The organism is Streptomyces sp. M41(2017), from assembly GCF_002078175.1.
GTDB lineage: Bacteria > Actinomycetota > Actinomycetes > Streptomycetales > Streptomycetaceae > Streptomyces.
The window spans coordinates 3,381,327-3,436,384 of the sequence record NZ_MWFK01000001.1; the positions used below are offsets into that span (position 1 = coordinate 3,381,327).

Genomic DNA, 55,058 nt, shown 5'->3' on the forward strand with positions numbered 1-55,058 from the left:
ACGCCGCGTTCAACCTCGGCATCCTGCACGCCGGACGCGCGACCGACAGCGACGACGCCGCCGCCCTGCGGTGGTACGAGCGGGCGGCCGCGGCCGGACACACGGAGGCCGCGCTCCAGGTCGCCATCGCGCGGCTGCGGGAGGGCGACGAGCGGGCGGCCGAGCGGCATCTGCGCAGTGCGGCCGGAGGGGGCAGCGCCGAAGCCGCGTACCGGCTCGCCGCCGTGCTCGACGCCCGCCGGCCGCCTGCGCCCGCGCACGAACTGGGCGAGCCCACGCAGGAGAAGAGCGAGTGCGAGGAGTGGTACGAGCGGGCCGCGTCCCAGGGGCACCGGCGGGCCCAGGTGCGGGTCGGGATGCTGGCCGCGGCGCGCGGTGACGTGGTGGAGGCGGCCCGCTGGTACCGCGAGGCCGCGGAGGCGGGCTCGCGCAACGGCGCGTTCAACCTCGGGCTGCTGCTGGCCCGCGAGGGCAGCGAGCCGGAGGCGGCGCTGTGGTGGACCCGGGCGGCCGACGCCGGTCACGGCCGGGCAGCGCTCCGGCTGGCGCTCGTGTACGCGCGCCGCGGGGAACTCGCCGAGGGTCAGCGCTGGGCCGACCGCGCGGTGTCCCTGGGTCCTGCCGAGGTCGCCGAGCGCGCGGCCCGGCTGCGGGACGCGCTGCGGGAGGAACTGTCGGCCTGAGGCGGCGCGCCCGAGAGCGCACGCGCGGTCCGTCGCAGCTCCCTCGTCGGTTCCGGAGGGGAGCTGCGACGGGAGCTGTGACGGCCCCTGTGACGCCGCAGCAGTCTGCCCGGCCGAGGGGTGAGGCCAGCGCGGTGCCGGTCCCCGAGCGCCCTGTTCCGCTGCGGCGCCCGGCCTTCGCCGCCCTCCGGACAAGTGATTTGCACTGGTCCACAACGGTGACGTACTGTTCATTTCATCGACGCGGGGTGGAGCAGCTCGGTAGCTCGCTGGGCTCATAACCCAGAGGTCGCAGGTTCAAATCCTGTCCCCGCTACTGAAGGCCGAGGGCCGGAATCCGAAAGGGTTCCGGCCCTCGGTGTTTTCGCGCCCCGTGCGACCGGCGCGCGAAGGGCGACCTGTTCGACCCGCGCGGCGTTCTCCGGTGGCGGAGGTCTCGTCGACGGCTGACCGATGGACGGCCGAAAGCCCCGGCACGCCAGGCGTGCCGGGGCTTTCGTACGGCTGTGGCTCCGGGTGGCCGTATTACGCCGCCGCACAGTTCGGGCAGACGCCGCGGTACGTCATCTCGACACCCGACACCGTGAAGCCGAAGCGCTCGGTGTCCGGGAGGTCGCCGAGCGGGTCGCCGCTCGGGTGGACGTCACGGATCGCGCCGCACTGGGCGCAGACCAGGTGGTGGTGGGGGCGATGCGCGTTCGGGTCGTACCGCTTCGCGCGCTTGTCGGTGGCGACCTCCAGCACCTCGCCCAGGGAGACCAGCTCACCCAGCGTGTTGTAGACGGTCGCCCGGGAGATCTCGGGCAGCTTGGCCACGGCCCGGGCGTGCACCTCGTCGGCCGTCAGGTGGACGTGGTCGCCGTCGAGCACCTCGGCCACGACACGCCGCTGCGATGTCATCCGCCAGCCACGTCCGCGCAGTCGTTCCAACAGGTCACTCATACAGATCAGCCTAACAGCAGGTGAACCAGATCCCGAATGGGTGTGACTTTGGAAGGTGAATCGACTTGGACAAAGTCCAATGTAGGATCGAATCGATAGAGGCTGGGGAGTCGGACCGGCCCGGATGACGCTGGAGGCGCACGTGACGCAGGGACCGCTGACGACGGAGGCCGGAGCGCCGGTCGCCGACAACCAGAACAGTGAGACAGCGGGTGCCGGCGGCCCCGTTCTCGTCCAGGACCAGCTCCTGCTGGAGAAGCTCGCGCACTTCAACCGCGAGCGCATTCCGGAGCGCGTCGTCCACGCGCGCGGTGCCGGCGCGTACGGCACGTTCACGCTGACCCGTGACGTCTCGCGGTGGACGCGGGCGGCGTTCCTCTCCGAGGTGGGCAAGCGGACCGAGACGTTCCTGCGCTTCTCCACCGTGGCCGGAAACCTCGGCTCGGCGGACGCTGTGCGCGACCCCCGCGGCTTCGCGCTGAAGTTCTACACCGAGGAGGGCAATTACGACCTCGTCGGCAACAACACCCCGGTGTTCTTCATCAAGGACGCCGTCAAGTTCCCGGACTTCATCCACACGCAGAAGCGCGACCCGTACACGGGCTCCCAGGAGGCCGACAACGTGTGGGACTTCTGGGGTCTGAGCCCGGAGAGCACCCACCAGGTGACCTGGCTCTTCGGAGACCGCGGCATTCCCGCCTCCTACCGCCACCTGAACGGCTACGGCTCGCACACCTACCAGTGGAACAACGCGGCCGGCGAGGTCTTCTGGGTCAAGTACCACTTCAAGACCGATCAGGGCATCAGGAACCTCACGACCGAGGAAGCGGTCCGTCTGTCCGGCGTGGACCCCGACTCGCACCAGCGCGACCTGCGCGAGGCCATCGAGCGCGGCGACTTCCCGTCCTGGACCGTGCAGGTGCAGATCATGCCCGCGGCCGAGGCGGCGACGTACCGCTTCAACCCGTTCGACCTCACCAAGGTGTGGCCGCACGAGGACTACCCGCCCGTCGAGATCGGCCGGCTGGAGCTGAACCGCAACCCGCAGAACGTGTTCGCCGAGGTCGAGCAGAGCGTCTTCTCGCCGGCCCACTTCGTCCCGGGTATCGGGCCCTCGCCCGACAAGATGCTCCAGGGGCGGCTGTTCGCCTACGGGGACGCGCACCGCTACCGCGTCGGCATCAACGCCGGCCACCTGCCGGTGAACCGCCCGCACGCCACGGAGGCCCGCACCCACGCGCGCGACGGCGCGCTGTACGACGGCCGTCACGACGGGGCGAAGAACTACGAGCCCAACAGCTTCGGCGGCCCCGTCCAGACGGACCAGCCGCTGTGGCAGCCTGTCCCGGTCGACGGGCGCACCGGGAACAGCGCGGCCCCGGCGCACGCCGAGGACGACGACTTCGTGCAGGCGGGCGACCTCTACCGGCTGATGTCCGAGGGCGAGAAGGAGCGGCTGATCGCGAACCTGGCGGGCTTCATCGCCAAGGTCTCCCGCGACGACATCGCCGAGCGGGCCGTGCGCAACTTCCGCCTGGCGGACGGTGACTTCGGCAAGCGGCTGGACGCCGCGGTCCAGGCCCTCCGCGGCTGACGGCCGGTCCTTGCCATGGGCGGCGGGCCGGAACCCCGGGGGTGAGTCCCGGAGTTCCGGCCCGCTCGTGTCGCGTCGTACGGGACGTGCCCACCCCGCACGGGTCAGGCGGGGCGGGCACGTCCCGTACGGGTCAGGCGGGGATCTGCTGCCGTGCGGGAGCCCAGCAGCGGATGATGTCGCGGACCGAGACGATGCCGACCGGCCCGCCGTCGTCGAGGACGATCAGATGCCGGAAGCCGCCGTGCGCCATCGCCGAGGCGGCCTCCTCCAGGGTCCAGCCGGAAGCGGCGAAGACGACGTCGGTGGTGGTGTGGGTGCAGGCGGTCTCGGTGTCGGGATTCTGGCCCAGGGCGAGTGAGTTGAGGATGTCGCGCTCGGTGAGAATGCCGAGACCGGAGGAGTCCTCGTCGAGGACCACCGCCGCCCCGACACGGCGTGCCGACATCAGTCTGGCCGCCTGGCGGAGCGTGTGGGTCGGGCCGATGGTGAGGACCACCGTGCTCATGGCGTCGCGGACGAGCATGGGCTGGAGCCACCTCCTTGGTGAACCGACGGTCTCCGGGTCTGACACTGGAGAAACGGTTCACAAGTTCACAAGTGGGGGAGCTCTCAGAGTCGCAGTTAAAGGGAGGGTCAACAAGAGGGCGCGTGCGGCGAGTTCGGGGGCGCCCGAGGAGTACTCAGCAGTCCCGGACCGACCGCGGCTGCTCAGGAGTCGCGCCCGGCGTCTCTTGCCGGGGTAAAGAACCGGCGGGTGAGGTCGAGGCCGGTGAGCGGCTCCGGTCGCCCGGCGGCGCGGTGTCGGCCGGCGCTCACCGCCCTCCCGTCGACCGCCGGCCGCCCGGGGTCAGTAGCGCTGGTTCAGGTAACCGAGCATCTCGTCGTGCAGGATGCCGTTCGACGCGGCCGCGTTGCCGCTGTGCGGACCGGGACGGCCGTCGAGTCCGGTGAAGGAGCCCCCCGCCTCGGTCACCACGATCGCGTTCGCCGCCATGTCCCAGAGCGACAGCTCGGGTTCGGCGCAGATGTCCACGGAGCCCTCGGCCACCATCATGTACGGCCAGAAGTCGCCGTAACCGCGGGTGCGCCAGACGGCCTTCGTGAGGTCGAGGAAACCGTCGAGCCGGCCCTGGTCCTCCCAGCCGGACAGCGAGGAGTAGGCGAACGAGGCGTCGGACATCCGGGACACACTGGAGACCCGCAGCCGGCTCGCCGAGGACAGGCTGCGGCCGGTGAAGGCGCCGTGGCCCTTCGCCGCCCACCAGCGGCGACCGAGCGCGGGCGCGGAGACCACGCCGACGACCGGCTGGTAGCCGCCCTCGGCCGCCTCCATCAGGGAGATCAGCGTCGCCCAGACGGGCACCCCGCGGACGTAGTTCTTGGTGCCGTCGATCGGGTCCACGACCCAGCGGCGCGGGCCCGTGCCCTCGACGCCGTACTCCTCGCCGAGGACGGCGTCGCGCGGCCTGGCCCGCTGGAGATGACCGCGGATGATCTCCTCGGCGGCTTTGTCCGCCTCGCTCACCGGCGTCATGTCCGGCTTGGTCTCGACCTTCAGATCGAGCGCCTTGAACCGGTCCATCGTCGCGGCGTCGGCGGCGTCCGCGAGGACATGGGCGAGCCGCAGGTCATCGAGATAGTCGGGCATGACCGAACCGTATCTGTCCGCGTCGGGACGGGGCTACAGGGGACCGAAGGATGATCAGCTGCCCGCGCTGCCCGCGGCGCTGCCCGCGCTGCCCGCGCTGCCCGCGCTGCCCGCGCTGCCCGCGCTGCCCGCGCTGCCCGCGCTGCCCGCGCTGCCCGCGCTGCCCGGGTCGGTGGAGTCCGCGTCGACGGAGTCCGTCGTCCTGAGGGGGCGTGAGCCCCGGCCGGGATGCGTGCGGTCCGGCCGGGCGCGCCCTCCGCGCGGTCGGTGAATCGCCGGAGCCGCCGCGCACCCTTGACAGTGCTTCCCCGCGCGTCAAATCTGGCAGCAGAGCCGCTCGCCCCAGGGAGGCGATGATGCCCGCAGCGCGAGAATCCCTCTTGGACGCCGCCTACACGGCGCTGGCGCGCAGAGCGTGGTCGGCCGTGCGGATGGTCGACGTGGCCGCGGTGGCCGGGGTGTCACGCCAGACGCTCTACAACGAGTTCGGCAGCAAGGACGGCCTCGCGCGCGCCCTCGTACGCCGGGAGGCCGACGCCTATCTCGCCGGGGTCGACCGGGCGCTCGCCACCCACACGGACGCCCGGGACCGGCTGGTAGCGGCCGTCGAGTGGACGGCCTCGGCGGCCCGCAGCAACGCGCTGGTGCGGGCGATGCTCACCGGGTGCTGGGGCGAACGGCTGCCCGCGCCCGGCCTTGCCGCCGTGCCGTCGGCGTCCGTGGTGCCCGCGCAGCGGCGGGCGGACGGTCCGCTGCCCTCGCCCGCGGACTTCGTGACGCTGGTCAGGGACCGGGCCGTCGCCACGCTCGGCGTCTCCCGGACGGAGGCCGCCGAGGTCACGCGGTCCTGCGAACTCGTCGTCCGGCTCGGGCTGTCGTACGTGGTCGCGCCGCCCGCGGAGGGCGGGGTCACGGACCTGGTGAGGGCCGCGCTGGCGTCGTCGCACCGGAACGGGGCCTGAAGCCGCCCCGGGGTGCCGGACGCCACGGCTCAGTGGGCCGAGCCCGACAGCTGGAGGCCGATGACGCCCATGATGACGAAGCTGATGGAGACGATCTTGAGGACCGAGACCAGGTCGTCGAGGAAGATCATTCCGTAGATGGCGGTGCCCGCCGCGCCGATCCCCGTCCACACCGCGTACGCCGGCCCCACGTCGAGCTTCTTCAGGGACAGCGTCAGCAGACCGAAGCTGCCGAGGGCGAAGACGCAGAAGGCCACGGTGGGCCAGAGTCTGGTGAAGCCGTGCGAGAGCTTCAGACAGACGGCGAAGCCGGTTTCGAGCAGTCCCGCAACAACGACCAGCAGCCACGCCATGTCGTGTCCTCCCTTGTCCGCACGTCGACTGCTTCGGCTGGCCCGGATCCGGCTCGGTGCGATTATGCATTCAACGGCCGGGAGAAGCCCTTACCGACCACGGACCCGCGCAAACACGCCGACGTCAGTCGCCCTCGTGGCGCTCCCGGGTGGCGAGCAGCCGGCGCAGCGAGTAGAGGCGCTGCGGATCCGCGTGACCGTCCGCCACCCACTGGTCGAGCGCGCACTCCGGCTCGTCGTGGCTGCACGCGCGCGGACAGCCCTCGGTGCCGGGTTCGAGATCGGGGAAGGCGTGGATGACCCGGGACGGGTCGACGTGGTTCAGGCCGAAGGAGCGGACGCCGGGGGTGTCGACGAGCCAGCCGCCCGCCTTGCCGGCCAGCGGCAGGGCCAGGGCGGAGGTCGTCGTGTGCCGGCCGCGGCCGGTGACCGCGTTGACGTGACCGGTCGTCCGGCGCTGCTCCTTCGGCACCAGCGCGTTCACCAGGGTCGTCTTGCCGACGCCCGAGTGACCGACGAACGCCGTGATCCTGCCGACGAGTTGTTCCCGTACGAGGTCGGCCGCGGCCTCGCTCTCCAGCTCCTCGCGGCTGGTCACCACGTACGGGATGTCCAGCGCGCCGTACAGCTCCAGGAACTTGTCCGGCGGCGCGAGGTCCGACTTCGTCAGGACGAGGAGCGGGGTGAGACCGCCGTCGAAGGCCGCCACCAGACAGCGGTCGATCAGCCGGGGGCGTGGTTCGGGGTCGGCGAGGGCGGTGACGATGGCGAGCTGGTCGGCGTTGGCGACGACCACGCGCTCGAACGGGTCGTCGTCGTCGGCCGTGCGGCGCAGCACGGACGTGCGCGGCTCGATGCGGACGATGCGGGCGAGGGTGTCCTTCTCGCCCGACAGGTCGCCGACGATGGCCACCCGGTCACCGACGACGGCGGCCTTGCGGCCCAGTTCGCGCGCCTTCATCGCCATCACGACCCGGTCGCCGACCAGGCAGGTCAGCCGGCCGCGGTCGACCGTGAGGACCATGCCCTCGACGGCTTCCTCGTGCTTGGGGCGGATGTTCGTCCGCGGACGGTTGCCCTTGCGGTTCGGCCGCTGGCGGATGTCGTCCTCGTCGGTGTTCTTGTTGTAACGGCGCATGATCCAGATCCGCCCGTCAGTTCCCGAGCATTGCGGTCCACAGGTCGGGGAAGTCCGGCAGGGTCTTCGCGGTCGTCGCCACGTTCTCGATCTGGACGCCCTCCACCGCCAGCCCGAGGATCGCGCCGGCCGTCGCCATGCGGTGGTCGTCGTACGTGTGGAAGACGCCGCCGTGCAGCCGGCGCGGCCGGATGTGCAGACCGTCGGCGGTCTCGGTGACGTCACCTCCGAGTTCGTTGATCTCCTTGGTGAGCGCGGCCAGCCGGTCCGTCTCGTGCAGCCGCAGGTGGGCCACGCCCCGCAGGGTGGAGGGGGAGTCGGCGAGCGCCGCGACCGCCGCGATGCCCGGGGTCAGCTCGCCGACCTCGCCGAGGTCCACGTCGATGCCGTGGATCGCACCCGATCCGGTGAACTCCAGTCCGGTCTCGGTCAGTTCGCAGGAACCGCCCATTTCGGTGAAGATCTCCCGCAGCCGGTCACCGGGCTGGGTGGTGTGGGCCGGCCAGTCGGGCACGACGACCGTGCCGCCGGTCACGAGGGCGGCCGCGAGGAACGGCTGGGCGTTCGACAGATCGGGCTCGACGATCAGGTCGCGGCCGAGCAGCGCGCCCGGCGTCACCCGCCACACGTTCGGCTCGCCGCCCGACTCCGGCGTGTCCACCTGGGCACCGACGGCGCGCAGCATGTCCACGGTCATCCGGATGTGCGGCATGGAAGGGAGCGTCGAGCCGGTGTGCCGGACCTCGACGCCCTGGTTGAAGCGCGGCGCGGAGAGCAGCAGCGCGGACACGAACTGGGAGGACGACGAGGCGTCGATCTCCACCGGGCCGCCGTCCAGGGAGCCCTGGCCGTGCACGGTCAGGGGCAGCGCGCCGCGGTCGTTGTCGTCGATCCGGGCGCCGAGCAGCCGCAGCGCGTCGATCACTCCGTGCAGCGGACGCTCGTACGACCGCGGGTCGCCGTCGAAGCGGATCGGGCCGTCCGCGAGCGCGGCGACCGGGGGCAGGAAGCGCATCACCGTGCCGGCGTTGCCCACGTCGACCGTGGCCGGGCCGCGCAGGCCCGAGGGGATGATCCGCCAGGCCTCGCCGGAGGCGTCCGGGCCCGCCGCGACCGTCGAGCTGGAGGCGACCGTCTCCTCGATGCCCACGCCCATGGCGCGCAGCGCGCCCGCCATCAGCAGGGTGTCGCGGGAACGCAGCGGGCGGCGCAGCCAGCCCGGCTCGGAGGCCAGCGCGGCCAGCACGAGAGCGCGGTTGGTGACCGACTTGGACCCCGGCACGTGGACCGTCGCGTCGACGGCCCCGCTTGCGTACGGGGCGGGCCAGAGGGCGGTGTGGGCGGGGTTCGCGGTCATGCGCTCCACTTTATCGGCTGGAGGCCGGGCCGCCGTTGGTCCGTCACGGCCGAAGACACCGTCGGAGGGGCGCGGGGAGCTTCCCGTGCCCCGGGTACCGCGGACGGCAGCGCCGCAGCTCGGGACCCCTCAGCACCCGTGGGAAGCCGAGCGGCCGGCTCACACCTCCAGCAGCCACCGCGCGCCGCCCATCAGCGAGCACAGCGACACGGCGTGGAACAGGAACAGCCACAGTCCCGCCGGTACGTGGGTGAGCCGCGACAACTGGTCGGCGTCCGAGTCGCCCGCGTTGCCTCGCATCCGCTTCGCCTGGAGCTCGAACGCCGGCCGCACACCGCCGAGCAGCAGGAACCACACCACCGCGTACGCGAACGCCGCCTGCACCTGGGGGCCGGTGAGCCAGGACACCAACACGAAGGTTCCGCCGGCGAGGATCACGGTCAGCGCGCCGTACGCGTTGCGGATCATCACCAGCATGGCTATCAGCAGGGCCGTGGCCAGCCACAGCAGCAGGGTGATGTGGCCCGCGGCGAGGAGGGCCGCCCCGCCGAGGCCGAGCAGCGGGGGAGCGGTGTAGCCGGCCGCGGCGGTCAGGATCATGCCGAGCCCGGTCGGCTTGCCGCGGCTCACGGTCAGACCGCTGGTGTCCGAGTGCAGCCGGATGCCGCTCAGGCTGCGTCCGGTGAGCAGCGCGACCAGTCCGTGCCCGCCCTCGTGGGCGATGGTGACGGCGTTGCGGGAGAGGCGCCACACCCCGTGCGGGACGACCGCCGCGAGGGCCGCGACCAGAGTGGCGATCACCACCCACAGATCGGGGTCAGGCTGGCTGCCGAAGACCTCGTCCCACAGCGAGCTCAGGGAGGCCAGCGAAGTGGATGCGGTGCTGTCCATGGTCGGCGGGGGCTCCCTCTCGTGGCGCGGAGTCTGGCAGTCTGGCACGTATGTGCGGACGGTATGCGGCGAGTCGTCGACCCGAGGATCTCGCAGGAATCTTTGAGATCGAGAAGTGGGACGTCGAGGAGACTCTGGCTCCCGACTACAACGTGGCCCCGACGAAGGAGGTCTACGCCGTCCTCGACCGTCCTGTTAAGGACGCGGACAGCCCGAGGCCGGTTCGCCAGCTGCGCAAGCTGAAGTGGGGGCTCGTCCCGTCGTGGGCCAAGACACCCGAGGGCGGCGCCCGGATGATCAACGCGCGGGCCGAGACGGTGCACGAGAAGCCCTCGTACCGCCGGGCCTTCACCTCGCGCCGCTGCATCATCCCGGCCGACGGCTACTACGAGTGGGTCACCGGCACCGCCGAGCGCGACCTGGAGGTCGAGGGCAAGAAGAAGCGGCCGCGCAAGCAGCCCTACTTCGTGACCCCCGCGGACGGCTCGGTCTTCGCGATGGCCGGGCTCTACGAGTTCTGGCGGGACCGGACCCTGCCGGACGAGCACCCGCTGGCCTGGTGGGTGACCTGCTCGGTGATCACGACCGAGGCGGAGACCACGCCGCTCGCGGTGGCGCCCGACGAGGGCCCGCGGGCGCTGGCCGACATCCACCCCCGGATGCCCCTGATGCTCACCCCGGACCGCTGGGACAGCTGGCTCGACCCGGCCGCCACGCATCCGGACGCCCTGCGCGACCTGCTCGCCCCGCCGCCCACCGGACTGATGCGCGCGTTCCCCGTCTCCACGGCGGTCAGCAACGTCCGCAACAACGGACCGGAGCTGCTGAAGGAGCTGGAGGGGCCCGAGGAGGGCACACTCTTCTGACGTGACCGAGATCAACAGCGTGAGCGAGACGATCGAGACGGACGCCGGCCCGGCCCGCGTCACCTGGCACCGCGCGGCGCGACCGCGGCTCGTCCTCGCCGTGAGCCACGGCGCGGGCGGCGGCATCGAGGCCCGGGACCTCCGCGCGCTCGCCGGGGTGCTCCCCGGACACGGGGTGAGCGTCGCCCTCGTCGAACAGCCCTGGCGGGTGGCCGGCAAGAAGATGGCGCCCGCGCCGAAGACACTGGACGTCGGCTGGCGCGGGGTGTGGCCGGCCCTGGCGAAGCCCGGACTGCCGGTGATCTCCGGCGGCCGCAGCGCGGGCGCCCGCGTCGCCTGCCGTACCGCGTCCGAGCTCGGGGCCGCCGCCGTGCTCGCGCTCAGTTTCCCGCTGCACCCGCCGGGCAGGCCGGAGAAGTCCCGCGCCGACGAACTGCTCGGTGCGGGGGTGCCCACCCTCGTCGTCCAGGGCGGCAACGACCCGTTCGGCCGACCGCGGGAGTTCCCGGACGGCCCGTACGAGCTGGTCGAGGTGGCGTACGCGGACCACGGCTTCGCCGTACCGAAGAAGGCGCCCCTCGGACAGGAGGAGGCGCTGGAGATCGTCACGGACGGTGTCGTGCGGTGGTCCGCGTCACTCGGGTGATGCCCGGGAATGTTGCGTGACGGACCACTGTTGTGCGGATCAGACAGCACGGAGCGCGTGCTGGACCGTTCGTACGAGAGGAAGTCCGCCGCATGGGTTCGACCTTCTGCCCGAGCCGCAGCAGCCGCGCTGACCTGGACTGGACGGTGCTGCGCGCGGGTAAGAACACTCCGGTTCGGACACCGGGCGGCCAGGATGTACGTCCCTCCCCGGCCGCTGGGCAAGCCGCCCCGACCGAAGGTCGTCTATTCTCCGATTCCAGTGGGACCGGTCTCGGTCCCGCTACATCGCTGGAGGAGGTGGGTCCGGTCACTGGGACCGACGCAGGGACCGATAACGGCCAGGCGGAGCAGCCCGAGGGCCAGGGCACGAGCGACGCGTCGGCGGAATCGTCCGCCGAGCGCACCGCGCGCTTCGAGCGGGACGCGCTCGAATTCCTCGACCAGATGTACTCGGCCGCCCTGCGCATGACGCGCAACCCGGCCGACGCCGAGGACCTGGTGCAGGAGACGTACGCGAAGGCGTACGCGTCCTTCCACCAGTTCCGTGAGGGCACCAACCTCAAGGCGTGGCTGTACCGCATTCTCACCAACACCTTCATCAACTCGTACCGCAAGAAGCAGCGTGAACCCCAGCGCAGTGCGGCCGAGGAGATCGAGGACTGGCAGCTCGCGCGCGCCGAGTCGCACATGTCGACCGGACTGCGCTCCGCGGAGTCGCAGGCGCTCGACCACCTGCCCGACTCGGACGTCAAGCAGGCGCTGCAGGCGATTCCCGAGGAATTCCGCATCGCCGTGTATCTCGCGGACGTAGAGGGCTTTGCGTACAAGGAGATCGCGGACATCATGGGGACACCCATCGGAACGGTGATGTCCCGGCTGCACCGGGGCCGTCGCCAACTGCGCGGCATGCTGGAGGACTACGCCCGTGACCGCGGGCTGGTCCCCGCGGGCGCCGGAGAGTCGAACGAAGCGAAAGGCTCGGGCTCATGAGCTGCGGAGAGCCGCACGAGACGGATTGCAGTGAGGTACTCGATCACCTCTACGAGTTCCTCGATCATGAGATGCCGGACGCGGACTGCACCAAGTTCGAGGTCCACTTCGAGGAGTGCTCCCCGTGCCTCGAGAAGTACGGCCTCGAACAAGCCGTCAAGAAGCTGGTGAAGCGGTGCTGCGGTCATGACGACGTGCCCACCGATCTGCGGGCCAAGGTCATGGGACGCATCGACCTCATCCGCTCGGGGCAGGCCGTTCCCGACCACGACGTGACCGCGACGGCCCGGGAGTCCTGACCCCGGCGCGACCGTCCCGGTCCGAAAGACCGTCCGTCCGTCACCCGAACGTGCTAATCCGCGGGCTCCCGGCCCGCGGATTCGTGCATACCCGTCCACGTGCCGCTTTCCCCGTCCTAGGCTCCGGAGCCTGAGACCGGGGGAGGGACGAGGAGATGGGTTCGGTTCCGGCGGGAGCCCGGGTGTACGTGGCCTGTGTCGTTCTCGCGGCACTCGCCTGCCTCGCCCCCGTGCCGGACCTCCGTGTCCCCTGGTGGATCGTCGCCCTGCTCGCCGTGCTCTACGCCGGCTGCGACCACATTCCACCGCCCCGCGGACCGCGCGCCGCCGGATCACCCGGCGGCGAGACCCCGCAGGGCATGGGCACCTTCCTCCCCGTCCTGCTGGCCGGCTCCTTCCTGCTGCCGCCGTCCGCCGCCGCCCTCGTCGCGCTGCCCGGTGCCCTGCTCGCCCGGGTCGACCAGCGGCCGCGCACCCCGCGCCGCGTCTGGCGCGCCGCCCAGCTGGCCGTCGCCGTCTGGGCGGCCTCCCGGGCGTACGACGCGCTCGGCGGTCCGGACGCCGTGGCCGCCCCCCGTTTCCCCTACGCGCTGGCCCCCGCGGGGGCCGCCGTCCTCACCTTCTGCGCCGTGCTCGCCGTCCTCGACGGCGGCATCCTCGCGCTCGCCGAACGGGCGCCGCTGCGCACCGCCTGGCGCGGCCTCTTCGCGCGCTCGCTGGCCCCCGTCGCCGCGCACGGACTGGCCGGACTGATGATGGCGGTGCTCTGGCGCAGCCCGTACGGTCCCGTCGCCGCCCTGCTCGTGCTGCTCCCCATGTACGTGTCCTGCTGGGTCTTCGCCCAGTACCACCGGGAACGCGCCGCCCACCAGGCCACCATCCGCGCCCTCGTCCAGGCCGTCGACATCAAGGACGGTTACACCCGCGGACACAGCGAGCGGGTCGGCCAGGCGTCCATGATGATCGCCCGCGAACTCGGCATGGACGACGACCGCGTCGAAGGACTGCGCTTCGCCGGGATCCTGCACGACGTCGGCAAGCTCGGCGTGCCCACCCGGCTGCTGCGCAAGGACGGCCCGCTGACCCCCGAGGAACGCCGGATCATCGAACTGCACCCCGAGTACGGGCACGAGATGGTCCGCGGGATCGCGTTCCTCGGCGAGGCCCGTTCGGCGATCCTGCACCACCACGAACGGCTGGACGGCAGCGGATACCCGTACGGGCTGGCCGGCGCGCAGATCCCCGAGTTCGCCCGGGTGGTCGCCGTCGCCGACGCCTTCGACGCGATGACCTCCACCCGGTCCTACCGCAGGGCCCGGCCGGTACCGGCCGCCCTGGAGGAGCTGGAGCGCTGCGCCGGTGCGCAGTTCGACCCCGGCATGGTCGAGGCACTGGTGCGGGCGCTCGGCCGACACGGCTGGCACCCCGCGGTGACCGCGGACATCGGCCCGCCCGCCGTCCCCGGCGCAGGACCGGTCTCCCCGCACGCCTCCGACGCCCTCGGCCGGGGGGCGCCGTGAGCACCGCCGCACCCCGGCACGGGCTGACCGCGCGTCCCGCACGCTTCCCGTCGGCCGTGGCCCCGCCCGCCACGATCACCGCCGTACGCGCCCTCGCCCTCCTCCTCACCGTCCTCGCCCTCGGCGTCACCCTCTGGGACGGGCTCGACGACCGCGGTACGGCGCTGGCCTTCGGCGTGCTCATCGCCGTCGGAGAGCTGGCCCGCTGGAGCGGAGCCGAGGAACGGGAGTCGGCCCCCCTCGGAGCCGCCGGAGCCCTCGCGTACGCGCTGCTCGGCGAGAACGCAGGGCAGCGCACCGGACACGGTGTCCTCCAGGTCGTCGCCGTGGTCGTCGCGGCCGCCCTGATCGGCTGCGTCCCGCACGTCGCCCGCGGCCGCGGCCCCACCCTCGACCACCTCGCCCGCCGCGTCCTCACCGTCGCCTTCGCCGCCGTCTGCTTCCAACCCCTCTACAACCAGGGCAGGTTGCCGGCGTGGGGAGGTCCCGCGGTCGCTCTGCTGCTCGTCGCGCTGCTCGTGGTCACCACGCTCTGGGACGCCGTGCTCGCGGCGGCGACGGCGCACGCGCGGACCCGGTGGCCGTTCGGGCCGCTGCTGCGCGACGAGCTGCGGGCCACGCTCGGGATCGGCTCGGCCGTGTGCGCGACCGGGGCCGTCATGGCGCTCGCCGTCGCGGTGGTCGGACTGTGGGCCCTGCCCGTGTTCTCGCTGCCGCTGCTGCTCACCCAGCTGTCCTTCCGGCGGTACGCGGCGGTGCGGGTCACCTACCGGCAGACGATCGCCTCGCTCGCCCGGGCGACCGAGATCGCCGGGTACACCCCGGCCGGGCACGCCCGCCGGGTGGCCGCCCTCAGCCGGGCCGTCGGCCGTGAGCTGGGCCTGTCCGAACCCGGCCTCACCGTCCTGGAGTACGCGGCGCTGATGCACGACATCGGACAGCTCAGCCTGGTCGACCCCGTGCCGGCCGGAGCGACCGCCGGCCTCCCGCCGGACGAGCAGCGGCGGATCGCGCTGCTCGGCGGTGCCGTCGTCCGGCAGACCGGCGTGGACGCCGAGGTCGCCGTGGTGGTGGAGCGCCAGGCGGATCCGTACCGGGAGCAGCCCGTCACCGCGCGCATCGTCCGCGCCGTGAACGCATACGAGGAGATGGCCCGGGAAGCAGGGCCCGGAGGGCCGCTGACGGCTCTGGAGAAGCTGCGGCTCGCGACCGCCCGCGACTACCAGCCCGAGGTCGTGGAGTCGCTGGCCCGGGTCCTGTCACGACCCGGTCTGACCTTGCCCTGGGCTGGGTAACCCATGGGTAATGAGCGGCCGTCCGACGGTACGTGGTTGGATGCGAGGAAGAGGGTGTTCGGGGGTACGGGCCTGCCCGGGCCGGCACTGCCTTCAGGGGACTCTTCAAAGAACCGGCAGGCGGGAAACGCAAGGAACTGGCAGGCGGGAATCGTGAGGATCTTCGGCAAGGGACGACACCGGCCCTCCGCCTCATGGCGGCAGGCCACCGATCGTGCGTTCACGCTCATCGGCGACGGCCGGTACGAGGACGCGGGAGCGCTGCTGACGCGGGCCGCGGACCTGGAGCCCTGGCTGTCCGAGTCCTGGTTCAACCTGGCGCTGCTGCACAAGTTCCGGCACGACTGGGAGCAGGCACGGGCGGCGGGCCTGCGGGCCGTCGCGCTGCTCGACCGGGAGACCGGCGCACCCGACTGGTGGAACGTCGGGATCGCGGCCACCGCCCTTCAGGACTGGCCGCTGGCCCGCCGTGCGTGGCAGGCGTACGGGCTGCGGGTGCCCGGCGGTGCCGCCGTCTCCGGCGAGCCGGTGGGCATGGACCTCGGCAGCGCGGCCGTCCGGCTGTCGCCCGAGGGCGAGGCCGAGGTCGTGTGGGGGCGGCGGCTGGACCCCGCCCGTATCGAGGTGCTGTCGATCCCGCTGCCGTCCTCCGGGCGCCGCTGGGGCGAGGTCGTGCTGCACGACGGCGTCCCGCACGGCGAGCGGACCACCGCGGCGGGCCACTCGTATCCGGTCTTCGACGAGATCGAGCTGTGGGCGCCCTCACCGGTGCCCACCTGGGTCGTGCTGCTGGAGGCGGCGACCGAGGACGACCGGGACGCGCTGGAGCAGCTCGCGGCCGACGCGGGGTTCGCCGCCGAGGACTGGTCCTCGTCCGTGCGGCTGCTGTGCCGGATGTGCTCCGAGTCACGGATGCCGTCCGACGAGGGCGACGGGGAGCACCTGGACCCGCACGACCACAGCGAGCCGGGACACCCGGGCCCGCTGGGACACCGCACCGACGGGCAGCTGTGGGTTCCCGAGCGGGAGTGCGGTCTCGCGGCCCCCGCCTCGCTGGTGCGCGGGCTGCTGGACGGCTGGGTGGCGGACAGCCCGGACTCCCGGGACTGGCGGGACCTGGAAGAGGTCTGCTGAGGTCCCCTTAGGCTGTACCCGCAGATTTCCCGAAGGTTTGAGGAAGGCGTACGTCGTCATGGCCCAGCAGGACACCGATCAGCAGCACGTGGGCGTGCTTCCCGTGGACGACGACGGCTACGTCATCGACACCGAGGAGGCCGAGGAGCGCGAGTCGGCCTACCGCGAGCGGGGTACCTCGCGGCCGATCACGGTGGTCGGCAACCCGGTGCTGCACAAGGAGTGCAAGGACGTCACCGACTTCGGCGACGAGCTGGACCGGCTGATCGCCGACATGTTCGCGAGCCAGCGCACCGCAGAGGGCGTGGGCCTGGCCGCCAACCAGATCGGCGTCGACCTGAAGGTCTTCGTCTACGACTGCCAGGACGACCAGGGCACCCGGCACGTCGGCGTGGTCTGCAACCCCAAGCTCGTCGACCTGCCCGCCGAGCAGCGTCAGCTCGACGAGAGCAACGAGGGCTGCCTGTCCGTGCCCACGGCGTACGCGCCGCTGGCCCGCCCCGACTACGCCGAGGTCACCGGTCAGGACGAGAAGGGCAACCCGGTCCGGGTACGCGGTACGGGCTACTTCGCGCGCTGCCTGCAGCACGAGACGGACCACCTGTACGGGTACCTGTACATCGACCGGCTCTCCAAGCGTGAACGCAAGGACGCCCTGCGGCAGATGGCCGAGAACGAACCGCGCTACGAGATCGTCGCGAACGACTGACAACGCTGATGTAGCACGCCTGCGGCCGCCCCGTACGGCTGTGACAGAAATTGACAGGCGGGACGCACGGCTCCTCGTGGGCCGGCTCGAACGGTGCCTGGTCAGGAGAACCTCCTGACCAGGCACCGTTCGTATGTGCGTCGCACGTTCGCTCCCTTGTGCTCTCCCGGTGATCCAGATTCAGTCACACAAGGGGAGATTCTCGGCACCTTGAGGTAGTGAATGGAGCAAATCCGTTCCCAGAACGGTCAGTTGTGGTGCTGAATGGGAAGTGCGGGGATACGCAACGGCGCACGCCCGGCACAGCGGGAGGGGCGTGGCGCCAACAGGCGGCTGAGAGGGGTTTGTTCGTGCATGCTTTCTCACACGGCTCTTCATCGACACCGACAGCGATCGCGGTCCCACCGGCGCTCTCTCTCGCGGTGATCGAGTCCGAGTTTCCCCGTCAACTGCACCCGTATTGGCCCAGGCTCCAGGAGAAGACCCGGACCTGGCTCCTCGAAAAGCGGCTCATGCCCGCGGACAAGGTCGAGGAATATGCCGACGGTCTGTGCTACACGGACTTGATGGCGGGCTACTACATAGGCGCTCCCGACGAGGTCATGCAGGCGATAGCCGACTACAGCGCGTGGTTCTTCGTCTGGGACGACCGGCACGACCGGGACGTCATCCACGGCCGCGCGGACGCCTGGCGGACGCTCAGGTTCCAGCTCCACGCGGCCCTGGACGCACCCGGGGACCACCTGCACCACCAGGATCCCCTGGTCGCGGGGTTCGCCGACAGCGTGGGCCGGCTGTACTCGTTCCTCGGGGAGAACTGGAACGAGCGGTTCGCGCTCCACTTCCACGCGGTGATCGAGGCGTACGACCGGGAATTCCGGAACCGTACGTCCGGCGCCGTACCCACCGTCGACGAATATCTCGAACTGCGTCGGCTCACCTTCGCGCACTGGATCTGGACCGACCTCCTCGAACCGAGCGCGGGACAGGAACTCCCCGACACGGTACGACTGCACCCCGCATTTCACCGGGCGGCTCTGCTCAGTCAGGAATTCGCCGCCTGGTACAACGACCTCTGTTCGCTGCCGAAGGAAATAGCGGGCGACGAGGTCCACAATCTCGGTATCAGTCTCATTCACCATCAGGGGCTGACGCTCGAAGAAGCCGTCACCGAAGTCCGGCGCCGGGTCGAGGAATGCATCAGTGAATTCCTTGCCGCCGAGAAGGACGTCTTAAGGCTCGCCGAAACCCTCACGGACGGCACCGTGGAGGGAAAGGCGACGAGTGCCGCGGTGAGGGCGTGCGTCGGAAACATGCGGAACTGGTTCAGCTCCGTGTACTGGTTCCACCACGAGTCGGGCCGGTACATGGTCGACAGCTGGGACGACCGCTCGACACCCCCGTACGTCAACAATGAAGCGGCAGGTGAGAAATGACCGTCGAGTCCGTACGACCCGAGGTGCCCGAGGTGCTGGAGCTGTCCGTTCCGCCCCTCGCCGGAGGCGGGGTGCCCGTACTCGGGCACGGCTGGAAACTGGCCCGCGACCCGCTCGCCTTCTTCACCCAGCTGCGCGACCACGGCGACATCGTGCGCCTGAAGCTCGGCCCCAAGACGGTGTACGCCGTCACCACCCCCGCGCTCACCGGCGCGCTGGCGCTCAACCCGGACTACGAGATCGGCGGCCCCCTGTGGGAGTCGCTGGAAGGGCTGCTGGGCAACAAGGGCGTCGCGACGGCCAACGGACCGATGCACCGGCGCCAGCGGCGGACCATCCAGCCCGCGTTCCGCGCCGACATCATCCCCGAGTACGGGCCGATCATGGAGGAGGAGTCCCGCGCGTTCGCCGACCGCTGGGAGGGCGGGGCGACCGTCGACTGCACCTCCGAGTCCTTCCGCGTCGCCGTCCGCATGGCCGCCCGCTGCCTGTTGCGCGGCCGCTTCATGGACGAGCGCGCCGAGCGGCTCAGCCTCGCCCTCGCAACCGTGTTCCGCGGTATGTACCAGCGCATGGTCATACCCGCGGGGCCGCTCTATCGGCTCCCGCTTCCGTCCATGCGTAAATTCGACCGGGCATTGGCCGATTTGCACGCTCTCGTCGACGAGATCATCGCCGAGCGCCGCGCATCTGGTCAAAAGCCGGACGATTTGCTGACGGCATTGCTGGAGGCGAAGAACGACGGCGGCGACCCCATCGACGAACAGGAGATCCACGACCAGGTCGTCGCGATACTGACGCCCGGAAGCGAAACCATCGCGTCCACGATCATGTGGCTGCTCCAAGTCCTCACCGAACACCCGGAAGAGGCGGACAAGGTGGCCGCCGAGGTGCAATCCGTCGTCGGGGACCGGCCCGTCGGATTCGACGACGTCCGGAAGCTGTCGCACACGAACAATGTCGTCGTCGAGGCCATGCGTTTGCGCCCCGCCGTATGGATATTGACGCGGCGGGCGGTGACCGAAACCGAACTGGGCGGCTATCGCATTCCGGCCGGTGCCGACATCGTCTACAGCCCGTACGCGATCCAGCGCGATCCCCGCTCGTACCAGGAGCATCTGGATTTCGATCCCGAGCGCTGGCTTCCGGAACGCTCCGCGGACATCCCGAAGTACGCGATGCGTCCCTTCAGCGTCGGCAACCGCAAGTGCCCCAGTGACCACTTCTCGATGGCGCAGCTCACGCTCGTCACCGCGACCGTGGCCTCCCGCTGGCGCTTCGCGCAGGTGCCCGGCTCCAACGACGCGACCCGCGTCGGCATCACCCTGCGGCCGCACGGGCTGCGGCTGAAGGCCGACCCGCGCTAGCCGGGTCCACGGTCCGGCCCGCCCGCACGTCCACCTGGCGCACGTTCAGGCCGCCTCCGGGCCCCTGAACGTGCGCCGGTACGCGTTCGGGGTCGTGCCGAGACTCCGGACGAACTGGTGGCGCAGGGCGGCGGCCGTGCCGAATCCCGTGCGGCTCGCGATCGCGTCCATCGTCTCGTCCGACGCCTCCAGCAACCGTTGTGCCAGCAGCACCCGTTGGCTCAGGATCCAGCGGTAGGGCGTGGTCCCGGTCTCCTGCTGGAAGCGGCGCGCGAAGGTGCGGGGCGCCATGTGGGCGCGGGCCGCGAGCTGTTCGACGGTGGTCTCCAGGTCGAGGTGACGCTGCATCCACACCAGCACGTCACCGACCGTGTCGCACCGCGAGCGGGGCAGGGGCCGCTCGATGTACTGGGCCTGGCCGCCGTCCCGGTGCGGCGGGACCACCATGCGGCGGGCGATGGTGTTGGCCACCTCGGTGCCCTGCTCCTTGCGGACGATGTGCAGGCAGGCGTCGATCCCGGCGGCGGTGCCGGCCGAGGTGATCACCGGGTCCGCGTCGACGTACAGCACGTCCGGTTCGACGACCGCCCGCGGATACTGCCGGGCCAGCTCGTCGGCATGCTGCCAGTGCACGGCGCAGCGGCGGCCGTCGAGCAGCCCGGCCGCGCCGAGCGCGAAGACGCCCGAACACACGCTGAGCACCCGGGACCCGCGGTCCACCGCCCGGCGCAGCGACGCGAGCAGTTCGGGCGGATAGCCCCGGACGGCGAAGGTGTTCCCGGCGGGGACGACGACGAGGTCCGCCTCTTCGAGCCGGTCCAGGCCGTACGGCGTGGAGACCGTGAAGCCGGGGACGTGGGTGCGGAGCGTCGGACCCTCGGCGGAGACGACCGCGAACTCGTAGACCGGCAGGCCCTCGTCGCTGCGGTCGAGGCCGAAGACCTCGCACACGACGCCGAGTTCGAAGGGATGCACGCCGTCGAGCAGCACGGCCGCCACGTTGTTCAGCATGGTCCTCAGTGTGCACCGGAAGTGGCAGTAATTCGAGGGGGTGCGGCAGTTCTGCCACTGACGGTAAGGAGTCACCGGCGGGACACTGATGTTCATGAACGCACTGATGAACAACCTCGTCGGAATCCTCGTCGTCCTCGCGGTCTTCGCGCTCGTGGCGCTCCCGTCCTTGATCGGGCTCGCCCGGGAGAGGCGGGTGGATCGTCAGCTCAGGGCGGCCGCCGGCGCCCGGCAGGACGCCTGGCGGCCACCGCGGCCTCAGGCCTTCGTCACGACCACCGTGACCGCCCACTCCTGAAGTCCCTTGCAGGAGATCCGGCCCGGATCGCTCGGGCACATCGGCCGGGACGAGGTCAGCCGGACCGTCCCGGCCGAGACCGCCCGGTAGGCCGCGGCCGCGTCGCCGGGCTGAAGGACGATGCCGCCGTTGGTCGGCACCAGGCCGCCGCCGTCGCTCTTCACGGGCTTCCAGGGGCGGGGAGTGGTGCCGTCCAGCGTGACGCGGAGCGTGTCCCCGGCCGCCAGGCAGTACGTGTGGCCGGTGTCGGCCGCGTCGAGCATCCCCTTCACCGTCGTGCAGTCCTGGTCCGAGGACGGGGGCGGTGACGCGGGTGAGGCCGACGACGGGGGCGACGTGGGCGGGGTCGGGGACGCGGACCCGGGCGAGGACGGGGACGACGGAGCGCCCGTCGGCGACACGGTCCTGCCGCCGCCCGCCTCGCTTCCTCCCTGTGTTCCGCAGCCCGCCGCGAGGAGCAGGGTCAGTGCCGTGAGGGCGATGGTCCTGGTGTGGGTCGTTCGACGCATGGGGTGGCCTCCTTGCGGGTTGGACGTGCCACCGGCGGATCAGGATCCATCCGGCCTGCGTGACGTGCGACAGGGCCCCGGCCGCCACGGCGGTCGGGGCCCTGTGCGCGTCCGGTCAGCCGGTCGTCAGGGCGGTGTCGTCCACGACGAAGCTCGTCTGCTGGGAGGAGTCCTCGGCGCCGCTGAACTTCAGCGTGACGGTGGAGCCGGCGAAGGAGGACAGGTCGAAGGTCTTCTGGGCGTAGCCCGTGGCCTTGTTGAGGTTGGAGTAGGTCGCCAGCGTGGTGGAGCCGGCGGTGACGGTGAGCTTGTCGTAGGCCGTACTGGTGCTGGTCTCGGCCGTGTCGATGTGCAGGTAGAACGTCAGCGTGGCCTTGCAGCCGCTCGGGACGGTCACCGACTGGGACAGCGTGTCGGTGTGGGTCGAGCCGTAGCCGTCCAGCCAGGCCTTGTAGGAACCGCCGTGCGCGGCCTCACCGGTGTCGGTCGTGATGACACCGCTCGACGCGGTCCACGACGTGCTGCCCGACTCGAATCCCGGGTTGCCGAGCAACTGCGCCGCGGAGCAGGTGCCGCCGCCCGAGGTGCTCACGGTCCAGGTGAAGGAGGCCGACCCCGAGGCGCCGGTGCCGTCCTTCGCGGTGACGGTGACCGCGTAGGTGCCCGCGGTGCTCGCCGTGCCGGAGACCAGACCGGTCGAGGAGCTGATCGACAGCCCGGTCGGCAGCCCGGTCGCGCTGTACGTGAGGGCCGCGCCGGCGCTGTCGGTGGCCGCGATCTGCAGGCTCACCGAACTGCCCGTCGCCGTCGACCGGTTGCCCGGGTCGGTGACGGTCACCGTGTTGCCGGTGCTGCCGCCCGAGGTGAAGGCGGCCGTGCCGTTCGGGGTGCCCCAGCCGGTCGGCCCGTCGTAGCCGGTGCCCGCGGTGCAGAAGTAGGAGGGCGAGCAGGAGCCGTTGTTGCCGCTGGTCACGTCGTAGAGGCTCGACGTGTGGGAGTAGGGGTACTTCGCCGGGTAGTCGGCGGAGCCGGGGGTGCCGGCCAGCGCGTAGACACCGGCGATGATCGGGGCCGAGGCGCTGGTGCCGCCGTAGACAGCCCATCCGGAGCCGCCGTAGGTGTCGTAGACGGCCACGCCGGTCGCGGGGTCGGCGACCGCGGAGACGTCGGACTCCATGCGCTTCGAGCAGCCGGTGTCGGTCTGCCAGCTCGGCTTGGCGTCGTACGCGGAGCAGCCGGAGCCGGTGCCCTCGGTGCTGTTGGTCTTCCAGACCGACTCGCTCCAACCGCGGGAGCTCGACGAGGTGGTCAGCGCGGTTCCGCCGACCGCGGTCACGTACTGGGACGTGGCCGGGTACTCGGCGCCGTAGGCCTCGTCGCCCGAGGAGACGGTGATCGCGACGCCCGGGTGCTTGAAGTACGAGGTGTCCTCGCTCGTCTGCGAGGAGGACTCGTCGCCGCCCCAGCTGTTGGAGACGAACTTCGCGCCGAGCGCGACCGCCTCGTTCTCCGCCGCGCCGAGGTCGGTGTCGTTCGCCGAGTTGGCCTCGACGAGGACGATGTTGCAGTTCGGGCAGACGGCGCTGACCATGTCGATGTCGAGCGCCTCCTCACCCGCCCAGCCGCTGTCGTTCGTCGGCAGCGAGGTGGTCGAACCGGTCTGGCTCACCTGCTTGAAGCAGCCGTTGGCCTTCGTGCAGGCCGACAGGCCGAACTGGCTGCGGTACGTGGCGAGGTCGGCGGCGGCGTTGGGGTCGTTGTACGCGTCGACGACGGCGACGGTCAGGCCGGAGCCGCCGGTCGAGGGCAGGTTGTAGGCGCTGTGCAGGTTGGCCGGGCTCAGGCCGGACACCGCGGCGGCCGCGTCCGGGGAGACGGCGGCGGCGAGCTTCTGCGCGATGTCGGTCCGGCGCTGCGCGAAGCACGACATCGTGCCGGGCCGGGCGGCCTCGGCGCACAGGTGCTTCGTCGCGACCTTCTGGCCGGCCTTCCCGGTGGCGTGGACGGCCTGCCGGGCGGGGTCGGTGAGAGCCCTGGAGTTCTGGGTGGCGTGCGAGATCGTGGGGGCCGGCGCGGGCTGGGCGTCCGCCGGCGGGGCCGCCGCGAACCCGGCGAGGCCGAGAGCGAGGGCCGGAAGGGCCGAGGTGAGGAGTCTTCGCAGGCTCCGGGCGGGTCTGCCGGAGGGTATCGGGCGCTGGGAACGCATGGGGGTGTCGCCTCCATCGGTTCGAGGCCGGTGCCGCGTGGGCCCTGGTGGGGCCCTGCGCGGTGCCACAGCCGGAAGTGGGGGTTCTCGGCGCTCTGAAGGACCGGCTCATGACGCGCGTAGCGCGGTTCACGGAGAGGTGCTCCGAGGCGACCCGCGCCCTGCCGTGCGATACGTCATGGGCATGCCAATTCAGTTGTCCCGTCGTGCCGCTGTCGGGCGATACGGCGGGACGGCCAGAACGTAGCCGGGCCCGACGACCTGCGAACAGCCGTGCCCGCAGAACTTTGCCGCTCCATGGACGGGGATTGGAACGGGGATTGGCGGCCCGGGGGCAGCACGTGACGAAAGCCGGGCCGCACAGGCGGCCCGGCTCTCACCGGTCACGCGTGCGCGGCCCGGCTCTCAACGCTCACGTCCGGTCGGGCGACCGGATCGGTGACGAACGGTCAGAAGTCCTCGTCGAGGTCGACCGAACCCTCCACCGCGACCTGGTACGCCGACGGGCGGCGCTCGAAGAAGTTCGTCAGCTCCTGGACACCCTGGAGCTCCATGAAGGAGAACGGGTTCTCCGAGCCGTACACCGGCGCGAAGCCCAGCCGCTGCAGACGCTGGTCGGCGACACACTCCAGGTACTGCCGCATCGAGTCGGTGTTCATCCCCGGCAGGCCCTCACCGCACAGGTCGCGGCCGAACTGCAGCTCGGCCTCGACGGCCTCCCGCAGCATGTCCGTCACCTGCTCCTGGAGCTTGTCGTCGAAGAGCTCCGGCTCCTCCTTGCGGACGGTGTCCACGACCTCGAAGGCGAAGCTCATGTGCATGGTCTCGTCGCGGAACACCCAGTTGGTGCCGGTCGCCAGGCCGTGCAGCAGACCGCGGCTGCGGAACCAGTAGACGTACGCGAAGGCGCCGTAGAAGAAGAGGCCCTCGATGCACGCGGCGAAGCAGATCAGGTTCAGCAGGAAGCGGCGCCGGTCGGCCTTGGTCTCCAGCCGGTCCAGCTTCTCGACCGAGTCCATCCACTTGAAGCAGAACTGCGCCTTCTCGCGGATGGAGGGGATGTTCTCGACCGCGTCGAAGGCCGCCGCGCGGTCCGCGGGGTCGGGCAGGTACGTGTCGAGCAGCGTCAGATAGAACTGGACGTGCACGGCCTCCTCGAAGAGCTGACGGCTCAGGTAGAGCCGCGCCTCGGGGGAGTTGATGTGCTTGTACAGGGTCAGCACGAGGTTGTTCGACACGATCGAGTCGCCCGTCGCGAAGAACGCGACCAGCCGGCCGATCATGTGCTGCTCACCCGGCGTCAGCTTCGCGAGGTCGGCGACGTCCGAGTGGAGGTCGACCTCCTCGACGGTCCAGGTGTTCTTGATCGCGTCCCGGTAGCGCTCGTAGAAGTCCGGGTAGCGCATCGGACGGAGCGTCAGTTCGAAGCCCGGGTCGAGCAGGTTCTTCTCGTGGTCGGTGTCGGTCATTACTGGCAGGCCTCGCAGGACTCGGGGTTTTCCAGGGAGCAGGCGACGGCGTCGGGGTCGGTGACCTGCTGGACGGGGATGGTCTTCTCGGGCTGCGCCTGGGCCTGGGCGGCGCGGGCGATGCGCGTCGCGGGACGGGACCGCAGGTAGTACGTGGTCTTCAGACCCGACTTCCAGGCGTAGGAGTACATCGAGGAGAGCTTGCCGATGGTCGGCGTCTCCAGGAACAGGTTCAGGGACTGCGCCTGGTCCAGGAACGGGGTCCGCGCGGCGGCCATGTCGATCAGGCCGCGCTGCGGGATCTCCCACGCCGTGCGGTACAGGTCGCGGACGTCCTGCGGCACCCAGGTGAAGCCCTGCACCGAGCCGCTGGACTCGCGCAGCGCCTCACGGGTCTGCGCGTCCCACACGCCGAGCTTCTTCAGCTCGGCCACCAGGTAGGAGTTGACCTGGAGGAACTCGCCGGAGAGCGTCTCGCGCTTGAACAGGTTCGACACCTGCGGCTCGATGCACTCGTAGACGCCCGCGATGGACGCGATGGTGGCGGTCGGCGCGATGGCGAGGAGCAGCGAGTTGCGCATGCCGACCTCGGCGATCCGCTGCCGCAGCGCCGCCCAGCGCTCCGGCCAGTTCAGCTCGACGTCGAAGTGGTCGGGGTGCAGCACGCCACGGGCGGTACGGGTCTTCTCCCAGGCGGGGAGCGGGCCGTTGCGCTCGGCGAGGTCCGCGGAGGCCTCGTAGGCGGCGAGCATGATGCGCTCGGCGATCCGGGTGGACAGGGCGCGCGCCTGCGGTGAGTCGAAGGGCAGCCGCATCTTGAAGAAGACGTCCTGGAGGCCCATCGCGCCCAGACCGACCGGACGCCAGCGGGAGTTGGAACGCCCCGCCTGCTCGGTCGGGTAGAAGTTGATGTCCACGACCCGGTCGAGGAAGGTGACCGCGGTGCGCACGGTCTCGTCGAGCCGCTCCCAGTCGATGTCGTCACCGACGACGAACGCGCCGAGGTTGACCGAGCCCAGGTTGCAGACCGCGGTCTCCCCGTCGTCCGTGACCTCCAGGATCTCGGTGCACAGGTTCGAGGAGTGGACGGTGTGGCCGGGCTCCGCCGTCTGGTTGGCGGTGCGGTTGGCCGCGTCCTTGAAGGTCATCCAGCCGTTGCCGGTCTGCGCGAGGGTGCGCATCATGCGGCCGTAGAGGTCGCGGGCCGGGATGGTCTTCTTGGCGAGACCCGCCTCCTCGGCCTTGCGGTACGCGGCGTCGAACGCGTCGCCCCACAGGTCGACCAGCTCGGGCACGTCCGAGGGGGAGAAGAGCGACCAGACGCCGTCCTCGTTCACCCGGCGCATGAACTCGTCCGGGATCCAGTGGGCGAGGTTCAGGTTGTGCGTACGCCGTGCGTCCTCACCGGTGTTGTCGCGCAGCTCCAGGAACTCCTCGATGTCGGAGTGCCAGGTCTCCAGGTACACCGCGGCGGCGCCCTTGCGCCGGCCGCCCTGGTTCACCGCGGCGACCGAGGCGTCGAGGGTCTTGAGGAACGGGACGATGCCGTTGGAGTGCCCGTTGGTGCCGCGGATCAGCGAACCGCGCGACCGGATGCGGGAGTACGACAGACCGATGCCGCCGGCGTGCTTCGACAACCGGGCGACCTGGTGGTACCGGTCGTAGATCGAGTCCAGCTCGTCCTGCGGGGAGTCGAGGAGGTAGCAGGACGACATCTGGGGATGCCGCGTACCGGAGTTGAAGAGCGTGGGGGAGGACGGGAGGTAGTCGAGCCGGCTCATGAGCCCGTAGAGCGCGGAGACTTCGTCGACGGCGCGCGCCGTGTCGTCCTCGGCGAGGCCGGAGGCGACCCGCAGCATGAAGTGCTGGGGCGTCTCGACGACCTTGCGGGTGATGGGGTGGCGGAGCAGGTAACGGCTGTGCAGCGTACGGAGACCGAAGTAGCCGAAGCGGTCGTCGCCGGCCGTGTCGATCATCGCGTCGAGCCGGGCGGTGTGCAGCCGGACGAAGTCGGCGGTGCGGTCGGCGACCAGTCCCTCGCGGTGGCCGACGGCGACCGACTCGGAGAAGGTCGTGACGCCCTGGGACCTGGCCTCTGCGGCGATGCTGATGGTGAGCAGCCGCGCGGCGAGCCGGGAGTAGACGGGATCCTCGGAGATGAGTCCGGCGGCCGCCTCCGTGGCCAGTTCGCGCAGTTCGGCCTCGTCGGCGCGGGCGGACCGGCCCCGCAGCGCCGCGGCGGCGACCCGGCCGGGGTCGGCGTCGGCGAGGTCGGCGGTGAGGTCGGTCAGGGTCCGCAGCAGCGCGGCTCCGGGGCCGTCGGTCTCCACCGGGGCCTGGTGCTCGGTCACTGAAGCCGGATCTGCTGGCGCGATGGTCACGTGGGGCTCTCCCTCGCTCGGCACGGGGCCTGTCGGGGAGCACGGGGGCACACGGAAGCGCTTCTGGGCAGCCAGCGCACCGCGTCCACCGGCCCATTCCGCGAGGCCCGGACGTCGTCGGCACCCGGGCCGGGTGGCCGGGGTGCGCTGTCGGCAGGTCCTCGGACTGAGACGTGTGCGGGCACGTCCAATACACGAACACGCACAAGTACACCGTTGCGGGACAGTTCCGGATTCGCACCGGATTCCCCTGCGACGACAGCGAGCATGAGCATACATCTTGTGCCGGGCTCAGGGAGCACCCCCACATGTTGTGTCGTGTCGGTGCCGGAGAGCGCTACGGAGCGTGCCGGAAGGTCAACTCGTAGGTGAGCGGCCGGAGGTCGCCGGGCTTCGGCCGGGCCGCCCACGCCGTCGCCCCGGCGGTCCGCACGGCCCCGTGACGCCGCCCGGCTCGCTGGTGCGGGCGTGCGTGCGGGGCCGCCGGACGGACACGGCGACGGGCCGCCGGATGCCCTCTCCGGCGGCCCGTTTCCTGCGCGTCGCGCTCGCCCTGTTTCCAGGGCGGGCGTGTCGGGTCAGTGGCTCGCGCCCGCCGTGGCCGGCGGCAGTTCGGTCGCGACCCCGGGGTCGCCCGCGTCGGCCGTGTAGTCCTCGGGCGCGGTCTCGTCGATGCCGTCCGGCGCCTTGAGCGCCCGCAGGACGAAGGTGAGGACGACGGAGACGACCACGTTCATGACGAACGCCGTGAGGCCGATGTAGCCGATCTCCCCGATGCCGGGGATCTCCTTGGAGCTGCCGCCGAAGTGCTTCTGGGTCGGCGAGGCCACCCCGTAGGCGGCGAGCGTCCCGTAGACCATGCCGACCGCCCAGCCGCCCAGCAGTGCCCAGCGGTGGAACCAGCGGGTGAACAGGCCGCCGACCAGCGCGGGGAAGGTCTGCAGGATCCAGATGCCGCCCAGCAGCTGGAAGTTGATCGCGACGGTCTTGTCCATCGTCAGGACGAAGACCAGCGCGCCCACCTTCACCAGCAGCGAGACGATCTTGGAGACCCGGGTCTCCTCCTTCGGCGTCGCGTCCGGCTTGATGAAGTCCTTGTAGATGTTGCGGGTGAAGAGGTTCGCGGCCGCGATCGACATGATGGCCGCCGGGACGAGGGCCCCGATGCCGATGGCGGCGAAGGCCACGCCCGCGAACCAGTCCGGGAACATGGTCTCGAAGAGCTGCGGGATGGCGAGCTGGCCGTTCTGCACCTTCACACCGGCCGCGATGGCCATGAAGCCGAGCAGGGCGAGCAGCCCCAGCATCAGCGAGTAGAGGGGCAGGATGGTCGTGTTGCGGCGGATCACCTCGCGGCTGCGGCTGGACAGCGTCGCGGTGATGGAGTGCGGGTACATGAACAGCGCCAGCGCCGAGCCCAGCGCGAGCGTGGCGTAGGTCCACTGTCCCGCCGCGGGCGGGACGACCCCACCGGCGCCGGCCGCCGTGTACTTGTCACCGGCCGCCTTGAAGATCTCGTCGAAGCCGCCGAGCTTGATCGGGATGTAGATGATGGCCACCGCGATCACGATGTAGATCAGGGTGTCCTTCACGAACGCGATCAGCGCGGGGGCCCGCAGACCCGAGGAGTAGGTGTACGCGGCCAGCACGCCGAAGGCGATGAGGAGCGGCAGGTCCTTGACGAACCAGTTGGTGTTCTCGCCGCCGCCCACGCCCATCACGTCGAGGACGGCCTGGATGCCGACCAGTTGGAGCGCGATGTACGGCATGGTCGCGAGGATGCCGGTGACGGCCACGGCCAGCGACAGGCTCTTGGAGCCGAACCGGCCGCGCACGAAGTCCGAGGTCGTCACGTAGCCGTGCTTGTGGGAGACCGACCACAGGCGGGGCAGGAACGTGAAGATCAGCGGGTACACGAGGATCGTGTAGGGCACGGCGAAGAAGCCGGCCGCTCCCGCCGCGTAGATCGCCGCGGGGACGGCGACGAAGGTGTACGCCGTGTAGAGGTCGCCGCCGAGCAGGAACCAGGTGACCCAGGTGCCGAACGACCGCCCGCCCAGGCCCCATTCGTCGAGGCTGTGTTCGTTGTCGGCCTTGCGCCAGCGCGCGGCCAGGAAGCCCATGACCGTGACGGCCAGGAAGAAGAAGATGAAGACGCCGAGAGCGACGCCGTTCACACCGTCGTTCATGCTCCGGTACCTCCCTTGGCCGCGCGGGCCCGCTGGTCACGCCGCCAGAGCTGGTGCGCGGTCACCGTCAGCACCGTCGAGAGGAGCACCCACAGCATCTGGTACCAGTAGAAGAACGGGATGCCGATGAAGGTCGGGTCGGTCTTGGCGTAGGAACCGACCCACAGCATCGCCACGAAGGGCGCGAGCAGGCAGAGCGCGATCACCACGCGGACCGGTGTCACCACCGGTGGTTTCACTTCGGGCAGGTCTGACATACGGCGGCTCCGTCCCCTCGCGATCACCTGTGTAACGCGCAGGCAATCTAGGCGACGGTTCAGCTTTAGGGAACCCCTGCTCGGAGCGCCGGTGTGGAGGCTTGGTGTGCGTGCCGGACGGCACCCTCGGGGGACGGCGGGACCGCCGGGCGCGGTCCAGCCCCGGTGGCCCGTGCGGGCGGCGGAGCGCCGCCCGAACTCGCTCAGTCCGTAGGCCGCTTCAGGCGCGCGACGAACTTGTACCGGTCGCCGCGGTACACCGAACGCACCCATTCGACCGGCTCGCCCAGCTTGTCGAGCGAGTGGCGGGAGAGCATCAGCATGGGCAGGCCCACGTCGGTGCCGAGCAGTCCGGCCTCGCGCGGTGTGGCCAGCGAGGTCTCGATGGTCTCCTCCGCCTCGGCGAGATGGACGTCGTAGACCTCGGCGAGGGCGGTGTAGAGAGAGGTGTACTTGACGAGCGAACGGCGCAGGGCGGGGAAGCGCTTGGCGGACAGGTGGGTCGTCTCGATCGCCATCGGTTCGCCGCTCGCGAGGCGCAGCCGCTCGATGCGCAGCACCCGGCCGCCGGCCGAGATGTCGAGCAGGCCGGCGAGCGCGTCGTCCGCGGTGATGTAGCCGATGTCCAGGAGCTGAGAGGTGGGTTCGAGACCCTGGGCGCGCATGTCCTCGGTGTACGAGGTGAGTTGGAGCGCCTGCGACACCTTGGGCTTGGCGACGAAGGTGCCCTTGCCCTGGATCCGTTCGAGGCGGCCCTCGACGACCAGCTCCTGGAGCGCCTGCCGCACGGTGGTGCGCGAGGTGTCGAACTCGGCGGCGAGCGTGCGCTCGGGCGGCACGGGTGTCCCGGGCGGAAGGGTCTCCGTCATGTCGAGCAGGTGTTTCTTGAGCCGGTAGTACTTGGGCACGCGCGCGGTACGGATGGGCGCCCCACCCTCGTTCTCCGCACTGCTGACGTCGGTGCTCATGCTCCGCCTTCCCGGCTCCGGATGCCGAAGCGACCGACGTTCCGTCGGTCACGGCTCACATCGTGGCACGGCTTCTCGTGCGAGTGTCCCCCGCACGCTCCGTGATCCCCTCTATATACCGTCGGCGTTCCTGTTGGTCTAGTCCATCGTGCGGGCGTGATCGTGCGCGCGGAGGCGCGGACGGGGCCCGTGACGCGGTCCCCGGGGACGTACGGGCGGGTCACCCGGGGTGTGCCGGCGGTTCGGCCGCTGCCTCCCGGTGGTTCCCGAACGCCCTCGCCATTTATGCCGCTTACCTACTTAAAGGTCCTTGCATATGTAGGTCCCATAACGGCCGACTGGACGGGCTTACACACCCTTGACACCCCTCTAGGTCTAGGCCAAGCTCCCCGTACTGGTCTACACCATTGGTCCAGTCCCGGCCCCACGGGCGGTCACACGTCGTATGTCACCGCGGGGAGCAGGGGGGTTTGTGGCATCCCTGAGGAGGGTGGCGTGAAGCGCAAGCTGATAGCCGCGATCGGTATCGCGGGCATGATGTTCTCCATCGCGGCGTGCGGGGACAGTGACGACAAGTCCGGGGGGTCGGACAAGGCCGGGGACACCAAGGCCCTGACGGTCTGGCTCACGGTCGACGCGCAGAACAACTGGCCCGAGCTCGTCAAGGCGGCCGACGCGGCGGTCAAGGCGAAGCACCCGGGCATCAAGATCAACCACGAGTACTACGGCTGGCCGGACAAGAACACCAAGCTCGACGCCGTCCTCGCCACCGACAAGGCGCCCGACGTGGTCGAGATGGGCAACACCGAGATGCTCGGCTACATGGTCAAGGGCGCCTTCGCTCCCCTGGACACGTCGAAGTTCGAGAACTCGGACGCCTGGCTGGACGGCCTCAAGGCCTCCGTCACGTACGACGGCAAGACCTACGGCGTGCCGTACTACGCGGGTGGCCGCGTCGGCAACTGGCGCAAGGACGTCGCGGCTTCGGTCGGCGTGAAGACCCCGCCGAAGACGTACGCGGAACTGACCTCCGCCCTGGACAAGATCCAGAAGAAGGAGGGCAGCAAGTTCAGCGCCTGGTACCAGCCCACCCGCGACTGGTACGCGGCCATGTCCTTCGTCTACGACGCCGGCGGCTCCATCGCGAAGGAGGAGGGCGGCCAGTGGAAGGCCAACCTCTCCTCGCCCGAGTCGGTCAAGGGCCTCACCGAGTTCAAGAACGTCGTCGACAAGTACATGCACGGCGACAAGACCAAGGACGAGTCCGACCGTTACATCGTCTACGGCCAGGGCAAGTCGGGCATGATCTTCGGTGCCGCCTGGGAGGGCGCGACCGCCGAGGACCCGAAGAGCGACAAGACCGGCAAGCTCAAGGGCAACCTCGAGAACTTCGTGATGCCCGGCCCGTCCGGCAAGAACCTCCCGGTCTTCCTGGGCGGCTCCGACCTCGCCGTCCCGGTGAAGTCGAAGGCGCAGGCCGTGGCCTCCGAGTGGATCAACGCGTTCACCGGCGCCAAGGGCCAGAAGGGCCTGATGGCCAAGGGCAACCTGCCGAACAACAAGACCGACCTCGCCACCCTGAAGAACGACCCGAAGACGGTCGTCCCGGCGACGGCGGCCGAGTCCAACTGGTTCGTCCCGATGGCGCCGGGCTGGGGCCAGGTCGAGAAGGCCCAGGTCCTGCAGACCATGCTGCAGAGCATCGGTACCGGCAAGAAGTCGGTCGAGGACGCCGCGAAGGAAGCGGACGCCAAGATCGACAAGGTCATCAACACCAAGTGACCTGAGAGCAGGGCCCCGTCGGTCCTCCGTCATGGAGGGGCGGGGCCCTGCCTGCCGTACGGCCCGGCCCGGGGGCACGCCCCACGGGCCCGGCCGTACGGGCCTTCGCCTTCGTACGACCTGAGGGACCGCTGAGGAGCGCGCGATGAGTGCCGCAGACACGACCACCCCCGCCAAGGTGCCGCCACCGCGGCAGGCGCCACCGCCACCGGCCGTCCCGCTGGCACCGCGCAAGCGGCGCACCTCGGGCGGACCGGCGACCCCCTGGGCTCTGCTCGCCCCCTGCCTGCTGATCCTCGCGCTGGTCCTCGGCTACCCGCTGGTCCGCCTGGTCACACTCTCGTTCCAGAAGTTCGGGCAGTCCCAGCTCTGGGGCTTCCAGCCGGCCGAGTCCGTCGGCTTCGACAACTTCAGCAACGTGCTCGGCGACAGCGAGTTCTGGGCGGTCGTCGTCCGGACGATCATCTTCGCGGGCGGCTCCGTCATCTTCACGATGGTCGCCGGCATGCTGATCGCGCTGCTCCTCCAGCGGGTCTCCGGCTGGGTGAAGACGCTCATCAACATCGTGCTGGTGGCCAGCTGGGGCATGCCCATCATCGTCGCCACCACGGTCTTCAAGTGGCTCTTCGACTCCGACTACGGCATCTTCAACGCGCTGCTCAGCAAGCTCCCCGGCGTCGACATGATCGGCCACAACTGGTTCGCCAGCGGTCCGCAGGGCCTGGCCGTGATCATGCTGCTGGTCGTCTGGGGCGCGGTGCCGTTCGTCGTCATCACGCTCAGCGCCGGACTCACCCAGGTGCCCGCGGAGCTCGAAGAGGCCGCGCGGCTCGACGGAGCCGGCTCCTGGGGCGTCTTCCGCTACGTCACGCTGCCGATCCTCAAGCCGATCATCGTGATGCTCACGACGCTCTCCGTCATCTGGGACATGGGCGTCTTCCCGCAGGTCTTCGTGATGCGCGGCGGCCACCCCGAGGCGGAGTTCCAACTCCTCACCACGTACTCGTACGACCGCGCCTTCGTCGTCAACGACTACGCGCAGGGATCGGCGATCGCCCTGCTGACCGTGCTGCTCCTGCTGGGCGTGGTCGCCGTGTACATGCGTCAGATGCTGAAGATCGGAGAGGTCGAATGAGCGCCGTCGCGACGCCCGGGCGTGCGTCCGCCGCGGGGCGGAAGTCCTCGGGACCCCGCAAGTCAAAGCTCGGCTGGAACCTGCTCGGCCTGCTCGTCTTCCTCACCGCGGGCTTCCCGGTCTACTGGATGTTCAACACGGCCTTCAAGCCGGCCAAGGACGCCATCGACCCCGACCCCAGCCTGTTCCCGACCGGCCTCACGCTCGACAACTTCCGCCGCGCGCTGGACATCGCCGACTTCTGGGGCCCGGTCGGCCGCAGCCTCGTCGTGTCGGTCTCGGTGGTCGTGGTCGGCATCATCGTGGGCATGCTGGCCGCGCTGGCCATCTCCCGCTTCGCCTTCCGCGGCCGCAAGGTCGTGATCGTCGGCATCCTCGCGGTCCAGATGGTCCCGCTGGTCGCCATGATCATCCCGGTCTTCCTGCTGCTGAACGATCTCGACCAGTACGACAAGCTCTCCGGTCTGATCATCACCTACCTGACCTTCATCCTCCCCTTCACGGTGTGGACGCTGCGCGGCTTCATCGTCAACATCCCGAAGGAGCTGGAGGAGGCCGCGATGGTCGACGGGTGCAGCCGCACCGGCGCCTTCATGCGCGTGGTCTTCCCGCTGCTGGCCCCGGGCATGGTGGCCACGTCCGTCTACGCGTTCATCCAGGCCTGGAACGAATACCTCTACGCCCTGATGCTGATGAGCCAGAAGAACCAGACCGCCACCGTCTGGCTCGGTAATTTCACCACCAAGCACGGCACCGAGTACGCCCCGATGATGGCCGGATCCACCATGATGGCCGTGCCGATCGTCGTCCTGTTCCTCCTCGTCCAGCGCAAGATGGCCGCGGGTCTGACCGCGGGCGCCGTGAAGGGATAACGCCACCCGATGACGACATTCGCCAGCGGTACAGACACCCTGACGCGCGACGCCCTCACCGTGCTCCAGCCCGGTTTCACCGGAACCACGGCTCCGGACTGGCTGCTGCGCCGCCTCGGTGAAGGTCTCGCCTCCGTCGGCCTGTTCGGCCGCAACATCGCATCACCCGATCAACTCGCCGCGCTGACAGCTCAGTTGCGGGCCGAGCGGGACGACGTCCTCGTCGCCATCGACGAAGAGGGCGGCGACGTCACCCGCCTGGAGGTGCGCACCGGTTCGTCGTTCCCCGGCAACCACGCGCTGGGCGCCGTCGACGACGTGGCGCTCACCGAGGCCGTCGCCCTCGAACTCGGCCGCAGGCTGGCCGCGTGCGGGGTGAACCTCAACTGGGCGCCCTCCGCCGACGTGAACTCCAACCCCTCCAACCCGGTCATCGGCGTACGGTCCTTCGGCGCCGACACCGGCCTGGTGGCCCGGCACACGGCCGCCTACGTCACCGGCCTCCAGGCCGCCGGCGTCGCCGCCTGCACCAAGCACTTCCCGGGTCACGGCGACACCGCGGTCGACTCCCACCACGCACTGCCCCGCATCGACGCGGACCTCTCCGTCCTCCAGGCGCGCGAACTCGCCCCGTTCCGTGCCGCGATCGCCGCGGGCAGCCGGGCCGTGATGAGCGCCCACATCCTGGTCCCGGCCCTGGACCCGGACCGGCCGGCCACCCTCTCCCGCCGCATCCTCACCGGGCTGCTGCGCGAGGAGCTCGGCTACGAGGGACTCATCGTCACCGACGGCATGGAGATGCAGGCCATCGCCGGCACGTACGGCATCGAGCGCGGGAGCGTGCTGGCCATCGCGGCCGGCGCCGACGCCATCTGCGTGGGCGGCGGACTCGCCGACGACGACACCGTGCGCCGCCTCAGGGACGCCCTCGTCGCCGCGGTCCGCGCCGGCGACCTCGCCGAGGAGCGCCTGGCGGACGCGGCGAACCGGGTCCGCGCGCTCGCCGAATGGACGGCCGCGGCCGCCGCGCTCTCCCGCTCCCACACGAATGGCTCAAACGGTTCGAACGCGTCGAACGGCTCGGGCCCCAAGACCGTCACCGTCGGTGCGAGCTCCGCGGGTGGCCCGGCCCGTTCCGACAACACCTCGGACGTCGGCCTGGTCGCCGCCCGGCGCGCGCTCACGGTGACCCGCTCCGGGGCCTTCCCACCGCTGACCGAGGCGCCCTACGTCGCCGCGCTCACCCCGGTCGCGAACATCGCGGTCGGTGACGAGACGCCCTGGGGCGTGGCCGCCGAACTGGCCCGGCTGCTCCCCGGCACGGAGACCGGCAGCTTCACCGGCGAGGACGCCGGCTCCTCGGCCCTCGCCGCCGCCGGCAGCCGTCCGGTCGTCGCCGTGGTGCGCGACGAACACCGGCACCCCTGGATGGCGGCGGCCCTCGACACGCTCCTCGCGGCCCGCCCGGACAGCGTTGTCGTCGAGATGGGCGTTCCCCAGTCGGCGCCCCGCGGCGCCCTCCACATCGCCACCCACGGCGCCGCGCGCGTCTGCGGTCAGGCGGCGGCGGAGGTCATCGCGGGGGAGTAGCCGCGCGGGCCCTCGGGCCGGACATGCCGGTGCCCGGTCTCCCCTGAGGAGACCGGGCACCGGCATGGGTACGTCCGCGGACCGCGGGTTCTAGATGCCCTGCCAGTCGGGCTTGGCGGCGAAGGTGGCGCGGAAGTAGTCCGCGAGCTTCAGCTTGGACGCGGCGGCCTCGTCGACGACGACCGTCGCGTGCGGGTGCAGCTGCAGCGCCGAGGCCGGGCAGATCGCCGCGACCGGCCCCTCCACCGTCGCCGCCACCGCGTCCGCCTTGCCCTCCCCGGTGGCGAGCAGCACGAGGTGGCGCGCCTCCAGGATCGTGCCGATGCCCTGGGTGATGACGTGGTGCGGGACCTGCTCGATGTCGCCCTCGAAGAACCGCGCGTTGTCCACCCGGGTCTGCTCGGTCAGCGTCTTGATGCGGGTGCGCGAGGCGAGCGAGGAGCACGGTTCGTTGAACCCGATGTGCCCGTCCGTGCCGATGCCCAGGATCTGCAGGTCGACCCCGCCCGCGGCGGCCAGCGCCGCGTCGTAGGCCTCGCAGGCGGCCAGGACGTCCGCCGCGGTGCCGTCCGGGCCCATGAACGCGTCCATGCCGAGCCCCAGCGGTTCGAGCACCTCGCGCCGCAGCACGGAACGGTAGGACTCGGGGTGCTCGGCCGGCAGCCCCACGTACTCGTCGAGCTGCGCGACGCGCGCGCCCGAGGCGTCCACGGCACCGGACCGCACGGTGGCCGCCAGCGCCTCGTAGATGGGCAGCGGCGTCGAGCCGGTGGCCACGCCGAGCAGGGCGTCGGGCTTGCGCCTGAGCAGCTCCGCCATGGCCTCGGCGATCAGCTCGCCGCCCGCCTTGGCGTCCGGGACGATGACAACTTCCACGCTGGGCCTGCCGATCTGGAGAGGGGACTCAACTGGAACCCGAAGGGGGACACGTGTGGTATAGACCAATCTAGCAGAGCGGTGCCCGCCCGTCGTCCTCCCCGCTCGTCCCGGACGCCGCAGCCGCGGCCCGGATGCGCCGGCCCGCCCGCCGCGGCATCCGCCGATCCCACCCGTTCACGAACCGAAGCGGGCTAGTCTGATGGACGGTCCCGGATGTTTGAGAAGCGGACGACAACAAACATCCGCGGACGCATGGACAGCGAACACATGGACGCAGGACCATGGTCTAGTCCACAATGCTTTGAGAAACTGAACAAGCCTCCGTCTTCCCCGCACAGGAAGGCGGACCGAGGAACCGGCGCTCTCTGCCCTGACTGCTCCGGCTCCTCTCTTCGGCCAGATCGGGACCGCACACCCCGTGGCCGTTGTTGCTCCGGGCTGCGGTGCCGGGAGGGTTGAGGGTCCCTCCCAGGCGCCGCGGCCCGCGGGTGTCTCCGGGGCCGTACGCGCTGCTCCCGAGCCCGCTGCGGGCGGCTGACCGGGGTCCGGGCGGATCCGCCGGGTACGCTCGCACACGTGCCCTCCATGAACGACCTCGTACGCCAGCACACCGCTCTCGGTGACTCCGATCTCGAGTGGCTTCATCTGCTGGTCTCGGAGTGGCAGTTGCTCTCCGACCTCTCCTTCGCCGACCTCGTGCTGTGGGTTCCCACGCGCGACGGCACCCGCTACGTCTCGGTCGCCCAGATGCGGCCGAACACGGGCCCGACCTCGTACCAGGACGACATGGTCGGCCATCTGGTCCCGCGCGGCCGCCGGCCCCTGCTGGACGCGGCGCTCGACGAGGGCCGGATCGTGCGCGAGGGCGACCCCGAGTGGCGCGAGGAGGTCCCGGTCCGCGTCGAGTCCATTCCGGTGCGGCGCGAGGGCCGCGTCCTCGGTGTCATCGCCCGCAACACCAACCTGCTCACCGTGCGCACCCCGAGCCGCCTCGAACTGACGTATCTGCAGAGCGCCTCCGACCTCGCCCAGATGATCGCGGCCGGCACCTTCCCGTTCCCCGACCAGCAGGTCGACATGGACGCCTCGCCGCGGGTCGGCGACGGACTGATCCGCCTCGACGCGGACGGCGTCGTCCAGTACGCCTCGCCGAACGCACTGTCCGCCTACCACCGGCTCGGCCTCGCCGCCGACCTGGTCGGCCACAACCTCGGCTCCACCACCGCCGAACTCGCCCCGTCCCGCGGCCCGGTGGACGAGGCGCTGGCCAAGGTCGCCAGCGGCTGGGCCCCCCGCGAGTTCGAGATCGAGAGCGCCGAAGGCGTCATCCAGCTGCGGGCGATCCCGCTCAAGCCCAAGGGCACCCGCGTCGGATCCCTGGTGCTGCTCCGGGACGTCACCGAACTGCGCCGCCGCGAGCGCGAGTTGATCACCAAGGACGCCACCATCCGGGAGATCCACCACCGGGTGAAGAACAACCTCCAGACGGTCGCCGCCCTGTTGCGGCTCCAGGCCCGGCGCATCGACTCGGAGCGCGGCCGGGAGGCGCTGGAGGAGGCCGTGCGCCGGGTCGGTTCCATCGCCATCGTGCACGAGACGCTCTCCCAGAACCTGGACGAGCGGGTCGAGTTCGACGAGATCGCGGACCGGGTGCTCGCCATGGTCGCCGAGATCTCCCCCGGCAAGGTCACCGGCCGGCGCACCGGACGCTTCGGCATCCTGGACGCCGAGGTCGCCACCCCGCTGTCCATGGTCCTCACCGAGATCCTCCAGAACGCGCTGGAGCACGGCTTCCGCGAGGGCGACCGGGGCACCGTCGAGGTCTCGGCGGTCCGCGGCGGCACCGCCAAGGAGGCCCGCCTGCTGGTCACGGTCCAGGACGACGGGGTCGGACTGCCCGAGGGCTTCGACCCGCACCGCTCGGGGAACCTCGGCCTGCAGATCGTACGGACGCTGGTGGAGGGCGAGTTGGGCGGCACGTTCGACATGGTCGCCGCCCCGGAGCGCGGCACCCAGGTGATCCTGGACCTTCCGGTGCGCGTACCCAAGTAGCCGATCGGCACACGATCCGCACAACCGGCCCCCGAGCGGCGGCAGTCGACGACCGCTCGGTCGGTCACTCAGGGTGACCCTCGGTGGATACGGGCCGTCGGCGCACAGCAATGAGCCCCGGACCACAAGTGGTCCGGGGCTGAAAGCTCGTTGCAATCAAGCGCATCGGGGTACTGCGCGCTGCGGCTCGGGGGCGGGAGATGCGTACACGCTGTACGCGCCGCCAAGCTCAGGCTCGTGCGGGGTGGAACGTCAGGCGGTGGCCTGACGAGCTCGGTTGCGGGCGGCACGGCGCTTCATTGCGCGGCGCTCGTCCTCGCTGAGGCCACCCCAGACGCCGGAGTCCTGGCCGGACTCGAGCGCCCACTGCAGGCACTGCTCCATGACGGGGCAGCGGCGGCAGACGGCCTTGGCTTCCTCGATCTGCAGCAGCGCAGGACCGGTGTTGCCGATGGGGAAGAAGAGCTCGGGGTCTTCCTCGCGGCAAACGGCGTTGTGACGCCAGTCCATGGCTGCTACCTCTCCTTGGTATTACATGCACGTTGCTTGTGAATGTGAACGCTTTCACGAATCCCTCAACAAGTGAAGGGCCGACGACCAGACGGACTGGTGTGGTCCTTGATGTGAGGAGGGGTTCCGGTGCTCTGTGGGGCCGATGTTGCGGGCCGTCCCGAGCGCCACGTAGAGACTCGCAAACCTCAGCGGCGGATACAACCCCTTCTGGAAAGTTTTTTTTGATTCCTCGGTGTCGACTAGGTCACAGCCGTACTTCCATGGGGTGGACCCTGGTCTAAACGTTCGAGTGAAAGGACTTTGGGCCCTTCCGCTCACACAATCACACGCAGTGCACGGCGTACGCCTGTGAACGTCACGCTGGTTCGCAGTCCGAGGTGGTCGCCGTCCATCTGGAGGGGCAGCGGGGCCTTCGAATGCAAGGTGAAGTCCGTCAGGTCGTGCAGGGAGAGGGCGTGCTTCCCGCGGGGTCCCCGGTCGGGGGACGAAGTGAGCAACTGGGTGGCATACCGGGCAACCGAGGCCGTCGACATGCGGCTGAGGCCGAGTACGTCGAGCCCCGTATCGAACGAGGCCTTAGGCGACGCGTACACCGGACGATTGCCGAGAAACGTCCACGGCGCGGTGTTGCAGATGATGGAGAGCACCAGATCGGTCACCGGGTCGGCGCCGGGGCGCTCCAGGGTGATCGTTCCGTGCCGGCGATGCGGTTCGTCCAGAAACTGCCGCATCACCTGGCGGAGATACAGCGCATGCGTCGACCGCCGGCCGAGCTCGCGCTGCTGCTCGACCCGGCCCACCACTCCCGCGTCGAAGCCGAGCCCGGCGCAGAAGGTGAACCAGCGGGAGGGCACGGCCTCGTCCTCCGTGCCGGGGGTTCCCGCGGCGAGGCCGAGGCCCACGGTCCGCTCCCGTTCCTCGCGCAGGGCGTCCAGCAGGGCGCCGGTCGCCTCCACGGCGTCGTTCGGCAGACCGAGAGCGCGCGCGAAGACATTGGTGGAGCCGCCGGGGACGACGGCGAGGCGGGGCAGGGCGTCCGGGTCGGGGCCCCGGTGCAGCAGACCGTTCACGACCTCGTTGACCGTGCCGTCCCCGCCGAGGGCCACGACCAGGTCTATCTCGTCGCTGTCGGCGGCCTGCCGGCCGAGGTCCCGGGCGTGCCCGCGGTACTCGGTGGTGACGGCCTCCAGCTTCATCTCGCTGGCCAACGCATGGATCAGGACATCACGCGTGCGCGCACTTGTGGTGGTTGCTGCCGGATTGACCACGAGAAGTGCACGCATGCGATGCAGCGTACCTACTGGGTGGTACTCGGCCCAGACCGAGGTAGGGGTCCGGTAAGAGACCCGGGCGTGAGCCGGGCCACAGCGCACCGCCCGCCGGGCCTTCCCCGCAGGGGAACCGTCGCCCCCGGGGCGGTCGGCGGTCCGGGGCCGACGGCTACTCTTCAGGAGTGAGCCGAGAGCAGAACCCCACCCCCGACGCCCCCCTCGCCGAACCGCGCCCCGGACGGCTGACCGCCGCCGCGGCACTGGCAGCGCTGGAGGGACTCGCCCTCGTGGCGGGCGGCGTCTACATCCTCGTCCTCGGCCTCACGGGCGACCCCGACGACCGGCAGCAGGCCGTCACCGGCGGCGTCACGCTGATCGTGCTGGCGCTGCTGCCGCTGCTGGCCGCGCGCGGACTGCTGCTGCGCCGCGGCTGGAGCCGCGGCCCGGCCGTCATCACCCAGGTCATGGCCCTGCCCGTCGCCTACAACCTGCTGCGGGCCGACAGCGTCGCGATCCCCGCGGGCATCGTCCTCGCGGTCGTCGCGGTGGCCGCCCTGGTGCTGCTCGTGAACCCCGCAACGACGAGGGCCCTCGGTATCCGAGGGCCCGGCGGCGACGTACAGGAAGAGAAGTAGCGGCTCTCACTCCTCGACGAGGAGCTTCTCCCGCAGCTGGGCCAGGGTGCGGGCCAGCAGCCGGGAGACGTGCATCTGCGAGATGCCGACCTCCTGCGCGATCTGCGACTGCGTCATGTTGCCGAAGAAGCGCAGGAGCAGGATCCGCTTCTCCCGCGGCGGAAGGTCCTCCAGCAGCGGCTTGAGCGACTCCCGGTACTCGACGCCCTCCAGCGCCTCGTCCTCCGCGCCCAGGGTGTCCGCGACCGCGGGCGACTCGTCGTCCGTGTCCGGGACGTCCAGGGACAGCGTGGAGTACGCGTTCGCGGACTCCAGGCCCTCCAGGACCTCCTCCTCCGAGATGGCCAGCTTCTCGGCCAGCTCGTGCACCGTCGGGGACCGGCCGTGCAGCTGGGAGAGCTCCGCGGTGGCCGTGGTCAGGGCCAGCCGCAGCTCCTGGAGGCGGCGCGGGACACGGACCGCCCATCCCTTGTCGCGGAAGTGCCGCTTGATCTCGCCGACCACGGTCGGCGTCGCGTACGTCGAGAACTCGACGCCGCGCTCCGGGTCGAAGCGGTCGACCGACTTGATCAGGCCGATCGTCGCGACCTGCGTCAGGTCGTCCAGCGGCTCACCGCGATTGCGGAACCGGCGCGCGAGGTGCTCCACGAGCGGCAGATGCATGCGGACCAGCTGGTTGCGCAGCTCCGCGTACTCGGCACTGCTGTCCTGCATCTTGCGCAGCTCGACGAACATCACCCGGGCCGCGCTGCGGTCCTGCGGGTCGTGCCGGATGTGCTGGGCGCTCGGCCCGTGCTGCGTGCCCTGCACGCTCTGCTCCGCGTCTCGCTCGTGCTCGCTCATAGTCCCGCCCGTCACCATTCCCCGAGCCCGCGGCTCTTCCCCCATGACCTCGGCACCGCGCGGACCGGGAGAACCTCCCCGGACGGGGGAGACCCCGGACTGCGCGGCGCCGGCCCCGCTGGTCACCTCGCCGGCGCCGCCCTCCGGATGCTGCCGGGCCTGCTCGGGGATGCCGTCGATGCCGTCCGCCGTGTGCCGCGACCCGTCCGGGCCGTCGGCGCGCTCCGCGGGAGGCTCCCGTGTGCCGCGCTCTTCGTCCCGCACCGGCCCGTCCCCGTCCTTCACGCCGGCCCGGGTCCCGCGCCGCGCTGTTTGTAGAGACTGATCGAAACGGTCTTGTCCTCGGCGACGGTGGATTCGACCTTGCCGGCCAGGGCCGACAGCACGGTCCACGCGAACGTGTCCCGTGACGGAGCGTGACCGTCGGTGGTCGGAGCGGAGACCGTGACCTCCAGTGAGTCCTCGATGAGCCGGAAGACACAACTGAGGACGGAGCCGGGAACGGCCTGCTGCAGCAGGATCGCGCAGGCCTCGTCCACCGCGATGCGCAGATCCTCGATCTCGTCGAGGGTGAAGTCCAACCGGGCCGCCAGCCCGGCCGTGGCCGTGCGCAGTACCGACAGGTAGGCACCCGCGGCCGGCAGCCGGACTTCCACGAAGTCCTTCGTCGCGGGCTCGCCTGCGATCTGGGACACCCTCACCTCCATGGTGGTACAAGCTCATTCGAGCTCTCTCGGGGGCCGAGGGTCGCCCCCCGGGGTAACGCGCTACGTCGTGCAGCGGTGACGCTACCGCGCTCCCGTCTTTCCTGTCCTGGGGACCCCGCCCCTTGCTGTCACTCATAGTAAGCCCACGAGCACGGACAGTGGCTAGGGGTCTGCGGGGCCCAAATCGGAAGAGCGCGCGCCGGGTTGACGTACCCAGGCGTCAGACGGTCGAACCGTCCCGGCTTTCGGCCACGCGCCCGCCTCGCGCACGGCTCAGACGAGCACGTGGTCCACGAAGCACCAGCGCCAGCTCTCCCCCGGCTCGAAGGTGCGCATGATCGGATGTCCCGTGTCCTTGAAGTGCTCTGTCGCGTGCCGCAGAGGTGAGGAGTCGCAACAGGAGAGGTGCCCGCACTCCAGACACAGCCGAAGCTGTACCGGGTGCGTGCCCGCGGCCACGCACTCGAGGCACGTGTCGCTCTCGGGCCGGGGTTCCTGCTGCGGCAGCGCGTCGGTGTGCGTGCACTGTTTCATGATTGCCAGGTTACGTCGGGTGTGCGGGATGCCGCGCGAAAACGAGGGCGGGCGGAAGACGATGCACGTATTGCCACTGCTGTTGCTGGTTGCCGGGAGCGCGGCGGTCGCCGGGGCCGCCCGCCGCACGCCGATCCCGGCGCCCCTGCTCCTCGTCGCGGCGGGCCTGATCGTGTCGTACATCCCCGGTGTGCCGCCGTACGAACTCGACCCCGACATCGTGCTGCCGCTGCTGCTGCCCCCGCTGCTGTACACGGCGGCGACGGACAGCTCCTACCTGGACCTGAGGGCCCAGTTGAGGCCCGTGGCCCTGCTGTCGGTGGGGTACGTCCTGTTCGCGACGCTCGTCGTCGGCTGGGCGGCCTACCTCCTCGTGCCGAGCCTCCCGCTGACCGCGGCGCTCGTGCTGGGCGCGGTCGTCGCGCCGCCGGACGCGGTGGCCGCGACCGCGGTGGCGCGCCGGGTGGGGCTGCCCTCCCGGATCACCACCATCCTGCAGGGCGAGTCCCTGGTGAACGACGCGACCGCGATCACCGCCTACAAGGTGGCGCTCGCGGCGGCCGTCGGCGAGGGCGCCACCTGGGCGGGCGGCATCCGCGAGTTCCTGCTCGCGGCCGTCGGCGGCGTGGTGGTCGGGCTCGCCCTCATGATCCCCATCCACTGGCTGCGCACCCACATCAACGAGGCGCTGCTGCAGAACACGCTCTCCCTGCTGATCCCCTTCGCCGCCTACGGCATCGCCGAGTGGGTGGACGCCTCCGGCGTGCTCGCCGTCGTGGTCGTCGCCCTCTACCTCGGCCACCGTGCCTGGGAGGTCGACTTCGCGACCCGGCTCCAGGAGGAGGCGGTGTGGAAGATGGTCGCGTTCGTGCTGGAGTCGGCGGTGTTCGCGCTCATCGGCCTGCAGCTGCCGGTCGTCCTCAAGGGCCTCGGCGCGTACGAGGGAACCAGCGCCGCCTGGTACGCGATCGCCCTCTTCTTCGTCGTCGTCGCGACCCGGTTCGTGTGGGTGTACCCCGCCACCTTCCTGCCCCGCATCCTCTCGTCACGCATCCGCGAGCGGGAGGACAATCCGACCTGGAAGGCGCCGTTCGTCATCGGCTGGGCGGGCATGCGGGGCGTCGTCTCGCTCGCCATCGCCTTCTCCATCCCGCTCACGATGCACGGCGGCGAGGCCTTCCCCGGCCGCAACCTGATCCTCTTCCTGACCTTCACGACCGTCATCGGCACCCTCGTCGTCCAAGGGCTCACGCTGCCCCCGTTGATCCGGCTGCTGAAGCTGCCGGGCCGCGACACCCAGGCCGAGACGCTCGCCGAGGCCAACGCCCAGGCGCAGGCCTCCCAGGCCGCCGAACAGCGCCTCGACGACCTCCTCACCGACGAGCGCAACGCGCTGCCCCCGCCCCTCGCCGAGCGGCTGCGCTCGGTGATGGAACGGCGCCGCAACGCCGTCTGGGAGCGGCTCGGCGCGGTCAACCCGGTCACCGGGGAGAGCGCCGACGACACCTACCGCCGGCTCTCCCGCGAGATGATCGGCGCCGAGCGCGAGGTGTTCGTCAGGCTGCGCGACCTGCGCTACATCGACGACGAGATGCTGCGGACGCTGCTGCGCCGGCTGGACCTGGAGGAGGCCGCCGCCTACCGCGAGGCGGCCTGAGGCGCCACCCCGGCGGCGGGGAACGGCGCTCCGGTGATCACCGCCGCGACCGTCGTGCCGCGGGGGAACGCGCCCTCCTCGGCCAGGGCGACAAGTCCGTACAGCATCTTGGCGACATAGAGACGTTCCACCGACAGGCCGTGCCGCTGGCCGAAGTCCTCGGCGAAGGCGTCGAGTTCGGGGGTGGTACGGGCGTAGCCGCCGAAGGTGAAGCGGTCGTCGAGGGCCCAGGTGCCGCTTCGGCCGCCGAACGCCGCTGTCTGGAGCGACTCCGTCTGCGCGCCGAGGAAGCCGCCCCTGACGACCGGGACACCGAGGGCGCGCTGGTCCGGGGCGAGACCCGCGGCCAGCCCCGCGAGGGTGCCGCCGGTACCGCAGGCGAGCGCGGCCACGTCGACGCCGTGGCCGCGCAGTTCCTCGCCGAGTGCCCGGCAGCCGCGCACCGCGAGGGCGTTGCTGCCGCCCTCCGGGACCACGTACGCGTCCTCGGCTCCCGTGGCGCGCAGGATGTCCGCCAGGATCTCCGGGTCCGACGTGCGGCGGTAGGTCGATCTGTCGACGAAGTGCAGACGCATGCCGTCGGCGGCGCAGCGGGCGAGCGAGGGGTTCAGGGGCCGGTCGGCCAACTCCTGGCCGCGGACCACGCCGAGGGTGGGCAGACCGAGGAGCCGGCCGGCCGCGGCGGTGGCCCGCAGGTGGTTCGAGTACGCCCCGCCGAACGTGACCAGGGTGCGGCCGGCCGCCGCCGCGAGGTTCGGCGTCAGCTTGCGCCACTTGTTGCCGACGAGGTCCGGGTGGATCAGGTCGTCCCGCTTCAGCAGCAGCCGCACCCCGTGGCGGGCGAACCGCTCGTCCGCCGCCTCCCGCAGCGGAGAGGGGAGCAGCGGCGCGGTCCCGAGCGGTCCGGGCGTCGAGGGCCCGTCGTATCGCGGGCCGCCGGAGCGGGACGGCACGGCGGCGGGGCCGGTCTCCGGGGCATCGGGGCTGGTCACCCGCTCATTGTCGGACACCTGTCCGGAGACGGCCCGACGCGGGGCGGGTCTACTTGAGCAGTTCGCGGACGCGGCCGCGCAGGGAACTCATCGTGAACCCCCTCGGGTCCACCTTGCCCGGCTGCCACTCCAGGTGGCCGATCACCGAGCGCTCGGTCCAGCCGTGATGGCGGCAGATGGCGGCGCACACCCGGGCCACGGCCGTCAGCTGGGCCTCGGGCCACGGGTCCTTGCCGTCGCCGAGGTTCTCGCACTCGAAGCCGTAGAAATGGCGGTTGCCGTCGGTGTTCGCCTCGTTGTCGTGCGGGAGGGCCTTCTCGGCGATCACCGCGCGCAGGACGTCGTCGTCACCGAGGCCCGCGTGGTTGGCCCGGCCGTACCCGACGAGATGGACGACGCCGTCCTTCGTGATGACGCCGTGGCACAGCGGACCGGGCAGGTCCTCGCGTCCGTCACGGCACAGTCCGACCGTGCGCGCGGCACCGGAGGTCACCGTGTGGTGGATCATCACGCCGTGCACCGGACCCCACGGTCCCTTGTGGTTGCGGTTGTGATGTCTCCAGTCGCCCACCTCGACGACGTGGACGTCCTCGTCCCTGATCCGGTCCAGGAAAGTGCCCGCGGACATGGGCGATGCCATGGCCGCCTCCTTCGCGCTGCGCGCCGGCCGCCTCGCGCGGCCGTCTCGTATCGCAGCTTGTATCGCCGACGCGGCCGCCGGACCCACCCGTTCGCACAGCGAGCGAGCCGATCCGGTCAGCGGCGCGGGATCCGGTCAGGAGTGGAGGAAGCCGTCCCCGTGGGCGGTGATGTGGCTCTCCAGGGTCTGGAGAGCCTGCTGGGTCGCCTCGGGGGAGCCGGTGCCGTGCCGCTCCGCGTAGTACGCCGCGCCGAGTCTCTTCAGGAGGTCGGTGCCCGCCCGCTGGGCCTGCACGTCGTCCAGCTTCTGCTTGCCCTGCGTGAGGCCGCGCTGCGCCTGTTCCTTCGCGCGGTCCAGAAAGCCTGCCACTGCGATCTCCCGTCGTCGTCCGTCAGTGATCAAACGGACGGCCGGAGACGGGAGTTCCCCGGCCGCCGCGCGGTGGACCTCGACAGAATCACTCTCCCTGCCCAACTCGCGGGTGATCCATTCCCCCTCATTCGTGTAATAGCACCGGCACGCTCCGTGATGGAAGGCTTGCTCCCGAAGATCAGTGCACGACCGGGAGGGCAATTTTCATGTCGGTAGGCGAAGAGGTCCGCGCGGAGCAGAACCGTCCGCAGCAGAGTCTCGGCACATCAGCCGCGCGGAACCTGGCCACCACCACCAAGTCCGCGCCACAGATGCAGGAGATCAGCTCGCGGTGGCTGCTGCGCATGCTTCCGTGGGTGAACGTGCAGGGTGGCACGTACCGCGTGAACCGGCGGCTCAGCTACTCCGTGGGCGACGGCCGCGTGACGTTCGTGAAGACAGGGGACCAGGTCCAGGTCATCCCCGCGGAACTGGGCGAGCTGTCCGTCCTGCGGTCGTACGAGGACCAGGAGGTGCTGGCCGAGCTCGCGGCCCGGTGCCGACAGCGCGAGTTCGTCCCGGGTGACGTACTGGCCTCGTTCGGGAGCCAGGCCGACGAGGTGTTCCTGCTGGCGCACGGCAAGGTCGAGAAGATCGGCACCGGTCCCTACGGGGACGACGCGGTGCTCGGCGTCCTCGCCGACGGCGCGTACTTCGGGGAGCAGTCCCTGATCGACCCGGAGGCCATCTGGGAGTACACGGCCCGCGCGGTCACCTCGGTCACCGTGCTCACGCTGCCCCGGCAGGACCTCGAACAGGTCGCGGAGCGGTCCGAGTCCCTGCGGGAGCACCTCCAGGCGCTGCGCGCGATCCCGGCGCAGCGCCAGAACAAGTACGGCGAGAAGGAGATCGACCTCGCGGCCGGCCACACCGGTGAGCCGGACATCCCCGGCACCTTCGTGGACTACGAGGGCAGCCCGCGCGAGTACGAACTGAGCATCGCCCAGACCGTCCTGCGCCTGCACACGCGCGTGGCCGACCTCTACAACCAGCCGATGAACCAGACGGAGCAGCAGCTCCGGCTCACCGTCGAGGCGTTGAAGGAGCGCCAGGAGCACGAGCTGATCAACAACCGGGAGTTCGGCCTGCTGAACAACTGCGAGTACGACCAGCGGCTCCAGCCGCACGACGGCGTGCCCAGCCCCGACGACCTGGACGAGCTGCTCAGCCGCCGTCGCGGCACCAAGATGCTCCTCGCTCACCCGCGGGCGATCTCCGCGATCGGCCGCGAGTTCAACAAGCGCGGACTCGTTCCCGAGAGCGTCGAGATGGCGGGCAACCGCATCCCGACCTGGCGCGGCATCCCGATCTTCCCGTGCAACAAGATCCCGGTCACGGACGCCCGGACGACCTCGATCATCGCGCTGCGTACGGGCGAGGCAGAGCAGGGGGTGGTCGGGCTCCAGCAGGCGGGCATCCCGGACGAGATCGAGCCGAGCCTGTCGGTGCGCTTCATGGGCATCAACGAACAGGCGGTCATCTCCTACCTGGTGACGGCGTACTACTCGGCCGCGGTGCTCGTGCCGGACGCCCTCGGCATCCTGGAGAACGTCGAGATCGGCCGCTGGCGGTGACGTTCCGCACGGCGGAACCCGGCGTGCGCCCGCCCCGCGGGGCGGGCGCGCCCGGGGAACACCCGCCCGGCGTCCGTGACGGCGCCACGATCAGCCCGCTCTCCGAGACGACCGCGGGGGAGACCGCATGACGACGGGGACGAAGCAGGGTCCGGCCGGTATCCCGAACAGGCGGCCTCCGGCCGGGATCCCGGACACGCGAAGCGCCGGCGGGAGGTCCATGGGACGACACGGTGAGCGGCGGGCCGTGCCGGGTCCGTCCGAGGGGCAGGAGGCGGCGGACGTCCTGGAGCGTGCCCGGGCGTTGGTCGACCCCGAGCTGCGCAGGGCCATCGACTCGCTGCCCGGGTCGATGCGCAGGGTGGCGCTGTACCACTTCGGCTGGGAGCACGCGGACGGCACTCCCGCCGCGGGCAACGCGGGCAAGGCCATCCGGCCCGCGCTCGTCCTGACGGCGGTCCGCGCCCTCGGCGGACAGCAGGCGGCGGCCGTCCGGGCCGCCGCGGCGGTGGAGCTGATCCACAACTTCACCCTGCTCCACGACGACGTGATGGACCGCGACACCACCCGCAGGCACCGCGCCACCGCGTGGACCGTGTTCGGCGACGCCGACGCGATCCTGGCCGGGGACGCCCTGCAGGCGCTGGCCCTGCAGCTGCTCGCCGAGGACCCGCACCCCGCGTCCGCGGCGGCGGCCGCCCGGCTCGCGGGCTGCGTCGTAGAACTGTGCGCCGGACAGCACACGGACACGGCCATGGAGCAGCTCGGCCCGGACGAGGTCACCCTCGACGAGTGCCTCGCCATGGCCGAGGCGAAGACGGGCGCCCTCATCGGGTGCGCCTGCGCCCTCGGAGGCCTGTACGCCGGGGCGGACGCGGAGGACGTCGACGCGCTCGACGCGTTCGGCAGGGAGGCCGGTCTCGCGTTCCAGCTCATCGACGACGTGATCGGGATCTGGGGGGACCCGAGCCGTACCGGCAAGCCCGCCGGGGCGGACCTCATCGCCCGCAAGAAGTCCTTGCCCGTGGTCGCCGCGCTGGGTTCGGGCACTCCGGCGGCCGGCGAGCTGGCGGAGTTGTACGGAGCGCCCTACCGGGAAGGAGAGCTGGAGCGCACGGTGCTCGCCGTCGAGCGGGCGGGCGGGCGCGACTGGGCGCAGGCCCAGGCGGCGGACCGGATGGCGCGGGCGATGCACGAACTGTCCCGGGCGGTCCCCGAACCCGAGGCGGCGGGAGGTCTCCTCGCGCTCGCCGAGTTCGTGACCCGGCGCAGCAGCTGACCGGCCCCGGCCGGCGCACGACCCCGGAGCCCCGGGCACCGTACGGAACCTGACCGCCGTACGGTGCCGGACTCCGGTGAGCGGGTCCCGCACATCCCCACGGCGTGCGGGGCCCGCGCCTTTCTTCCCGGCCCGCACCCGGGGGAGCCCGGCCCGGCCCCGACCCGCGTACTAGGCTCAACCTCCGTACGATCACGGGCGGTTGGGGCGAGGGGCGGGACAGGTCATGGGTGTGGCGATCCGGGTGGCGGACGACGGCGACCGGGAACTGCTCGTGCGGCTGCTGGACGAGGCGTTCCAGGACGATCCGGTGAGCGGTTGGGTCTTTCCCGATCCGGCGTACCGCCGTGCCACCCACCACAGGCTGATGGCGGCGTTCACCGACATCGTGCTCGCGGAGGGCCGGGTCGACCTGGCCGAGGACGGTTCCGCGTGCGCGCTGTGGCTGGGCGTCCCGGCCGGGGACCACGACGGTGCGGACGGTGCGGGCCAGGAGGACGAGGACGGCCCGGCGCAGCTGCGCGCCGCCGTCGACCCGGACAACGAACGGGTCGAACTGATCGGCCGGCTCACCGCGGACGTCCACCCCTCCGGCCGCGCGCACACCTACCTCTGGATGATCGCGGTGTCGCCGGAGCGCCAGGGTGAGGGACTCGGCAGCGCGCTCATGGAGCCGGTGCTCGACCGTTGCGACCGCGAGGGTCTCGCCGCCTACCTGGAGGCGAGCAGCGGCCGCAGCCGCGCCCTGTACGAGCGGCTCGGCTTCGTCGTCACGGGCGGTCCGCTCGCCCTGCCCGACGGCCCGTACATGTGGCCGATGTGGCGCGAGCCGCGCCCAGGACAGCGGGACGCGCGCTAGGCCCGGTTCCCGGCCCCTTCTTGGTCCCCGTCGCCGCCGTCGTCGTCCGGGACGATCGTCGTCACGATGGTCTCGAGGAGCCCGTCCGGTACGGCCACGCCGGGCAGGGCGTCGGCCAGGACGCCGGGCAGGGTCAGGTGTTCCAGGAGCAGGCCGAGCACCGCGAGGTACAGGACGGCCACGGTCCGGTCGCCGCCGGGCAGCCCGGCGTCCCGGTGGAACTCCATCGCCTGTTCGAGGTCGCCGCGCACCGACGCCGTGTACGACGCGCGCAGGGTCGGGCGCCGGGTGGCCTCCAGACGCATCTCGAAGAGGGCGAGGTAGCCCGTGCGGTCGCGGGTCGCCCGGCCCAGCAGGTCCCGCATGAACTCCAGGACGAGCGCGCGGTCGCGGGGGGCCGCCAGCAGACCGGCGAGGACGGCGGGATCCGGGGCCAGCCGCCGGTGGAGGTGGGTGTCGACCTGGTTCAGCAGATCGTCGCGGTCGCTGAAGTAGTTCGACGCGGTACCCACCGGAACCGCGGCCTCCGCGTCCACCGCGCGGAACGTCAGTCCCCGCGCGCCCTCGCGGGCCAGTACCGCCACCGCCGCGTCGACGAGGGCTGCCCTGCGCTCGGTGTTCCGTGCCATGTGCCGGTTCCTCTCCCTGTGACGCGCCGTTCCCGCTGTGGTGGCCCGACGCCCCGGCCATGCCCCCCAGGGGCGGACGCTTCAATCCTCTTGAACCACTACAGATGAAGCACTATAACTGAAGTGGTTCGGCAGGAGCCGTCCACCACGACGCCGCCCGAGAGAAGAGACCCGCTTGCGCAAGCTCACCTACTTCGTCGCCTGCTCGATCGACGGCTTCATCGGCGATCCCGACGGCGACGCCGATCCCTTCATGCCGTTCGTCGACGAGGAGTTCCTCGCCTTCCTGACGGCGGAGTACCCCGAGACCATCGCGTCCCAGGGCCGCCGCGCCCTCGGCGTCGACGACCTGGAGAACCGGGTCTTCGACACGGTCGTCCAGGGCCGGGCCAGCTACCAACTGGCGCTCGACATCGGCGTGACCAGCCCGTACGCGCATCTGCGCCAGTACGTCGCCTCCCGCACCCTCACCGAGTCGCCCGACCCGGCCGTCCGGATCGTCGGGGACGACATCGTCGGCACCGTCCGTGAACTGAAGGCGGAGGAAGGTGAGTTCGGCATCTACCTGTGCGGCGGCTCGCAACTCGCCGGTGAGCTGATCGACGAGGTCGACGAGCTGGTCGTCAAGACGTACCCGGTGGTCCTCGGTTCCGGCCTGCCGATGTTCGGCTCCGGATTCGACGTCGGTGCGTTCACCCTCGACGAGATGCGGCTCTTCGGGAACGGCGTCCTCGTGCGGACCTATCGCAGGAAGCGCTGAATCCGCCACCGCCCTACCCTGAAGGCAGCGAAGGACCCGCCCCCGAAAAAGATTCCGACGTCGTGGACCCCGTCGTGTCGAGAACCGCGGACCGGCTCCGACGTCCCCTGTGAGAGCCGCCCAGCACGGGCGGCCCGAGCGAGGAAACAGAAGGAGCGGACTCATGAAGTACCTGGTGATGGTGCAGGGAACGCAGGCCGACTACGCGAGCCAGCGGGGCGACGCCACCGCGCAGCCGCCGCTCTGGACGGAGGAGGAGATCCAGGCGATGTTCGCGCACATGGGCGCGATCAACGACGACCTCTCCGAATCGGGCGAGCTGGTCGACATGAACGGCCTGCTCGAACCCGCGAAGGCCCGTCTCGTGTCCCGCGGCGCGGACGGTGAGGTCGTGATCACCGACGGCCCGTACGGCGAGACCAAGGAAGTGATGGCCGGCTACTGGGTGGTCGACTGCGCGAGTCTGGACCGGGTCACCGAGATCGCCGCGCGCGTCACCGCCTGCCCCGTTCCGAAGGGCGCCCCGGAGTACCCGGTGGTCATCCGGCCCATCGGGGACGGCGGCGGGGACGTCTGAGCGGGATGAGCGGCACGACCGGGGTCGAGGATCTGCTGCGCCACCACGCGCCGCAGGTCCTCGGTGCCCTGGTGCGCCGCTACGGCCACTTCGACGCCGCCGAGGACGCGGTCCAGGAGGCCCTGCTGGCGGCGGCCGGCCAGTGGCCCGCCAAGGGCGTGCCGGACAACCCGCGCGGCTGGCTGATCAAGGTGGCCTCGCGGCGGCTCGTCGACACCCTGCGCGCGGAACAGGCGCGGCGGCTGCGCGAGGAGAAGGCGGCCGCGCTCACGCCGCGGGACGCGTTCACCGCGCCGCCGCCCGGCGCCGACCGCGCCCCGTCGGAGGACGACACGCTCACGCTCCTCTTCCTGTGCTGTCACCCCGACCTGAGCCCGCCCGCGCAGATCGCGCTCACCCTGCGCGCGGTCGGCGGACTCACCACGGCGGAGATCGCGCGGGCCTGGCTGGTGCCCGAGGCGACCATGGCCCAGCGGATCAGCCGCGCCAAGCGGAAGGTGCGGGGCGTACGGTTCGCCCGCCCCGAGCGCTGGGAGGAACGGCTCCCCGCCGTCCTGCACACCCTCTACCTGATCTTCAACGAGGGCTACACGGCCACCTCGGGGACCTCCTTGCAGCGGGCCGAACTCGCCGGTGAGGCGCTCCGGTTGGCGCGTACGGTCCGCCGACTGCTGCCCGAGGACGCCGAAGTGGCCGGGCTGCTCGCGCTGATGCTCCTCACCGACGCCCGCCGCGCCGCGCGCACCGGACCGCACGGAGACCTCGTCCCCCTCGACGAACAGGACCGCGACCGCTGGGACAGGGCGGCCATCGAGGAGGGCGTGGCCCTGGTGACGGAGGCGCTGGCACGCGGACGGGCGGGCCCCTATCAGCTGCGCGCCGCCATCGCCGCCGTCCACGACGAGGCACGCACGCCGGAGGCGACGGACTGGGCCGAGATCCTCGGCCTGTACGACATCCTCGTCCGCCAGGTACCCGGCCCCGTCGAACAGCTCAACCGCACGGTCGCCGTCGCCATGGTGCACGGCCCGCGCGCGGCCCTCGCCGAACTCGACCGGCTGGAGGACGCGTCGGCCGCCGGGCACCGGCCGGACGCCGTCCGCGGCCATCTGCTGGAGCGCGCCGGAGACACGGCGGGAGCCCGCGCGGCCTACACGTCGGCCGCCGGCCAGACCCTCAGCCTGCCGGAGCGCCGCTATTTGGAGGCGCGCGCGGCCCGGCTCGGGCCGTAGCGTTCCTCCCATGTCCGAACCTCTGCTGCACCTGACCGAGCGCTCCCTGTGGGACGCGGCCCGCGCCTCCGGCGCCTTCGAGATGTCCACCCGCGGCCGGACCCTCCAGGAGGAGGGCTTCATCCACTGCTCGCTGCGCCACCAACTCCAGCCGGTGGCGACGATGTTGTACGGCTCCTACACCGGCCCCGACGAACTGGTGGTCCTCGTCGTCGACCCCGAACGCCTCACCGTGCCGGTCCGCTTCGAGGCGATGGAACCCGGCGGCGAGGAGTTCCCCCACGTCTACGGGCCGGTCCCGGCCGCCGCCGTGGTGGACGTGGAGGTCTGGACCCCGGGTGCGGACGGCGCCCGGTGACGCCCCTCGCGGACACCCCCTAGGGCAGGCTGCCCGTCGCCGGGTCGCGGCCGGTCAGGCAGTAGGTGCCGCCGGCCGGGTCCCGCATCACCGTCCAGCGGGCGCCCCGGCCGACCGCCGTCGCCCCGAGCGTCTCGTGGTGGGCCCGCACCGC

General features: G+C 71.1%; 55 protein-coding genes, 1 tRNA gene and 1 riboswitch (2 of these 57 cut by a window edge). Of the genes, 30 read left to right on the plus strand and 26 right to left on the minus strand.

Annotation, left to right across the window (positions count from 1 at the left end):
* Both B0675_RS14955 and B0675_RS14960 read left to right on the plus strand, forming a co-directional pair.
* Window positions 1–683, plus strand: the 3' end of a protein-coding gene (locus tag B0675_RS14955) for a tetratricopeptide repeat protein (RefSeq protein WP_081219316.1). The gene continues 1,168 nt to the left of window position 1, outside the view; the window shows 683 of its 1,851 coding nt (coding positions 1,169–1,851); the start codon falls outside the window, past its left edge; it ends in the stop codon at window positions 681–683.
* Window positions 684–925: 242 nt separating this feature from the next.
* Window positions 926–999: transfer RNA gene (locus tag B0675_RS14960), tRNA-Met, on the plus strand.
* Window positions 1,000–1,208: 209 nt separating this feature from the next.
* On the opposite strand, the gene B0675_RS14965 is transcribed toward B0675_RS14960, so the two are convergent.
* The gene (locus B0675_RS14965; protein WP_081219317.1) at window positions 1,209–1,625 is read right to left on the minus strand and encodes a Fur family transcriptional regulator; all 417 of its coding nucleotides are present in this window, start codon (window positions 1,623–1,625) and stop codon (window positions 1,209–1,211) included.
* A 124-nt stretch (window positions 1,626–1,749) separates the two neighbouring features.
* On the opposite strand from B0675_RS14965, the gene B0675_RS14970 reads away from it, so the two are divergent.
* Window positions 1,750–3,219, plus strand: a complete 1,470-nt coding sequence (locus B0675_RS14970) for a catalase (protein ID WP_081219318.1) — start codon at window positions 1,750–1,752, stop codon at window positions 3,217–3,219.
* A gap of 133 nt (window positions 3,220–3,352) precedes the next feature.
* Here the strand turns inward: B0675_RS14970 and B0675_RS14975 are convergent, their stop codons facing one another.
* Both B0675_RS14975 and hisN read right to left on the minus strand, forming a co-directional pair.
* The gene (locus B0675_RS14975) at window positions 3,353–3,745 is read right to left on the minus strand and encodes a CBS domain-containing protein (RefSeq protein ID WP_081219319.1); all 393 of its coding nucleotides are present in this window, start codon (window positions 3,743–3,745) and stop codon (window positions 3,353–3,355) included.
* A 324-nt stretch (window positions 3,746–4,069) separates the two neighbouring features.
* Window positions 4,070–4,870: a histidinol-phosphatase gene (hisN, locus tag B0675_RS14980; protein ID WP_081219320.1), complete on the minus strand. Its 801-nt coding sequence runs from the start codon at window positions 4,868–4,870 to the stop codon at window positions 4,070–4,072.
* Between hisN and B0675_RS14985 the strand changes: the two genes are divergently transcribed.
* Complete coding sequence (locus B0675_RS14985) at window positions 4,869–5,141, plus strand: hypothetical protein (RefSeq protein ID WP_081219321.1); 273 nt, start codon at window positions 4,869–4,871, stop codon at window positions 5,139–5,141. The two genes, hisN and B0675_RS14985, sit on opposite strands and share 2 nt — an antisense overlap.
* 82 nt (window positions 5,142–5,223) lie before the next feature.
* Window positions 5,224–5,832, plus strand: a complete 609-nt coding sequence (locus B0675_RS14990) for a TetR/AcrR family transcriptional regulator (protein ID WP_241539791.1) — start codon at window positions 5,224–5,226, stop codon at window positions 5,830–5,832.
* 29 nt (window positions 5,833–5,861) lie between these two features.
* Here the strand turns inward: B0675_RS14990 and B0675_RS14995 are convergent, their stop codons facing one another.
* From B0675_RS14995 to B0675_RS15010, 4 genes are all read right to left on the minus strand, one after another.
* Window positions 5,862–6,185, minus strand: coding sequence for a multidrug efflux SMR transporter (locus B0675_RS14995; protein ID WP_081219322.1), 324 nt, complete (start codon window positions 6,183–6,185; stop codon window positions 5,862–5,864).
* 124 nt (window positions 6,186–6,309) lie between these two features.
* The gene (gene rsgA / locus B0675_RS15000) at window positions 6,310–7,323 is read right to left on the minus strand and encodes a ribosome small subunit-dependent GTPase A (RefSeq protein ID WP_081219323.1); all 1,014 of its coding nucleotides are present in this window, start codon (window positions 7,321–7,323) and stop codon (window positions 6,310–6,312) included.
* 16 nt (window positions 7,324–7,339) lie between these two features.
* Window positions 7,340–8,680 carry a 3-phosphoshikimate 1-carboxyvinyltransferase gene (aroA, locus tag B0675_RS15005; RefSeq protein ID WP_081219324.1) on the minus strand — a complete coding sequence of 447 codons (1,341 nt, stop codon included), beginning with the start codon at window positions 8,678–8,680 and terminating at the stop codon, window positions 7,340–7,342.
* Between the two features lie 159 nt (window positions 8,681–8,839).
* Window positions 8,840–9,571 carry a M50 family metallopeptidase gene (locus tag B0675_RS15010; RefSeq protein ID WP_081219325.1) on the minus strand — a complete coding sequence of 244 codons (732 nt, stop codon included), beginning with the start codon at window positions 9,569–9,571 and terminating at the stop codon, window positions 8,840–8,842.
* A gap of 50 nt (window positions 9,572–9,621) precedes the next feature.
* Here B0675_RS15010 and B0675_RS15015 point away from each other — a divergent pair, with 50 nt between their 5' ends.
* The 10 genes from B0675_RS15015 to B0675_RS15060 all read left to right on the plus strand — a co-directional run bounded on the left by B0675_RS15015 (window position 9,622) and on the right by B0675_RS15060 (window position 19,835).
* Window positions 9,622–10,437 (plus strand): SOS response-associated peptidase, encoded by an 816-nt coding sequence (locus tag B0675_RS15015; RefSeq protein ID WP_081219326.1) that lies wholly within the window; start codon window positions 9,622–9,624, stop codon window positions 10,435–10,437.
* Between the two features lies 1 nt (window position 10,438).
* Window positions 10,439–11,083, plus strand: coding sequence for an alpha/beta family hydrolase (locus tag B0675_RS15020; protein ID WP_241539792.1), 645 nt, complete (start codon window positions 10,439–10,441; stop codon window positions 11,081–11,083).
* Window positions 11,084–11,382: 299 nt separating this feature from the next.
* Window positions 11,383–12,075 carry an RNA polymerase sigma factor SigR gene (gene sigR, locus B0675_RS15025; RefSeq protein ID WP_193791571.1) on the plus strand — a complete coding sequence of 231 codons (693 nt, stop codon included), beginning with the start codon at window positions 11,383–11,385 and terminating at the stop codon, window positions 12,073–12,075.
* A complete protein-coding gene (rsrA, locus tag B0675_RS15030) occupies window positions 12,072–12,374 on the plus strand; it encodes a mycothiol system anti-sigma-R factor (protein ID WP_081219328.1) in 303 nt (100 codons plus the stop codon). The genes sigR and rsrA overlap by 4 nt, the downstream gene beginning before the upstream one ends.
* A 155-nt stretch (window positions 12,375–12,529) precedes the next feature.
* Window positions 12,530–13,894: an HD-GYP domain-containing protein gene (locus B0675_RS15035; RefSeq protein WP_081219329.1), complete on the plus strand. Its 1,365-nt coding sequence runs from the start codon at window positions 12,530–12,532 to the stop codon at window positions 13,892–13,894.
* A gap of 74 nt (window positions 13,895–13,968) precedes the next feature.
* Window positions 13,969–15,189 (plus strand): HD domain-containing protein, encoded by a 1,221-nt coding sequence (locus B0675_RS15040; RefSeq protein WP_241539944.1) that lies wholly within the window; start codon window positions 13,969–13,971, stop codon window positions 15,187–15,189.
* A 153-nt stretch (window positions 15,190–15,342) separates the two neighbouring features.
* Window positions 15,343–16,323: a hypothetical protein gene (locus tag B0675_RS15045; RefSeq protein WP_081219330.1), complete on the plus strand. Its 981-nt coding sequence runs from the start codon at window positions 15,343–15,345 to the stop codon at window positions 16,321–16,323.
* Window positions 16,324–16,381: 58 nt separating this feature from the next.
* On the plus strand, window positions 16,382–17,032 hold the full coding sequence (gene def, locus B0675_RS15050) for a peptide deformylase (RefSeq protein ID WP_081219331.1): 651 nt from the start codon (window positions 16,382–16,384) through the stop codon (window positions 17,030–17,032).
* A 350-nt stretch (window positions 17,033–17,382) separates the two neighbouring features.
* Window positions 17,383–18,468, plus strand: coding sequence for an epi-isozizaene synthase (gene cyc1, locus B0675_RS15055; RefSeq protein ID WP_107482797.1), 1,086 nt, complete (start codon window positions 17,383–17,385; stop codon window positions 18,466–18,468).
* Entirely contained in the window at window positions 18,465–19,835 is a 1,371-nt protein-coding gene (locus B0675_RS15060) for a cytochrome P450 (protein WP_081219333.1), read from the plus strand. Before cyc1 ends, B0675_RS15060 begins: the two co-directional genes overlap by 4 nt.
* 45 nt (window positions 19,836–19,880) lie before the next feature.
* Here the strand turns inward: B0675_RS15060 and B0675_RS15065 are convergent, their stop codons facing one another.
* Window positions 19,881–20,846 (minus strand): helix-turn-helix domain-containing protein, encoded by a 966-nt coding sequence (locus B0675_RS15065; RefSeq protein WP_081219334.1) that lies wholly within the window; start codon window positions 20,844–20,846, stop codon window positions 19,881–19,883.
* A 94-nt stretch (window positions 20,847–20,940) separates the two neighbouring features.
* Between B0675_RS15065 and B0675_RS15070 the strand changes: the two genes are divergently transcribed.
* Entirely contained in the window at window positions 20,941–21,144 is a 204-nt protein-coding gene (locus B0675_RS15070) for a hypothetical protein (RefSeq protein WP_143661071.1), read from the plus strand.
* Here the strand turns inward: B0675_RS15070 and B0675_RS41375 are convergent.
* The 7 genes from B0675_RS41375 to B0675_RS15105 form a co-directional block, all read right to left on the minus strand.
* On the minus strand, window positions 21,105–21,653 hold the full coding sequence (locus tag B0675_RS41375) for a hypothetical protein (protein ID WP_081219336.1): 549 nt from the start codon (window positions 21,651–21,653) through the stop codon (window positions 21,105–21,107). The two genes, B0675_RS15070 and B0675_RS41375, sit on opposite strands and share 40 nt — an antisense overlap.
* A gap of 115 nt (window positions 21,654–21,768) precedes the next feature.
* Entirely contained in the window at window positions 21,769–23,859 is a 2,091-nt protein-coding gene (locus B0675_RS15080; protein WP_081219337.1) for a putative Ig domain-containing protein, read from the minus strand.
* Between the two features lie 449 nt (window positions 23,860–24,308).
* Window positions 24,309–25,328 carry a ribonucleotide-diphosphate reductase subunit beta gene (locus tag B0675_RS15085; protein ID WP_081219338.1) on the minus strand — a complete coding sequence of 340 codons (1,020 nt, stop codon included), beginning with the start codon at window positions 25,326–25,328 and terminating at the stop codon, window positions 24,309–24,311.
* Window positions 25,328–27,709, minus strand: a complete 2,382-nt coding sequence (locus B0675_RS15090; protein WP_081219339.1) for a ribonucleoside-diphosphate reductase subunit alpha — start codon at window positions 27,707–27,709, stop codon at window positions 25,328–25,330. The genes B0675_RS15085 and B0675_RS15090 overlap by 1 nt, the downstream gene beginning before the upstream one ends.
* 134 nt (window positions 27,710–27,843) lie before the next feature.
* Window positions 27,844–28,030: riboswitch (cobalamin riboswitch) on the minus strand.
* A gap of 257 nt (window positions 28,031–28,287) precedes the next feature.
* Complete coding sequence (locus tag B0675_RS15095) at window positions 28,288–29,898, minus strand: sodium:solute symporter family protein (RefSeq protein WP_081219340.1); 1,611 nt, start codon at window positions 29,896–29,898, stop codon at window positions 28,288–28,290.
* Window positions 29,895–30,155, minus strand: coding sequence for a DUF3311 domain-containing protein (locus tag B0675_RS15100; RefSeq protein ID WP_081219341.1), 261 nt, complete (start codon window positions 30,153–30,155; stop codon window positions 29,895–29,897). The genes B0675_RS15095 and B0675_RS15100 overlap by 4 nt, the downstream gene beginning before the upstream one ends.
* A 203-nt stretch (window positions 30,156–30,358) precedes the next feature.
* Window positions 30,359–31,123 (minus strand): GntR family transcriptional regulator, encoded by a 765-nt coding sequence (locus B0675_RS15105; RefSeq protein ID WP_081219342.1) that lies wholly within the window; start codon window positions 31,121–31,123, stop codon window positions 30,359–30,361.
* Window positions 31,124–31,618: 495 nt separating this feature from the next.
* On the opposite strand from B0675_RS15105, the gene B0675_RS15110 reads away from it, so the two are divergent.
* The 4 genes from B0675_RS15110 to B0675_RS15125 all read left to right on the plus strand — a co-directional run bounded on the left by B0675_RS15110 (window position 31,619) and on the right by B0675_RS15125 (window position 36,502).
* A complete protein-coding gene (locus tag B0675_RS15110; protein WP_081219343.1) occupies window positions 31,619–32,905 on the plus strand; it encodes an extracellular solute-binding protein in 1,287 nt (428 codons plus the stop codon).
* Window positions 32,906–33,050: 145 nt separating this feature from the next.
* Window positions 33,051–34,040, plus strand: coding sequence for a sugar ABC transporter permease (locus B0675_RS15115; protein ID WP_081219344.1), 990 nt, complete (start codon window positions 33,051–33,053; stop codon window positions 34,038–34,040).
* A complete protein-coding gene (locus B0675_RS15120) occupies window positions 34,037–34,912 on the plus strand; it encodes a carbohydrate ABC transporter permease (protein WP_081219345.1) in 876 nt (291 codons plus the stop codon). Before B0675_RS15115 ends, B0675_RS15120 begins: the two co-directional genes overlap by 4 nt.
* Window positions 34,913–34,921: 9 nt before the next feature.
* The gene (locus B0675_RS15125; RefSeq protein ID WP_081219346.1) at window positions 34,922–36,502 is read left to right on the plus strand and encodes a glycoside hydrolase family 3 N-terminal domain-containing protein; all 1,581 of its coding nucleotides are present in this window, start codon (window positions 34,922–34,924) and stop codon (window positions 36,500–36,502) included.
* A gap of 90 nt (window positions 36,503–36,592) precedes the next feature.
* On the opposite strand, the gene nagB is transcribed toward B0675_RS15125, so the two are convergent.
* On the minus strand, window positions 36,593–37,378 hold the full coding sequence (nagB, locus tag B0675_RS15130; protein WP_081219347.1) for a glucosamine-6-phosphate deaminase: 786 nt from the start codon (window positions 37,376–37,378) through the stop codon (window positions 36,593–36,595).
* 588 nt (window positions 37,379–37,966) lie between these two features.
* Between nagB and B0675_RS15135 the strand changes: the two genes are divergently transcribed.
* Window positions 37,967–39,433 (plus strand): PAS domain-containing sensor histidine kinase, encoded by a 1,467-nt coding sequence (locus tag B0675_RS15135; RefSeq protein ID WP_081219348.1) that lies wholly within the window; start codon window positions 37,967–37,969, stop codon window positions 39,431–39,433.
* A gap of 252 nt (window positions 39,434–39,685) precedes the next feature.
* Here the strand turns inward: B0675_RS15135 and B0675_RS15140 are convergent, their stop codons facing one another.
* Complete coding sequence (locus B0675_RS15140; protein WP_006380970.1) at window positions 39,686–39,943, minus strand: WhiB family transcriptional regulator; 258 nt, start codon at window positions 39,941–39,943, stop codon at window positions 39,686–39,688.
* Between the two features lie 317 nt (window positions 39,944–40,260).
* Entirely contained in the window at window positions 40,261–41,229 is a 969-nt protein-coding gene (locus B0675_RS15145) for a diacylglycerol kinase family protein (RefSeq protein ID WP_081219349.1), read from the minus strand.
* Between the two features lie 170 nt (window positions 41,230–41,399).
* Between B0675_RS15145 and B0675_RS15150 the strand changes: the two genes are divergently transcribed.
* A complete protein-coding gene (locus B0675_RS15150; RefSeq protein WP_081219350.1) occupies window positions 41,400–41,852 on the plus strand; it encodes a hypothetical protein in 453 nt (150 codons plus the stop codon).
* Between the two features lie 6 nt (window positions 41,853–41,858).
* Here B0675_RS15150 and B0675_RS15155 read toward each other — a convergent pair whose 3' ends face one another.
* The 3 genes from B0675_RS15155 to B0675_RS15165 form a co-directional block, all read right to left on the minus strand.
* Window positions 41,859–42,980, minus strand: a complete 1,122-nt coding sequence (locus B0675_RS15155; protein WP_081219351.1) for an RNA polymerase sigma factor SigF — start codon at window positions 42,978–42,980, stop codon at window positions 41,859–41,861.
* Window positions 42,977–43,390 (minus strand): anti-sigma regulatory factor, encoded by a 414-nt coding sequence (locus B0675_RS15160; protein ID WP_081221804.1) that lies wholly within the window; start codon window positions 43,388–43,390, stop codon window positions 42,977–42,979. The genes B0675_RS15155 and B0675_RS15160 overlap by 4 nt, the downstream gene beginning before the upstream one ends.
* Window positions 43,391–43,675: 285 nt before the next feature.
* Window positions 43,676–43,936, minus strand: a complete 261-nt coding sequence (locus B0675_RS15165; RefSeq protein ID WP_081219352.1) for a UBP-type zinc finger domain-containing protein — start codon at window positions 43,934–43,936, stop codon at window positions 43,676–43,678.
* Between the two features lie 61 nt (window positions 43,937–43,997).
* Between B0675_RS15165 and B0675_RS15170 the strand changes: the two genes are divergently transcribed.
* Complete coding sequence (locus B0675_RS15170; RefSeq protein WP_081221805.1) at window positions 43,998–45,593, plus strand: Na+/H+ antiporter; 1,596 nt, start codon at window positions 43,998–44,000, stop codon at window positions 45,591–45,593.
* Here the strand turns inward: B0675_RS15170 and B0675_RS15175 are convergent.
* The 3 genes from B0675_RS15175 to B0675_RS15185 form a co-directional block, all read right to left on the minus strand.
* Window positions 45,575–46,477 (minus strand): pyridoxal-phosphate dependent enzyme, encoded by a 903-nt coding sequence (locus tag B0675_RS15175; RefSeq protein WP_241539945.1) that lies wholly within the window; start codon window positions 46,475–46,477, stop codon window positions 45,575–45,577. The genes B0675_RS15170 and B0675_RS15175 overlap by 19 nt on opposite strands.
* Before the next feature lie 157 nt (window positions 46,478–46,634).
* The gene (locus tag B0675_RS15180; protein WP_081219353.1) at window positions 46,635–47,225 is read right to left on the minus strand and encodes an N-acetylmuramoyl-L-alanine amidase; all 591 of its coding nucleotides are present in this window, start codon (window positions 47,223–47,225) and stop codon (window positions 46,635–46,637) included.
* A gap of 135 nt (window positions 47,226–47,360) precedes the next feature.
* Window positions 47,361–47,594, minus strand: coding sequence for a hypothetical protein (locus B0675_RS15185; RefSeq protein ID WP_081219354.1), 234 nt, complete (start codon window positions 47,592–47,594; stop codon window positions 47,361–47,363).
* 209 nt (window positions 47,595–47,803) lie between these two features.
* Between B0675_RS15185 and B0675_RS15190 the strand changes: the two genes are divergently transcribed.
* From B0675_RS15190 to B0675_RS15200, 3 genes are all read left to right on the plus strand, one after another.
* Window positions 47,804–49,210 carry a family 2B encapsulin nanocompartment shell protein gene (locus B0675_RS15190; protein ID WP_081219355.1) on the plus strand — a complete coding sequence of 469 codons (1,407 nt, stop codon included), beginning with the start codon at window positions 47,804–47,806 and terminating at the stop codon, window positions 49,208–49,210.
* A 220-nt stretch (window positions 49,211–49,430) separates the two neighbouring features.
* A complete protein-coding gene (locus B0675_RS15195) occupies window positions 49,431–50,489 on the plus strand; it encodes a family 2 encapsulin nanocompartment cargo protein polyprenyl transferase (RefSeq protein WP_081219356.1) in 1,059 nt (352 codons plus the stop codon).
* 226 nt (window positions 50,490–50,715) lie between these two features.
* On the plus strand, window positions 50,716–51,348 hold the full coding sequence (locus B0675_RS15200; RefSeq protein ID WP_081219357.1) for a GNAT family N-acetyltransferase: 633 nt from the start codon (window positions 50,716–50,718) through the stop codon (window positions 51,346–51,348).
* Here the strand turns inward: B0675_RS15200 and B0675_RS15205 are convergent.
* Window positions 51,345–51,977, minus strand: coding sequence for a TetR/AcrR family transcriptional regulator (locus tag B0675_RS15205; RefSeq protein ID WP_081219358.1), 633 nt, complete (start codon window positions 51,975–51,977; stop codon window positions 51,345–51,347). The genes B0675_RS15200 and B0675_RS15205 overlap by 4 nt on opposite strands.
* 175 nt (window positions 51,978–52,152) lie before the next feature.
* Here B0675_RS15205 and B0675_RS15210 point away from each other — a divergent pair, with 175 nt between their 5' ends.
* From B0675_RS15210 to B0675_RS15225, 4 genes are all read left to right on the plus strand, one after another.
* Window positions 52,153–52,737, plus strand: coding sequence for a dihydrofolate reductase family protein (locus tag B0675_RS15210; protein ID WP_081219359.1), 585 nt, complete (start codon window positions 52,153–52,155; stop codon window positions 52,735–52,737).
* 163 nt (window positions 52,738–52,900) lie between these two features.
* The gene (locus B0675_RS15215) at window positions 52,901–53,314 is read left to right on the plus strand and encodes a YciI family protein (RefSeq protein ID WP_081219360.1); all 414 of its coding nucleotides are present in this window, start codon (window positions 52,901–52,903) and stop codon (window positions 53,312–53,314) included.
* 5 nt (window positions 53,315–53,319) lie between these two features.
* Window positions 53,320–54,546, plus strand: coding sequence for a sigma-70 family RNA polymerase sigma factor (locus tag B0675_RS15220; RefSeq protein WP_081219361.1), 1,227 nt, complete (start codon window positions 53,320–53,322; stop codon window positions 54,544–54,546).
* Between the two features lie 10 nt (window positions 54,547–54,556).
* Entirely contained in the window at window positions 54,557–54,904 is a 348-nt protein-coding gene (locus tag B0675_RS15225; protein WP_081219362.1) for a DUF952 domain-containing protein, read from the plus strand.
* A 19-nt stretch (window positions 54,905–54,923) separates the two neighbouring features.
* On the opposite strand, the gene B0675_RS15230 is transcribed toward B0675_RS15225, so the two are convergent.
* Window positions 54,924–55,058 carry the end of a VOC family protein gene (locus B0675_RS15230; protein ID WP_081219363.1) on the minus strand. Its footprint extends 621 nt past the window's final position, so 135 of the gene's 756 nt are visible here — the last part of the coding sequence; its start codon lies beyond the right edge, outside the window — the gene reads right to left on this strand; the stop codon is at window positions 54,924–54,926.

Bases quoted from the DNA above. Each gene is read 5' to 3' on its own strand.
- B0675_RS15085 (WP_081219338.1), bottom strand. From the start codon at position 25,328: ATGACCGACACCGACCACGAGAAGAACCTGCTCGACCCGGGCTTCGAA.
- def (WP_081219331.1), top strand. From the start codon at position 16,382: ATGGCCCAGCAGGACACCGATCAGCAGCACGTGGGCGTGCTTCCCGTG.
- B0675_RS15035 (WP_081219329.1), top strand. From the start codon at position 12,530: ATGGGTTCGGTTCCGGCGGGAGCCCGGGTGTACGTGGCCTGTGTCGTT.
- B0675_RS15205 (WP_081219358.1), bottom strand. From the start codon at position 51,977: ATGGCACGGAACACCGAGCGCAGGGCAGCCCTCGTCGACGCGGCGGTG.
- B0675_RS15140 (WP_006380970.1), bottom strand. From the start codon at position 39,943: ATGGACTGGCGTCACAACGCCGTTTGCCGCGAGGAAGACCCCGAGCTC.
- B0675_RS15070 (WP_143661071.1), top strand. From the start codon at position 20,941: ATGAACGCACTGATGAACAACCTCGTCGGAATCCTCGTCGTCCTCGCG.
- rsrA (WP_081219328.1), top strand. From the start codon at position 12,072: ATGAGCTGCGGAGAGCCGCACGAGACGGATTGCAGTGAGGTACTCGAT.
- B0675_RS15165 (WP_081219352.1), bottom strand. From the start codon at position 43,936: ATGAAACAGTGCACGCACACCGACGCGCTGCCGCAGCAGGAACCCCGG.
- B0675_RS15220 (WP_081219361.1), top strand. From the start codon at position 53,320: ATGAGCGGCACGACCGGGGTCGAGGATCTGCTGCGCCACCACGCGCCG.
- B0675_RS15095 (WP_081219340.1), bottom strand. From the start codon at position 29,898: ATGAACGACGGTGTGAACGGCGTCGCTCTCGGCGTCTTCATCTTCTTC.
- B0675_RS15015 (WP_081219326.1), top strand. From the start codon at position 9,622: ATGTGCGGACGGTATGCGGCGAGTCGTCGACCCGAGGATCTCGCAGGA.
- B0675_RS15105 (WP_081219342.1), bottom strand. From the start codon at position 31,123: ATGAGCACCGACGTCAGCAGTGCGGAGAACGAGGGTGGGGCGCCCATC.
- B0675_RS15180 (WP_081219353.1), bottom strand. From the start codon at position 47,225: ATGGCATCGCCCATGTCCGCGGGCACTTTCCTGGACCGGATCAGGGAC.
- B0675_RS15135 (WP_081219348.1), top strand. From the start codon at position 37,967: ATGAACGACCTCGTACGCCAGCACACCGCTCTCGGTGACTCCGATCTC.
- hisN (WP_081219320.1), bottom strand. From the start codon at position 4,870: ATGCCCGACTATCTCGATGACCTGCGGCTCGCCCATGTCCTCGCGGAC.
- B0675_RS15190 (WP_081219355.1), top strand. From the start codon at position 47,804: ATGTCGGTAGGCGAAGAGGTCCGCGCGGAGCAGAACCGTCCGCAGCAG.
- B0675_RS15115 (WP_081219344.1), top strand. From the start codon at position 33,051: ATGAGTGCCGCAGACACGACCACCCCCGCCAAGGTGCCGCCACCGCGG.
- B0675_RS15010 (WP_081219325.1), bottom strand. From the start codon at position 9,571: ATGGACAGCACCGCATCCACTTCGCTGGCCTCCCTGAGCTCGCTGTGG.
- aroA (WP_081219324.1), bottom strand. From the start codon at position 8,680: ATGACCGCGAACCCCGCCCACACCGCCCTCTGGCCCGCCCCGTACGCA.
- B0675_RS14985 (WP_081219321.1), top strand. From the start codon at position 4,869: ATGACCGAACCGTATCTGTCCGCGTCGGGACGGGGCTACAGGGGACCG.
- B0675_RS15215 (WP_081219360.1), top strand. From the start codon at position 52,901: ATGAAGTACCTGGTGATGGTGCAGGGAACGCAGGCCGACTACGCGAGC.
- B0675_RS15080 (WP_081219337.1), bottom strand. From the start codon at position 23,859: ATGCGTTCCCAGCGCCCGATACCCTCCGGCAGACCCGCCCGGAGCCTG.
- B0675_RS15120 (WP_081219345.1), top strand. From the start codon at position 34,037: ATGAGCGCCGTCGCGACGCCCGGGCGTGCGTCCGCCGCGGGGCGGAAG.
- B0675_RS15225 (WP_081219362.1), top strand. From the start codon at position 54,557: ATGTCCGAACCTCTGCTGCACCTGACCGAGCGCTCCCTGTGGGACGCG.
- B0675_RS15200 (WP_081219357.1), top strand. From the start codon at position 50,716: ATGGGTGTGGCGATCCGGGTGGCGGACGACGGCGACCGGGAACTGCTC.
- B0675_RS15195 (WP_081219356.1), top strand. From the start codon at position 49,431: ATGGGACGACACGGTGAGCGGCGGGCCGTGCCGGGTCCGTCCGAGGGG.
- B0675_RS15125 (WP_081219346.1), top strand. From the start codon at position 34,922: ATGACGACATTCGCCAGCGGTACAGACACCCTGACGCGCGACGCCCTC.
- B0675_RS15060 (WP_081219333.1), top strand. From the start codon at position 18,465: ATGACCGTCGAGTCCGTACGACCCGAGGTGCCCGAGGTGCTGGAGCTG.
- B0675_RS14990 (WP_241539791.1), top strand. From the start codon at position 5,224: ATGATGCCCGCAGCGCGAGAATCCCTCTTGGACGCCGCCTACACGGCG.
- B0675_RS41375 (WP_081219336.1), bottom strand. From the start codon at position 21,653: ATGCGTCGAACGACCCACACCAGGACCATCGCCCTCACGGCACTGACC.
- B0675_RS15145 (WP_081219349.1), bottom strand. From the start codon at position 41,229: ATGCGTGCACTTCTCGTGGTCAATCCGGCAGCAACCACCACAAGTGCG.
- B0675_RS15065 (WP_081219334.1), bottom strand. From the start codon at position 20,846: ATGCTGAACAACGTGGCGGCCGTGCTGCTCGACGGCGTGCATCCCTTC.
- B0675_RS14975 (WP_081219319.1), bottom strand. From the start codon at position 3,745: ATGCTCGTCCGCGACGCCATGAGCACGGTGGTCCTCACCATCGGCCCG.
- B0675_RS15170 (WP_081221805.1), top strand. From the start codon at position 43,998: ATGCACGTATTGCCACTGCTGTTGCTGGTTGCCGGGAGCGCGGCGGTC.
- B0675_RS14970 (WP_081219318.1), top strand. From the start codon at position 1,750: ATGACGCTGGAGGCGCACGTGACGCAGGGACCGCTGACGACGGAGGCC.
- B0675_RS15100 (WP_081219341.1), bottom strand. From the start codon at position 30,155: ATGTCAGACCTGCCCGAAGTGAAACCACCGGTGGTGACACCGGTCCGC.
- B0675_RS14965 (WP_081219317.1), bottom strand. From the start codon at position 1,625: ATGAGTGACCTGTTGGAACGACTGCGCGGACGTGGCTGGCGGATGACA.
- rsgA (WP_081219323.1), bottom strand. From the start codon at position 7,323: ATGCGCCGTTACAACAAGAACACCGACGAGGACGACATCCGCCAGCGG.
- B0675_RS14995 (WP_081219322.1), bottom strand. From the start codon at position 6,185: ATGGCGTGGCTGCTGGTCGTTGTTGCGGGACTGCTCGAAACCGGCTTC.